The sequence below is a fragment of the Pseudomonas sp. VS40 genome (assembly GCF_018587885.1).
Classification (GTDB): Bacteria; Pseudomonadota; Gammaproteobacteria; order Pseudomonadales; family Pseudomonadaceae; genus Aquipseudomonas; species Aquipseudomonas pergaminensis.
Map to the genome: position 1 here is coordinate 57672 of NZ_JAGYWD010000007.1, position 57671 is coordinate 115342.

The 57671-nt window shown below is 62.1% G+C and carries 47 protein-coding genes and 2 pseudogenes (2 of these 49 cut by a window edge); 16 read left to right on the plus strand and 33 right to left on the minus strand.

The window, feature by feature from the left end; genetic code table 11:
* Both KHP07_RS21080 and KHP07_RS21085 read left to right on the plus strand, forming a co-directional pair.
* Positions 1–69, plus strand: partial view of a LysR family transcriptional regulator gene (locus KHP07_RS21080; RefSeq protein ID WP_214497968.1) — the final stretch only. 825 nt of this gene lie to the left of the window's left edge; only the last 69 of its 894 coding nucleotides appear in the window; its start codon lies off the left edge, out of view; its stop codon occupies positions 67–69.
* Positions 70–156: 87 nt separating this feature from the next.
* Positions 157–543 carry a type II toxin-antitoxin system PemK/MazF family toxin gene (locus KHP07_RS21085; protein WP_214497969.1) on the plus strand — a complete coding sequence of 129 codons (387 nt, stop codon included), beginning with the start codon at positions 157–159 and terminating at the stop codon, positions 541–543.
* 208 nt (positions 544–751) lie between these two features.
* Here KHP07_RS21085 and KHP07_RS21090 read toward each other — a convergent pair whose 3' ends face one another.
* Genes KHP07_RS21090 through KHP07_RS21185 form a run of 20 tightly spaced genes read right to left on the minus strand, consistent with a single transcriptional unit; the run spans position 752 to position 18123 of the window.
* Entirely contained in the window at positions 752–1195 is a 444-nt protein-coding gene (locus tag KHP07_RS21090; protein ID WP_078046514.1) for a hypothetical protein, read from the minus strand.
* 26 nt (positions 1196–1221) lie between these two features.
* A complete protein-coding gene (locus KHP07_RS21095) occupies positions 1222–2448 on the minus strand; it encodes a beta-ketoacyl-ACP synthase (RefSeq protein WP_078046515.1) in 1227 nt (408 codons plus the stop codon).
* On the minus strand, positions 2448–3176 hold the full coding sequence (gene fabG, locus KHP07_RS21100) for a 3-oxoacyl-ACP reductase FabG (RefSeq protein ID WP_214497970.1): 729 nt from the start codon (positions 3174–3176) through the stop codon (positions 2448–2450). The genes KHP07_RS21095 and fabG overlap by 1 nt, the downstream gene beginning before the upstream one ends.
* Positions 3173–3634 carry a hotdog family protein gene (locus KHP07_RS21105; protein WP_214497971.1) on the minus strand — a complete coding sequence of 154 codons (462 nt, stop codon included), beginning with the start codon at positions 3632–3634 and terminating at the stop codon, positions 3173–3175. Before KHP07_RS21105 ends, fabG begins: the two co-directional genes overlap by 4 nt.
* A complete protein-coding gene (locus KHP07_RS21110; RefSeq protein WP_214497972.1) occupies positions 3631–4797 on the minus strand; it encodes a beta-ketoacyl-[acyl-carrier-protein] synthase family protein in 1167 nt (388 codons plus the stop codon). The genes KHP07_RS21105 and KHP07_RS21110 overlap by 4 nt, the downstream gene beginning before the upstream one ends.
* Positions 4794–5276 (minus strand): hypothetical protein, encoded by a 483-nt coding sequence (locus KHP07_RS21115; RefSeq protein ID WP_214497973.1) that lies wholly within the window; start codon positions 5274–5276, stop codon positions 4794–4796. The genes KHP07_RS21110 and KHP07_RS21115 overlap by 4 nt, the downstream gene beginning before the upstream one ends.
* A complete protein-coding gene (locus tag KHP07_RS21120) occupies positions 5273–6007 on the minus strand; it encodes a class I SAM-dependent methyltransferase (RefSeq protein ID WP_078046520.1) in 735 nt (244 codons plus the stop codon). Before KHP07_RS21120 ends, KHP07_RS21115 begins: the two co-directional genes overlap by 4 nt.
* Complete coding sequence (locus KHP07_RS21125; protein WP_214497974.1) at positions 6004–7251, minus strand: NAD(P)/FAD-dependent oxidoreductase; 1248 nt, start codon at positions 7249–7251, stop codon at positions 6004–6006. Before KHP07_RS21125 ends, KHP07_RS21120 begins: the two co-directional genes overlap by 4 nt.
* Positions 7252–7284: 33 nt before the next feature.
* Positions 7285–9597: an MMPL family transporter gene (locus KHP07_RS21130; RefSeq protein WP_214497975.1), complete on the minus strand. Its 2313-nt coding sequence runs from the start codon at positions 9595–9597 to the stop codon at positions 7285–7287.
* On the minus strand, positions 9587–10297 hold the full coding sequence (locus KHP07_RS21135; protein WP_250883669.1) for an outer membrane lipoprotein carrier protein LolA: 711 nt from the start codon (positions 10295–10297) through the stop codon (positions 9587–9589). The genes KHP07_RS21130 and KHP07_RS21135 overlap by 11 nt, the downstream gene beginning before the upstream one ends.
* Complete coding sequence (locus KHP07_RS21140) at positions 10294–10719, minus strand: acyl-CoA thioesterase (protein ID WP_028615440.1); 426 nt, start codon at positions 10717–10719, stop codon at positions 10294–10296. The genes KHP07_RS21135 and KHP07_RS21140 overlap by 4 nt, the downstream gene beginning before the upstream one ends.
* Positions 10712–12253, minus strand: a complete 1542-nt coding sequence (locus tag KHP07_RS21145) for an HAL/PAL/TAL family ammonia-lyase (RefSeq protein WP_214497976.1) — start codon at positions 12251–12253, stop codon at positions 10712–10714. Before KHP07_RS21145 ends, KHP07_RS21140 begins: the two co-directional genes overlap by 8 nt.
* Positions 12237–13172, minus strand: coding sequence for a lysophospholipid acyltransferase family protein (locus KHP07_RS21150; protein WP_078046526.1), 936 nt, complete (start codon positions 13170–13172; stop codon positions 12237–12239). The genes KHP07_RS21145 and KHP07_RS21150 overlap by 17 nt, the downstream gene beginning before the upstream one ends.
* Positions 13169–13903, minus strand: coding sequence for a glycosyltransferase family 2 protein (locus KHP07_RS21155; RefSeq protein ID WP_214497977.1), 735 nt, complete (start codon positions 13901–13903; stop codon positions 13169–13171). Before KHP07_RS21155 ends, KHP07_RS21150 begins: the two co-directional genes overlap by 4 nt.
* Entirely contained in the window at positions 13896–15566 is a 1671-nt protein-coding gene (locus KHP07_RS21160; protein ID WP_214497978.1) for an acyl-CoA synthetase family protein, read from the minus strand. Before KHP07_RS21160 ends, KHP07_RS21155 begins: the two co-directional genes overlap by 8 nt.
* Positions 15563–16108 carry a COG4648 family protein gene (locus KHP07_RS21165; RefSeq protein WP_071497133.1) on the minus strand — a complete coding sequence of 182 codons (546 nt, stop codon included), beginning with the start codon at positions 16106–16108 and terminating at the stop codon, positions 15563–15565. Before KHP07_RS21165 ends, KHP07_RS21160 begins: the two co-directional genes overlap by 4 nt.
* On the minus strand, positions 16105–16359 hold the full coding sequence (locus KHP07_RS21170; RefSeq protein WP_003187949.1) for an acyl carrier protein: 255 nt from the start codon (positions 16357–16359) through the stop codon (positions 16105–16107). Before KHP07_RS21170 ends, KHP07_RS21165 begins: the two co-directional genes overlap by 4 nt.
* A 9-nt stretch (positions 16360–16368) precedes the next feature.
* Complete coding sequence (locus KHP07_RS21175) at positions 16369–16638, minus strand: phosphopantetheine-binding protein (protein ID WP_014716603.1); 270 nt, start codon at positions 16636–16638, stop codon at positions 16369–16371.
* A complete protein-coding gene (locus tag KHP07_RS21180) occupies positions 16616–17428 on the minus strand; it encodes a lysophospholipid acyltransferase family protein (RefSeq protein WP_078046529.1) in 813 nt (270 codons plus the stop codon). The genes KHP07_RS21175 and KHP07_RS21180 overlap by 23 nt, the downstream gene beginning before the upstream one ends.
* Positions 17404–18123: a beta-ketoacyl synthase chain length factor gene (locus KHP07_RS21185; RefSeq protein ID WP_214497979.1), complete on the minus strand. Its 720-nt coding sequence runs from the start codon at positions 18121–18123 to the stop codon at positions 17404–17406. Before KHP07_RS21185 ends, KHP07_RS21180 begins: the two co-directional genes overlap by 25 nt.
* A 347-nt stretch (positions 18124–18470) precedes the next feature.
* On the opposite strand from KHP07_RS21185, the gene KHP07_RS21190 reads away from it, so the two are divergent.
* Together KHP07_RS21190 and KHP07_RS21195 are read left to right on the plus strand one after the other, a co-directional pair.
* Entirely contained in the window at positions 18471–19241 is a 771-nt protein-coding gene (locus KHP07_RS21190) for a ParA family protein (protein ID WP_078046531.1), read from the plus strand.
* A gap of 494 nt (positions 19242–19735) precedes the next feature.
* Positions 19736–19945 (plus strand): DUF6124 family protein, encoded by a 210-nt coding sequence (locus tag KHP07_RS21195; protein WP_078046532.1) that lies wholly within the window; start codon positions 19736–19738, stop codon positions 19943–19945.
* 32 nt (positions 19946–19977) lie between these two features.
* On the opposite strand, the gene trxC is transcribed toward KHP07_RS21195, so the two are convergent.
* Positions 19978–20412, minus strand: a complete 435-nt coding sequence (trxC, locus tag KHP07_RS21200; RefSeq protein ID WP_214497980.1) for a thioredoxin TrxC — start codon at positions 20410–20412, stop codon at positions 19978–19980.
* Positions 20413–20453: 41 nt separating this feature from the next.
* Here trxC and KHP07_RS29610 point away from each other — a divergent pair.
* Positions 20454–20606, plus strand: a pseudogene (locus tag KHP07_RS29610) (transcriptional regulator); the annotation flags it as partial.
* Between the two features lie 6 nt (positions 20607–20612).
* Here KHP07_RS29610 and selO read toward each other — a convergent pair.
* From selO to KHP07_RS29980, 5 genes and pseudogenes are all read right to left on the minus strand, one after another.
* Positions 20613–22076 carry a protein adenylyltransferase SelO gene (gene selO / locus KHP07_RS21205; protein ID WP_214497981.1) on the minus strand — a complete coding sequence of 488 codons (1464 nt, stop codon included), beginning with the start codon at positions 22074–22076 and terminating at the stop codon, positions 20613–20615.
* A gap of 48 nt (positions 22077–22124) precedes the next feature.
* Complete coding sequence (mscK, locus tag KHP07_RS21210; RefSeq protein ID WP_214497982.1) at positions 22125–25508, minus strand: mechanosensitive channel MscK; 3384 nt, start codon at positions 25506–25508, stop codon at positions 22125–22127.
* Positions 25509–25558: 50 nt separating this feature from the next.
* Positions 25559–27301, minus strand: coding sequence for a potassium/proton antiporter (locus tag KHP07_RS21215; protein ID WP_016977199.1), 1743 nt, complete (start codon positions 27299–27301; stop codon positions 25559–25561).
* A 232-nt stretch (positions 27302–27533) separates the two neighbouring features.
* A complete protein-coding gene (locus KHP07_RS29975; RefSeq protein ID WP_370694346.1) occupies positions 27534–28406 on the minus strand; it encodes a methyl-accepting chemotaxis protein in 873 nt (290 codons plus the stop codon).
* A gap of 30 nt (positions 28407–28436) precedes the next feature.
* A pseudogene (locus tag KHP07_RS29980) lies at positions 28437–29198 on the minus strand (MCP four helix bundle domain-containing protein); the annotation flags it as partial.
* A 239-nt stretch (positions 29199–29437) separates the two neighbouring features.
* Between KHP07_RS29980 and KHP07_RS21225 the strand changes: the two are divergent.
* Positions 29438–29668: a hypothetical protein gene (locus KHP07_RS21225; RefSeq protein ID WP_016977201.1), complete on the plus strand. Its 231-nt coding sequence runs from the start codon at positions 29438–29440 to the stop codon at positions 29666–29668.
* The gene (locus tag KHP07_RS21230) at positions 29665–29958 is read left to right on the plus strand and encodes a cell division protein ZapA (RefSeq protein ID WP_016977202.1); all 294 of its coding nucleotides are present in this window, start codon (positions 29665–29667) and stop codon (positions 29956–29958) included. The genes KHP07_RS21225 and KHP07_RS21230 overlap by 4 nt, the downstream gene beginning before the upstream one ends.
* A 7-nt stretch (positions 29959–29965) precedes the next feature.
* Here KHP07_RS21230 and KHP07_RS21235 read toward each other — a convergent pair whose 3' ends face one another.
* A complete protein-coding gene (locus tag KHP07_RS21235; protein WP_100491654.1) occupies positions 29966–31768 on the minus strand; it encodes an acyl-CoA dehydrogenase in 1803 nt (600 codons plus the stop codon).
* A gap of 210 nt (positions 31769–31978) precedes the next feature.
* Positions 31979–35932, minus strand: coding sequence for a trifunctional transcriptional regulator/proline dehydrogenase/L-glutamate gamma-semialdehyde dehydrogenase (gene putA / locus KHP07_RS21240; protein WP_214497983.1), 3954 nt, complete (start codon positions 35930–35932; stop codon positions 31979–31981).
* Between the two features lie 81 nt (positions 35933–36013).
* On the opposite strand from putA, the gene KHP07_RS21245 reads away from it, so the two are divergent.
* The 4 genes from KHP07_RS21245 (at position 36014) to KHP07_RS21260 (ending at position 40769) form a co-directional block, all read left to right on the plus strand.
* Positions 36014–36271: a hypothetical protein gene (locus tag KHP07_RS21245; protein ID WP_143523181.1), complete on the plus strand. Its 258-nt coding sequence runs from the start codon at positions 36014–36016 to the stop codon at positions 36269–36271.
* A gap of 121 nt (positions 36272–36392) precedes the next feature.
* On the plus strand, positions 36393–37877 hold the full coding sequence (gene putP / locus KHP07_RS21250; protein WP_078046541.1) for a sodium/proline symporter PutP: 1485 nt from the start codon (positions 36393–36395) through the stop codon (positions 37875–37877).
* Between the two features lie 204 nt (positions 37878–38081).
* Positions 38082–40058, plus strand: a complete 1977-nt coding sequence (locus KHP07_RS21255; protein ID WP_214497984.1) for a type VI secretion system Vgr family protein — start codon at positions 38082–38084, stop codon at positions 40056–40058.
* A 27-nt stretch (positions 40059–40085) separates the two neighbouring features.
* Positions 40086–40769, plus strand: coding sequence for a DUF4123 domain-containing protein (locus KHP07_RS21260; protein WP_214497985.1), 684 nt, complete (start codon positions 40086–40088; stop codon positions 40767–40769).
* Here KHP07_RS21260 and KHP07_RS21265 read toward each other — a convergent pair.
* Entirely contained in the window at positions 40755–42032 is a 1278-nt protein-coding gene (locus KHP07_RS21265) for an O-acetylhomoserine aminocarboxypropyltransferase/cysteine synthase family protein (protein ID WP_078046544.1), read from the minus strand. The two genes, KHP07_RS21260 and KHP07_RS21265, sit on opposite strands and share 15 nt — an antisense overlap.
* 174 nt (positions 42033–42206) lie before the next feature.
* Between KHP07_RS21265 and KHP07_RS21270 the strand changes: the two genes are divergently transcribed.
* On the plus strand, positions 42207–43043 hold the full coding sequence (locus KHP07_RS21270; protein WP_078046545.1) for a 23S rRNA (adenine(2030)-N(6))-methyltransferase RlmJ: 837 nt from the start codon (positions 42207–42209) through the stop codon (positions 43041–43043).
* Between the two features lie 195 nt (positions 43044–43238).
* Here KHP07_RS21270 and msrA read toward each other — a convergent pair whose 3' ends face one another.
* The 4 genes from msrA to aceE form a co-directional block, all read right to left on the minus strand.
* Positions 43239–43886, minus strand: a complete 648-nt coding sequence (gene msrA / locus KHP07_RS21275) for a peptide-methionine (S)-S-oxide reductase MsrA (protein WP_078046546.1) — start codon at positions 43884–43886, stop codon at positions 43239–43241.
* A 73-nt stretch (positions 43887–43959) separates the two neighbouring features.
* The gene (locus tag KHP07_RS21280) at positions 43960–46653 is read right to left on the minus strand and encodes a putative bifunctional diguanylate cyclase/phosphodiesterase (protein ID WP_099492871.1); all 2694 of its coding nucleotides are present in this window, start codon (positions 46651–46653) and stop codon (positions 43960–43962) included.
* A 315-nt stretch (positions 46654–46968) separates the two neighbouring features.
* A complete protein-coding gene (gene aceF / locus KHP07_RS21285; RefSeq protein WP_214497986.1) occupies positions 46969–48621 on the minus strand; it encodes a dihydrolipoyllysine-residue acetyltransferase in 1653 nt (550 codons plus the stop codon).
* 11 nt (positions 48622–48632) lie between these two features.
* Positions 48633–51278 carry a pyruvate dehydrogenase (acetyl-transferring), homodimeric type gene (gene aceE, locus KHP07_RS21290; protein ID WP_078046549.1) on the minus strand — a complete coding sequence of 882 codons (2646 nt, stop codon included), beginning with the start codon at positions 51276–51278 and terminating at the stop codon, positions 48633–48635.
* Positions 51279–51661: 383 nt separating this feature from the next.
* Here aceE and glnE point away from each other — a divergent pair, with 383 nt between their 5' ends.
* The 4 genes from glnE to KHP07_RS21310 all read left to right on the plus strand — a co-directional run.
* Positions 51662–54601 (plus strand): bifunctional [glutamate--ammonia ligase]-adenylyl-L-tyrosine phosphorylase/[glutamate--ammonia-ligase] adenylyltransferase, encoded by a 2940-nt coding sequence (gene glnE / locus KHP07_RS21295; RefSeq protein WP_100491648.1) that lies wholly within the window; start codon positions 51662–51664, stop codon positions 54599–54601.
* Between the two features lie 231 nt (positions 54602–54832).
* Positions 54833–55867, plus strand: coding sequence for a lipopolysaccharide heptosyltransferase II (gene waaF / locus KHP07_RS21300; protein WP_078046551.1), 1035 nt, complete (start codon positions 54833–54835; stop codon positions 55865–55867).
* Between the two features lies 1 nt (position 55868).
* Positions 55869–56930 (plus strand): lipopolysaccharide heptosyltransferase I, encoded by a 1062-nt coding sequence (waaC, locus tag KHP07_RS21305; RefSeq protein ID WP_099492868.1) that lies wholly within the window; start codon positions 55869–55871, stop codon positions 56928–56930.
* Positions 56930–57671 carry the 5' portion of a glycosyltransferase family 4 protein gene (locus KHP07_RS21310; protein WP_078046553.1) on the plus strand. The gene runs 383 nt beyond the window's last position, so only the first 742 of its 1125 coding nucleotides appear in the window; its start codon is at positions 56930–56932; its stop codon lies beyond the right edge, outside the window. The genes waaC and KHP07_RS21310 overlap by 1 nt, the downstream gene beginning before the upstream one ends.

Genomic DNA, 57671 nt, shown 5'->3' on the forward strand with positions numbered 1-57671 from the left:
CGCAAGGGCGCGCAGACGCCGATGGCAGAGGCGTTTGTGGAGTTGTTGACGCGCAAGGCCTCGGTGTAGAGGTGCTCACATATCAGGTAACGCAAGCTGCTTAGCGATTCGCGGGAAAGTTACGCAGAATCGCTTTTTCTCAAGCGAGTGATATGGATGGCACTTCTCTATCAGCCCAAGGAGGGCAGCGTGTTGATTTGTGACTTTCGAGGCTATGAGGTCCCGGAAATCATAAAGATCCGCCCGGTCATTGTGATACGCAAGCACCGAACCAATAAGTTGTTGGTGACGGTTGTGCCGTTGAGTACTACTGCGCCGCAGACGGTTCTGGATCACCACTGCCAGCTTGATAGTCATCTTCCAGGAGCAAGCCCTATCTGTTGGGCGAAATGTGACATTGTGGCAACCGTCAGCTTGGGAAGGCTCGACCGAATCAAAATCAAAGATCGTCATGGCAAACGAACTTACAAAATCGCTGAGCTCACTTCTGATCAGCTTCTAGCAATAAAGGCGGCGGTGCGCAGCGCGTTGGGGTTGCACTGAGGGACGAACGGCACTTTGCCACAGGTTGCCGTAAAGTTGTTTTCAGGCATACTGCCCACGTTCCCGAAAGGGGCTTGTGAGACTCTGAGGATCCTGGGCAACCAGCAATTGCAGAGCCAGGCAGGAAGCGGCGATGACAAGCCAACCTGTTTGTGAAGAGGGCGCCGAAAGGCGCCCTTTGTCGTTTCTGTAGAGCCTGAATTCGTTTTTACTTGGTGGTGCCGGTTTGTTCGAACAACTGCGCCGCCGTCCCGGCCTCATTCACGCCATTGCTGCGCAACCCCGCCATGATGTCGCTGTCCAGATTGTTCACCCAACGGTTGTAGTTGCGATGGATCTTGCCGTCCTTGTAGCCCAGTTCGCGGCTGTCGCGGTAAGTGATGGCGTAGCTGTTGCGGGTGTAGCGGATGTCGATCGCCGCGTAGTACTGGTTACGCACGTTGATCTCGGCCTGTACCAGCTGCGGGCTCAGGCGTTGTACCGTCCATTCGCGTTTTTGCAGGGCGTTGACGATCACCGTTTTCATTTTTTCTTCGCTGACCTGGGTGTCGGCCGGCAGGTTGTGCTGGGTGTTGAGGATCGGCTTGCTGGTGCAACCGGCGGTGACCAGCAGGGCCAGGGTGATCAGGGTGACGCGTAGCAAGGAAGACATTCCGTATTCTCCAATCGATTAAAAAGTCAGGACCAGCGGCGGAAGATCAGCGACGTGTTGACGCCGCCAAAGGCAAAGTTGTTGTTCATCACGTAGTCGTGGTGCATCTCGCGGAATTCACCTTGCAGGTAATCCAGCTCGCCGCATTGCGGGTCTACCGCATCCAGGTTGAAGGTGTGCACGTACTGGTCGCGGTTCATCATCTCGATGCTGAACCATGACTCCAGCGCGCCGCAGGCGCCCAGGGTGTGGCCGAGAAAGCTCTTCTGCGAACTGATGGGCATGCGGCTGCCGAACAGGCTGCTGGTCGCCAGCGTCTCGGCTATATCTCCCTGGTCGGTGGCGGTGCCGTGGCCGTTCACGTAGCCGATCGCGTTAGGCTCAAGCCCGGCATCTTCGAGGGCCAACTCCATGGCGCGGCGCATGGTTTTCTGCTCCGGGCGGGTGGTGTGCTGGCCGTCGGCGTTGCTGCCAAAGCCAACGATTTCGGCGTGGATATGCGCACCGCGCGCCAACGCATGTTCCAGCTCTTCGAGCACCAGCATGCCGCCGCCTTCACCGATCACCAGGCCATCGCGGCCGCTGTCATACGGGCGCGGGCTGGTCTGCGGGGCGTCGTTTTTCAGGCTGGTGGCGTAGAGCGCGTCGAACACCATGGCTTCGGTCGGGCACAGCTCTTCGGCGCCACCGGCGAGCATCAATGGCAGGCGCCCGAACTTGATCGCCTCATAGGCATAGCCGATGCCCTGGCTGCCGCTGGTGCAAGCGCTGGACGTGGGGATCAGCCGCCCGGTCAGGCCAAAGAAGATGCTGATATTCGCCGCCGTGGTGTGCGGCATCATGCGCACGTAGGAATTGGCGTTCAAACCCTCCGCGACCGAGTTCAGCAGCATATTGCCGAACGCCTTGATCTCGTCGGTGCTGCCGGTGGACGAGCCGCAGGCCACGCCCATGCGTCCGTCCTTGATCGACTCATCGCCGAGCAAGCCGGCGTCCTGCAACGCCTGCTCGGCGGCCCATACCGCCAGGCGCGAGACACGGCCCATGCTGCGCAGTTGCTTGCGCGTCCAATGGGCGGGCACGACAAAATCGTCGATCGGCCCGGCCAGGCGCGTGTTCAATTCGGTAAAGCGGTCCCACTCGTCCATGCGCCGAATGCCGCTGCGGTTGGCGCGGAAGTTGGCGGCGATGGTGTCCCAATCGCTGCCCAGTGAGGTCATGCCGGCCATGCCGGTGACGACGACGCGTTTCATCAGCACAGGCCTCCATTCACGGCCAGGACCTGGCGCGTGATGTAGCCAGCCTCGGCCGACATCAGGAAATTCACCGCGCCGGCCACCTCTTCCGGCGTGCCCATGCGTTGCGCCGGGATCATCTTCATCAATTCTTCCACCGGCACGTTTTCATCCAGCATGGCGGTGTCGATCAAGCCCGGAGCGACGCAATTGACGGTGATCTTGCGCTTGCCCAGCTCGATTGCCAGTGCCTTGGCCGCGCCAATCAGGCCGGCTTTCGAGGCGCTGTAATTGACCTGGCCGCGGTTGCCGATCAAACCGGAAACCGAGGTGATGCAGACGATACGCCCAGCCGCACGACGACGAATCATCGGCATCATCACCGGGTGCAGCACGTTGTAGAAACCGTCGAGGTTGGTGCGCATCACTAAGTCCCAATCGTCTTCCGACAGGGCCGGGAACGCACCGTCACGGGCCAGGCCGGCGTTGAGCACCACGCCGTAATAGGCGCCATGTTGCTCCACATCCGCCTCGAGTATCTGCTTGCACAGCGCGCGATCCGCCACGTCGAATTGCAGCACCCGCGCCTTGCGGCCCAGGGCTTCAACTTCGGCCTGCACCGCATCGGCGTCGCTACGGCCACTGCGGCAATGCAGCACGATGTCATGCCCGGCCTGGGCCAGGCGCAGCGCAATGGCGCGGCCAATGCCACGGCTGGAGCCGGTGACCAGTACGGATTCAGTCATGGCGTCACGTCCTTCGATTCTTCTAAATAGTTGGCCGCCTGGGGCGGTCGAAATACATTCAAGCGGGCGCTGGCCTGGATCCCGTCGCCGGTCAGGTGGCATTCGAACACACCCATGCCATTGTCGTCTTCCAGGGAGCGCAGACCGTGGATGCTCAGCTCGGCACCGGCCGGGAAGTGCTCCACGTTGCACTCGAACTTGCGTGTGCCGAGCAGGAAGCCGAGTTCCACGGCTTCACCCTTCTGGCGTGCGCAGCAACCGGCGTAGGCGGCAACACTTTGCGCCATCAACTCGATGCCGACCCAGGCCGGCAGGCTGCCATCGGGGCGATTGAACAGGCCGCCAGGCTTGACCGTGGTGCGGGTGCGGACCTGCTCTTCATCGAACGACAGCACCTGATCGATCAGGATCATGTCGCCCGCATGGGGCAGCAGTTCGGCGAGTGGCCAATCGATCATGGGGCCCCTCCGATTATCAGGCTGACATTGTTGCCGCCGAAGGCAAATGAGTTGCTCATCAGGCAGCGTTTTTCCAGGGTGGCGCCGGCGGTGGCCCATTGCAAGGCGGGCAGTGCGGGGTCGGCCTGGCCGTCCCACACATGCGGTGGCAGCCGGTTGTGAACCAGGCTCAACCAGCAGAACGCCGCTTCCAGCGCGCCGGCTGCGCCCAGGGTATGGCCGCTCATGGGTTTGGTCGAGGAGCAGGCCACGCCTTGGGGGAACAGGCTGGCGACGGCCAGGCTTTCCATGGCGTCGTTATGCTGGGTAGCGGTGCCGTGGAGGTTCAGGTAACCGATCTGCCCAGGCTGCAAACCGGCACTCGCCAAGGCCTTGCGCATGGATTGCAACGCGCCTTTGCCGGTGGGTTCGGGGGCGGAGATATGGTGCGCATCGCAACTGGCGCCGCTGCCCAGCAGAGCGATGGGCGCGTGTTCCTTGCTCATCAGAAACAGCACCGCCGCTTCGCCGATGTTGATGCCGTTGCGGTTGACTGAAAACGGGTTGCAACGCTCGTTCGACACCGCTTCCAACGAGCTGAAGCCGTTAAGCGTCAGCTTGCACAGGCTGTCGACACCGCCGCAGATCACGGCATCGCACACACCCAGGTCCAGCAGGCGCTGGGCGCTCATCAGCGCGCGGGCGCTGGAGGTGCAGGCGGTGGAGATCACATAGGCCGGCCCGCTCAGTTTTAGCCAGTCAGCCAGGAAGTTCGCCGGAGCGCTGAGTTCCTGTTGCTGGTAGTCGTAGTCGCCGGGGAACTGGTGTTCGCGCAAAAAATGCGCGATGCCCCGGCTGGCTTCGTCGATACCCGAAGTACTGGTGCCAAGCACAATGCCGACGCGTGATGCGCCATAGGTGTGGATCGCCTGGCGGATCTCGCCTTCGATCTGCAGCGCCGCTTCCAGCAACAACTGGTTATTGCGGCTGCTTTGCTGGCCCAGCTCAGTGGGGATGGTTGCCAACTCACCCTGCACACCGGCCACCGGCAGCACGCGCTCCGGTACCCAGCCGCCTTCGGCGCGCATGCCGGAGCAGTCACCGGCAAACAGGCTGCGGCTGACCTCCGCCTGGCCACGGCCGAGTGCGCAGATCACGCCCAAGGCGTTGAGGTAGGCGCTCATCGTGCGACTCCGAGCGGTGTGATGCGATAGCTCAGCGGCTGCCCGCTGATGTTCACACTGAATACCTCGGACGATTGATACACGATCTGCCAATGACCCGGCAGGGTACGCGTCAAGTCCATCGCCTGCGCGCTGGGGTAGAGGGCGCGCACGTCATCCGGCGCGGTCAGCGCAAACAGTAGCGCGGCAAACAATTCGCGCGCCTGCGGATTGGGCGGCAGCAAGCCATCGGCCTGCCATTCGCCATTGATCAGCTTTTGCCGCGCCTGGGGGATGCCCAGCGGGTCCATCATCGACCACCGAATGCCACCGCCTTCGCGCTGGATCACCAGCAGCCAGTCCTGGCTCTGGCCGTCGGCCAGGCGCTGCACATGCAGTTGCAGCGGCAAGGCCAGGGCCGGGGTTTTCTCGGGCAGCGGTGGCTGGTTGGCGCAGGCGCTGAGCAGCAACAGGCAACCCATCAACAGGTAGCGCATCATGGCGCGGCACTCGCCAACGGTTTGCGTGCCACGCAGTTGACCAGGGTTTCTTCGCGCTGGCCCACCGGTGGCGCCTTGCGTAGGCCCCAGCGTTCCAGCAGGCCGAAGTCGCTGGAGCGGCTCCACCACAAGTACGGGTATGAGACGTTCTGCGGGCCGAATTCAAAGCCCTGCTCGCGGAGCATCTCCAGGTATTCTTCGGCGCTTTTTTGCACGTGCATCGGGTGGCGGAACAGCCAGCGGATGACCCAGGTGTCGATGTAGGCTTCGGTGGACTCGGCAAACAATAAATAGCCACCCGGCTTGAGCACGCGGTAGAACTCTTTGAGCGCGCGATGCTGCTCGACCAGGTGGTGGAAGGTCTGGTGGCAGAACAGGATATCGACACTTTCGTCCGGCACTTGCAGGGTGGCGCAGTCGCTGCCGATCAACTCGATGGCCAAGCCCTGGCGCGCCGCTTCTGCACGGCTCAGCTCCAGGCTGTGAGGGTCGGCGTCCAGGCCAATCAGGCGCTCAGGGGCGAACACCTGCTGCAACAGCTTGAAGGACTTGCCCTGGCCACAACCGGCGTCCAGCAGCACCGGCGCTGCTGGCAAGGGCTCGGTGAACAGGCTGCGCAGATCGTTGATCGCCACGCGCAGCACGTGATGTTGCCAGGTATGGCTGCGCAGGAACCAGAAGCCGAACTTGGTTTCTTCGACGTAGTTCTTACTCAAGTACTGACTGCTCACGCTGCATCCCCTGCACAAATTTCCGACAACATCCGCAACCGCCGCTTGGGCTCACTCACAAACGGGTTGCGCTCATCCCACGCGTAACCGGCGAGGATCGAACTGATCATCCGGCGAATATCCGGCGAGCTGCCGGGATGGAAGATCACGTCCTGGAACGTCCCGGCGTACCAGCCTTCGACGTAGCAGCGGAAGGTATCGACACCGCGCTTCAGCGGCTCGGCAAATTCGGTTTGCCAGTCCACGGTTTCGCCGTTGAGCTGGCGATGCAGCACACCGGCGGCCATGCTCGCCGAACGCATGGCGATGGTCACCCCGGAGGAGAACACCGGGTCGAGGAATTCCGCCGCGTTACCCAGCAAGGCAAAGCCCGGCCCGTGCAGGCTTTTGACGTTGGCCGCGTAGCCGCCGATGGTCCGCGCGGGCGTATCCCAGACGGCGTTTTGCAGCACGCCGGACAGGCTTGGGGTTTCATCGATAAAACCGCGCAGGCAGGCATCCAGGTCGCTGTCACGGCCGTCGAAATGCGCTTTGGCCGCGACCACGCCCACCGAGCAGCGGCCGTTGCTGAACGGGATGGTCCAGAACCAGATATCGCGCTTGGTCGGGTGGGTGGTGACCAGAATCTTGGTGCGGTCAAAGCCTGGGTGTTCGATGCGGTCTTCGATGTGGGTGAACACCGCCTGGCGCACCGGAAAGTCTGACGGCACGTCCAGCTCCAGCAGGCGCGGCAACACGCGGCCGTAGCCGCTGGCGTCGAGCACGAACTTGGCCTTGAGGTGGTACTCGCTGCCGTTCTCGCGGCGTACGTGCAGGTAACGGGATTCGCCTTTGAAATCCACGCCGACGATGGATTCGCCGTATCGGATGTCGACGCCTTGCAAGGCCGCCTGATCTGCCAGCAGCTTGTCGAACTCGCCGCGCTGGACCTGGAAGGTGGTCGGCTTGCCGTTGCTGAAGGTGTCACCAAAATCAAACGCACTGTAGCGCTCGCCCCAGGCGAACGCAGCACCGGTTTTCACCTGGAAACCCGCCGCCTGCACAGCCTCCAGCATGCCGGCTTCTTCGATAAAGTCGATGCAGTGTGACAGCAGGCTTTCGCCAATCGAGAACCGCGGGAAATGCTGGCGCTCGATAATCAGTACATCATGCCCTTTGCGCTTTAACAGCGCGGCGGCGATGGCCCCGGACGGACCGGCACCGATCACCACCACCTGGCGACGTTCCATTTCAACTGTGGGCACGAGGGCTCCTTGCCACATTGGCGATAATCACATTCATAAGGCGTGTTTCTGTTGCCCGGCCCAAGGCGCCAGCATAAAGCTGAATGCCAGGCCCAGGCTGACCGATAAGCCGAAATTGCTCACCGCCGGCGTGCTGGACACCGCCAGCAGGCCAAATGACAACCAGGTCGTCAGCGCCGCCAGCAGTGTCCCCAGCAGGCTGACCGCAGGGCCGCCGATCTGCTCGCGCATCAGGATCGCGTAGTCGACGCTGATGGCCGTGACCAACAGCAGGCCGAACAGGCTGAACAAGGTCAGCGGCTGCCCCAGCCAACCGAGGCTGGCCAGGCTGCACAGGGCCGCCAGCAGTGGCAGGGCGACAATGCGCAAGGCGCCGCCGAAGCCGAACGGCAGGATCAGCAGCAGCACGATCAGCACACAGGACATCAGCTTCAATTCGGCGGCACTGATCTGCGTGTCGGCAAATACCCGGTTCAAGTCGCCCAGGCGGTCCACCAGTTGCACGCCCGGCAAATCCAGCGCTTGTACCCGCAGCAGCGCCGGGTTGTTCAAGCCTTGCAGGCTGACCATCGCGGCTACGCCGCCGTCCACCGGGCCAAGCCACAGGGTGCGCCACGGTTCGGCCAGCGGGCCTAGCAGCGCGGCATCGATGTCTTCGGTGGGCAACGCTTGCAGTTGCGCCACTTCGGCCTGCAGGGCGCTGGCGGGGACGCCGAGGTCCAGCAGCGGCTGCCAGTGTTCCGGGAGTCTATTCAGCGCATCGCGCAGACGTTGCTGCTCGGCAGGCAGGCTGACCAGTTGGTTGAGCGCCAGGTAGCCCTGGAGTTTGTCCATGTTCACCAACTGATCCAAGCGTTGGCCCAGGGCAGCTTGACGCTCCAACAGCTGTTGCTGGTTGTCTGCCCGCACCAGGAAAAACTGGCTGGTGGGTTGGAACCCGGTAATGCGCGCCACGGCCTGTGCTTCTTGCAGCAATTGCGGCGGAGCACCGATCCATTGGCGAATATCGTTCTTGCTGTTCAGGTGCCACAGGCCACCCGCGCAAAACAGCAGCAGCAAGGCCAGCAGCACCGGGCTCGGCACGCGCTTGAGCAAAGAGGCGCGTACCAGCCACAGGCATTCGGCGATGCGCAGCGGCCATTGCGCCGGGCGCAGTTCGACGCCCTTGAGCAGCGCCGGCAACAGGCACACGGCGGACAGGTACGCACCGACCAGCCCGGCGGCGGAGAACACAGCGATTTGTGTAAGGGCCGGGAACGGTGTCCAGGCCAGCGCCAGGTAGCCAATGCAACTGGTGGCCAGGCTCAGGCTCAATCCCGGCAAGGTGATGCGCAACGCCGGCCAACTGCGCCACGGGTTCATGCTCCAGCTTTTCGACAAATAGTGCAGCGGGTAATCCACCGCCACGCCGATCAGGCTGGAACCCAATACCAAGGTCATCACATGCATATGCCCGAACAGCGCCACGCAGGCCACCGCGCCAAACAACATGCCGACGAGTACCGGCACAAAGGCCAGCAGCACGCGCCAGCGTCGGAAGGCGAGCAACAGCAACAACAGGATCCCGACAGTAGCGCCGCCGCCCACCCAGGTGATTTCCCGTGTGGCCTGCTGCTGGCCATTGGCGGCGTAGAGCAAGCCGCTGGCGGCGAGCAATTGCGCGTCTTGCGCGCTGGCCTGCTCGCGACTGGCCTGGAGCAGACCCGCCACTTGCAGCGGCAGTTTCATGTCGAAGGCATTGCCGGTGGTGCGCGCGCGTAGCAGCACCCAGCTCTTGCCGTCGGCATCGGCGATCAGGGCGCCGCTGCCGATATCCAGTTGCACCGCACCGTGTTGCGGCTGGCTGTTCTGGATACGTCCGGTCAGGCCCAGCCAGTCGTCCTGGCTCGGCACCAGGCTGAAGCCGGTAAAGGGGTCGAACAGCGCTTGCACGCGCTGTTGGATAAACGCGTCGGGCTGTTCGATCAGTTGCTCGCGGTCCTTGGCCGAGAGCATCGCCAGGCGGCCGCGGAGTAATTGCTCGCGCAGTGCCGGCAAGTCAGCTTGCAGGTTCCACTGCACCTTTTCGAACAGCCCGCTGGCCTGCCAGCGCTCACCCAGTTGTTGCGCCACGGCCACTGCTTGCTGGCGGTCGGCATGCCCCACCAGCACCAGCATCTCGCGGTTCAGTGGCTCCTGCATGCGCTGCTCGGCTTGCTGTTCCAGGGCATCCGGCGTGTTGCCCGGCACCAGCTCCATCAGGTTGGCCGACAAGGGCGCGCCGTGGCGCCACTGCCAACCGGCCAGGGCCAGCACGGCCACCAGCAGGATCAGGAACAGGCGCGGCAGCAGGCGTTCACTGGGCAAAGTCGTGTTGCTCCGCTTCGCTCAACGGCAGTTCGGCCGTGCTGTCCTGCATGCGCAGCACAGTGCTGTCGCCCTGGGTTTCCAGCAGTTGGATGTTCTGCACCAGGTCGCCACCGTCGATATTGATCTGGGTGAAGACTTGCTTGAGCAGCAGCGAGCGTGGGATCAGCGTCAATTTCCACTGCTTGGCCTCGCCTTGCAGCTGCAACTCGAAGTCTCGCTGCAAGCCGCTGCTGTCGCCTTGCAGCACCGCCAGGAACAACCGGTTCTGTTCGGCGCCGGCGCTCTTGTTCGGCAGCAGTTGCCAGCCGTTGGCATCGCGGCGGGCAATGCCTTGGGCGCTGATGCGGTAGTCCTGTTGCAGCGGAGTTTTCAGCAGCCACAACAGGCCGTGGTCCTTGGCGAGCACGAAGGTGCCTTTGCTGACCAGCGGCTGGGGCAGGGCACGCAGGTGTTTTTCCTGGGTGAAGTTGCCGTGGATCACTGAGGGTTTGGCGAGCTGCTCGCTGAGTTGTTGCAAGTCAAAAGCGTGAGCCAGGCTTGGAATGCTGAACAACAAGATCAGCGCAATCCATGTGGGAGCGGCGGTGCGACGATTCGACTTGCCCGCGAAGAACCCGAGGGCACCGCGCAGTGTCAGGCGGCTCGCGTTATTGTTGACGTCCATCGCGGGCAAGCCCGCTCCCACAGGGGATCTCATTTCAGGGCTCTCTCTACGGCGTCGGTGAATACTTTGGGGGAGGCCAGCTGCATCTCGCGGCTGGCGATCTCTACTGCCACCTGCACGGTGCTGGCACGGGTCAAGCGCTCGCCACTGGCGAGGTCGGTGATCAGGTAATTGACCTTCAAGCGGTTCTCCCACTCCACCAGGCTGGCGCGCACGTTGAGGGTCTGGCCGAACACGGCGCCGCGTACGTAGCGCAGCTGCATGTCGATCACCGGCCAGGCGTAGCCCGATTCGAGCATCGCCGTGTAGTTATGGCCGATTTTGTCCAGCAGCGCGCAGCGCGCCACTTCCAGGTACTTCACGTAATGCCCGTGCCACACGACGTTCATGGTGTCGACGTCAAAAAACGGCACGAGGATTTCAGTGTCGCAATGCAGCACGCCCTGGCTACGCATGCAGCCTCCAGTGTTGCTCGGCAATGCGTTGCAGGCAAAGGCGCAGTTCGCCTTCGAGGGCGCGGTCTTCGATGACCGGCGGGAAGTCCTTGGCCAGTGCTTCGTGCATCGCCGCCAGGGCCGGCGGCAATGGGCGGGCGTCCTCGGCCTGAGCGCGCAGCCACACACCCTGGTTGGCGGCGAGCAAGGTTGCGGCGGCGACCTGTTCGGTCAGCTCCAGCACACGGATCGCATCGCGGGCGGCGATGGTGCCCATGCTCACCTTGTCCTGGTTATGGCACTCGGTGGAGCGTGAGAACACGCTGGCCGGCATCGTATTTTTCAGGGCTTCGGCGGTCCAGGCGCTGGTGCCGATCTGCACGGCCTTGAAGCCGTGGTTGATCATGGCGCGGTCAGCCGGAGCGCCGGACAGGTTGCTCGGCAGCCCGTGGTTGTAACGCACGTCCACCAGCAGCGCGAGCTGGCGGTCCAGCAGGTCAGCGACGTTGGCGACCAGGGTCTTGAGGCTGTCCATGGCAAAGGCGATATGCCCGCCATAGAAATGCCCGCCATGCAGCACGCGCTCTTCTTCAGCGTCGATGATCGGGTTGTCGTTGGCGCTGTTCAGTTCGATCTCGATGAACGAACGCAGCCAGTTCAGGCTGTCGGCCAATACGCCAAGGACGTGGGGCGCGCAACGCAGCGAATAACGGTCCTGCAGTCGATGCAGCGGCGCGGTCGGCGCGTCGATGGCCAGGTCCTTGCGCAGCCAGGCGGCGACCTGCATCTGCCCCGGGTGCGGCTTGGCGGCGAACAGGCGCTCGTCGAAGTGTTCCGGGTTGCCTTGCAGCGCCACCACGTTCAGCGCGGTAATGCGCGTGGCGAGTTGCAGCAGGTAGTCGGCGCGGGCGAAGGCCAGGCACGCGAGGCCGGTCATCACGGCGGTGCCGTTCATCAGCGCCAGGGCTTCCTTAGGGCGCAGCACCAAAGGCGTCCAGCCCAACTCACGGTGCACGTCGGCCGCCTGGCGCCGTTCGCCACGGAACATCACTTCACGCTCGCCGGACAGGGTCGCGGCCACGTAGGACAGCGGGGTCAGATCACCGCTGGCGCCCACCGAGCCTTCTTCCGGGATCAGCGGCAGCACATCGTGTTCAAGGAAGGTGTGCAGGCGTTCGAGCAACTCTACGCGCACCCCGGACACGCCGTGGCACAGCGACTGCAAGCGCGCAGCCAGCACCGCGCGGGTGGCTTGGGCATCGAGCAGCTTGCCCAGGCCACACCCGTGGAACGTGTACAGATGACGCGGCAGCGCTTCGACGTGCTGCAACGGCACCGCCACCACGCACGAGTCGCCGTAGCCGGTGGTTACGCCGTAGATCACGCCTTCCTTGTCCAGCAGCGAGTCGAGGAACTGCGCGCCCTTGGCAATGCGCTGGCGATACGCGGCGTCGTCCTGCAATTGGGTCGGCGCCTGACGGTTGGCCAAGGCCAGTACGTCTTCGATGCGCAAAGCGCGTTCGCCAAAGGTTACCGGCTCAAGATGCGTCGTCATCGGTCTTCCAGAAAGGGTAAAAGTTGAACCATTGTTGGGGCGCTTCCAGGCAGAACTGGCCCAGGCGTGCAGCGTAGCGCGCGGTCCACAGGGCTATGACCTGCTCGCGGGTGTTGCGTTTCCATTCGACGAGCGGCGCGAACGGCTCGATGCTCAGGCGATAGCGACTGTTGTGCTTGAGGCACATCAGCAGGTTCACCGGGCATTTAAGCAAGCCCGCCAGCAGCCACGGGCCTTGGGGGAAGGCGGCATCATGGCCGAGGAAATCCACGCGCACCGTGCGCCCGCCGTGCAGCGGCACGCGGTCGCCGGCGATGGCCAGCCATTCACCGTCGTCCAGGCGCTGGCTGAGCAGCAGCATGGTGGCCGGGTCCAGCTCGCTGACCTGGATCAGGCGCAGGTGAGTGGCACCTGCTTCGCCCAGCAGGCGATTGAATTGTTCGGCGTGCTTGGTGTGCACCAGCACATTCATGGTGACCTGTTCACCGATCTCGGCGAGGGCACGGCACACCTCGAGGTTGCCCAGGTGCGCGCCCACCAGCATCTGCCCGCGCTCGCCGCGCAGTTGCCCGCGCAATTGCGCCGGGTCGTTGATCTCGATCTGCTCCAGGCGCAGCTTGCCGTTCCACACGTCGAGTTTGTCGAGCAGCGAGTCGGCAAACGCCATGAACTGGCCGAAGACCTTCCAGTGGGTAGGCCGCAGTTCCTCACGCCCGCTCCAGTCGGCCAGGCGCTGCTGGTACTGCCAGGCGCTCTGGCGCGCGGTGCGGCCGAACAGGAAGAAGTACAGCACGATGCCGTACAACAGCGGGCTCAACACGCGGCGGCCAAGGACCTTGGCGGCGAAGGCGGTGAGCTTCATCAGCCAGTAGCTGCCGCGCTCTTCGCGGTCAGCCCAGTGCTTGGTGCTGTCGCTCATGCCTGCCACCGTCGCCACAGAATCACTGGCGCGCGCACCAGCATGCCGAAGAACAAACGGGTGTGCATGGCCGAGATCCGCACGTTATCGCGGAACAGTCGGAAGTGGGACAGGCCGTCGGCAGGGTAATGCACCTGGGTCGGCAGCCAGCGCATCGGCTGGTTGCGCCAGGCCAGGCGCACCAGGATGTCCGAGTCGAAATCCATGCGCGTGCCGATGTAGGCCGAGTCCATCAGTGCCAGCACCGGGGGCAGCGGGTATACGCGAAAGCCGCACATGGAGTCGCGGATCTGCAGCGACAGGGTGTTGATCCACACCCACACGTGGGTCAGGTAGCGCGCGTACAAACGGCCCTTGGGCACGCTGTCGTCGTATTCCGGGTAGCCGCAGATGATCGCGTCGGGGTGTCGGCGCGAGGTGTCGATAAAGGTCTCGACTTCGCGCAGGTCGTGCTGGCCGTCGGCGTCGACTTGCAAGGCATGGCTGAAGCCCTGGCGTGCGGCTTCGCGGAAACCGGCCATGACGGCACCGCCCTTGCCCTGATTGCTGGGCAAGGTCAGCAGGGTGACGTTATCCAGCGTCGCCAATTGCGCCAGTACGGCCGCGCAGGCGGGGCTGCTGCCGTCGTCGACCAGCAGGCAGGGCAGGCCGCTGTCCAGCAGGCTGCGGACCACGGCCGGTACGGCGGCTTCGTGGTTGTAGACCGGGATCAGGGCGCAGGGGTTATGCATGCGCGGGCTCCAGTTGAATCCGGCCACTGGAACACGCCGCAACGCCATTGCGGTAGGCGAAATACAACTTGCCGCGTTGCGCATCAAAGCGCAGGTGCAGTTCGATCGCATCGCCAGGGCGCACCAATTGCTGGAACTTGAGCACTTCCATGCCGGCAAAGGTCGGCGGCAGATCGAGCAGTTGCTGGCCCAGGTTGAACGCCCATTCCACCTGTACCACCCCCGGCAGCACCGGCGTGAACGGGAAGTGTCCGCTGAAATAGGCCAAGTCTGGCGGCACGCTCAGTTGCAAGGTCCATTCGCCGTCGGCTTCAACCTGCTCCAGCACTTCCGGCGTCTTCGGGCGGGCTGCCAGCAGCAGCGCCTCGACATCGGCCTGGGGCAGTTTGCCTTGGCTGGTCAGGGGCAACTGTCTCAACAACCGCCAGCGGCGCGGCAACGCCAGGGCTTCGCAATGTTGGCTCAGATGCTGGCGCAGGGTCTGGGTGAGCGTGCGTCGCCCCTGGTTGCGCAAGGCATGCAGCCCCTCGGCGCTCAGCACCACCAGCGCGCCGAGTGACGCGCGGTTTTCCTGCACCACGCCCAGGCGGGTTTCCGCGACCCAGGGGTGGTCCATCAATGCGTGCTCCAGCATGGGCAGGGAGATGCGTTTTTCTTCCAGCTTGACGATGCGATCCAGGCGGCCGAGCAGCTCGAAACGGCCATCGGCATGGATGCGTGCCGCGTCGGCGGTTTGCTCGGCATGCCCCTCAGGCAGGTAAGGCGAGGCGATGCGCAGGGCGCCGTCGGCATCCTGGCTCAGTTGCACGTCGGCAAACGGCTGCCACGGCTGTGCGCCTTGGCGCCAGGCAATGCCACCGGTTTCCGAGCTGCCGAGGATCTCGGTCGGCCATTGTTGCAAGCGGTCGTACAGGCTGCCGGCGGCTTCTACGGGCAGCGCGCCGCCAGATGAAAATACCCGCGACACCTGGCTCAGCGCGGGCCAGTCAAGGTTGTCGCCCATGCGCTTGAGCAGCGCCGGGCTGGCGACCCAGGCAAAGTGCGCGTGCTCGCGGCTGGCGCGCTGCATGTCTTCGGGGAAGGCCAGTTGTTTGCGCACAAAGGTGCGGCCGGCGCACAGCGGCCACAGCACGCGGAACAACAAGCCGTAGATATGCTGGGTGGCGACGCTGCCAATGATGCAGGCGTCTTTGAGGCCAGGACCCCACAGGGTTTCCAGGGCCTCGACTTCGTTGGCCAGTTGGCGCAGGTTTTTGTCGATGCGCTTAGGTTCGCCGCTGGAGCCGGAGGTGCACAGGCTCAATTGGCAAGCGTCGAGGTCGAGTGCTGCAGCGCTCAGTGGCGCCTCGTACAGCGCGTCCAGGTCCGCCGCTTCGGTCAGCCAGGCATCGACGGCCTCATCCCAGCGTTGGCGGGTCTGAGGTTGCAAATCGGCGGGCAGCAGCACGCTGACCCCGGCCCGCCACGCGCCCAGCAGGGCAATCGCCAGCAGGCCGGCGTCTTCCAGGTACACGGCCAGGCGCTGGATACCCCGCGCTTGCAAGCCCGCCGCCAGGCTCAGGGACTGCTCCCACAGCTGCGCGTGATTCATGGCAGGTTCGGTGGTGACCGGACGCTGTTCCAGCGGCTCGAGCAGCAACTGCTCAAGTTTCAACCCATTCATACGCGGCCTCGAACCCTTTGTCGTACCAGCCATTCCACGGCAAACAACAGCCCCATCAGCCCGTAGGCGATCAGGCCGTTGTACAACGTCCACCAGCTCAGCGGCGCCCACAGGGTGAGGGCGGCGGCGAGCAGGCCATTACACAGAAAAAACACGCTCCATACCACGGTCACCTGGCGGGTATACACGATGGCATGCGGGGGCAGCACCGGGTCGGTCATGCGCGCCAGGCGCTCGACCATCGGCGGGCCATATTTGAGGCTCAAGCCGAACAGCGCCAGCATGAAGGCACTGACCAGGCTCGGGTACCAGCGCAACAGGCGGGGGTTGTCGAACCAGGCCAGCAGCAGGCAAAACACGATCACCGCCAGCGCCATCCAGCGACTGCCGGGGCGTCGCGCGCCGGTCAGCGCGCGCAGTAGCCACAGGCTGCCCAGCAGCAGGCCGAATTGCCACGGTGCAAAGTGCTCGGTGCCGTAATAGACCGCAAAGGGGTACAGCAGCCCCGCCAACAGCAGGCCGAGGCCGATCAGCCGGCTCATGCGGCAGGCTGGACCAGACGGTACACCGCCTCAACCACGTCGTTAACAGTGCGCACTGCCTTGAATTCCTCGGCGGCGATCTTCTTGCCGGTCTGGCGCTTGATATGGTCGATCAAGTCGACGGCATCGATGCTGTCGATTTCCAGGTCCTGGTACAGGTTGGCGTCAAGGGTGACGCGTTCCGGCGGCAGTTCAAACAGTTCCACCAAGGCGTCGCGCAGGGTGTTGAAAATATCGTCACGAGTTTGCATGGTCCGGTCTCAAGCTGCCTGTCTGGCCGTGACGAACGCCGCAAGGCTGGCCACGTTGGTGAAGTGATTGCGGGTGTCCTTGGCGTCGGCATCGATCTTGATGCCGTACTTTTTCTGGATCGCCAGGCCCAGTTCCAGGGCGTCTACCGAATCCAGGCCGAGGCCTTCGCCGAACAGGGTTTGCTCGCTGCCGATGTCGTCGACGCTGATGTCTTCCAGGCCCAGGGCCTCGATGATCAGCGTCTTTATGTCGTGCTCAAGGCGGTGTTGGTCGCTCATCTTCGGCAAGCTCCTTAATAAAATAGTGATGCAGGTAATCGTTGAGCTTGCGTGAGGCCTGGGGCGCGGGGCCCAGTGTTGCGAACGCCTGTGGTTCTATATCGGCACCCACGCGCAAACTGAAGTGAAAGCGGCATTTTGGGATGCGATACCAGGGTTCGGCCTTGGTCAGCGTGGTGGGGCTCACTTTAATCACCACCGGGGTGATGATTGTCGCACCCCGCAGCGCAATGGCGGCGCCACCGCGATGAAAGGCAGGCGCTGCGCCGGGTGTGGTGCGGGTGCCTTCCGGGAAAATGATCAGGGTCTGGCCTGCGCGCAAGGCGTCGGCGGCGGCATCGAGCATGTCCGAGCTACCGTCGTTGCTGATGTAGCCGGCGTCGCGCACGGGGCCGCGCATGAACGGGTTTTGGAACAGGCTCTGCTTGACCACGCAATTGGTCTGGCGCATCAGGCCGATCAGGAACACCACGTCGATCAGCGACGGGTGGTTGGCAATGATCATCTGGCCTGGGCGCCCGAGGTTTTCCGCGCCTTCGACGCTGTAGGTCAGCACGCCGGCGCGCTGCATCAGTCGGATAAAAAACCAGAACAGTTTGCTGATGGTGTGGCGGACACGGCGCTGGTGTTCTTCTGCGCTGCCTGGCAGGCAACTGAGCAGTGGAAATACCAGCAGGCGCAGGCACAGCCCGCCTATGCCGAACAGGAAGAAGCTGGCGGCGGTGGCAAACAGGCGCCAGTAGTAGGCGTCTCGAGGCTTGTCGTTCACGGCTTGCGTTGCCAGTTCCATACGCGGTTCTTCCAGGCATGTTGGCAGGCGACCTGTTCGGTGAGCAGGGTGCGCAGCAGGTTCAGGGCGTGGGGCCACTGGGTTTGAGTGGGTTTGACAGTGCCGCTGCTCAGTTCCAGCTGCCACTCGTCGCCCGGTGTCAGCAACAGGCCGAGGGCGTAGGGAAAGGGCACATCGACGATCCAGCTGGCGTAGGCCTCGGGCGGCTGCTCCTCGGTAATCACCAGCAACACGGCCGGGGCGCCTTCGTTGAGCAGCGCGGCGGCTTCGAGCATGCCGTGTTCCAGGCCGTCGCCGGTGGCGGCGAGGGCGGTCATTTCGCTGGTTTCGTTGCGCAGGATCGACCACAGGCCAATCACGGCGTTGTGCACCGACAGGCTGAACTGGGTGGGCGACAGTGGCTGTTCGTTGGCCAGGTCGCTGAGGATGTCGAGGGTGCGCGGGGTCTCGCCATGCCGGGAAATGAACACCAGCGGCAGGTCCTGCAGGCCCTCGGCCAGTGGCCAGCCGACGCTGAACGCCATCCGCGCCAGGCGGCTCAGGCGGCGACGTTGCATGGCCGGCAGGAACGAGACATCAGGGGCGGCATCGCTTGCAGGCAGCAACGCCGGGGCCTGGCACCAGGCGTGCCAGTCGTCCACGCTATCGAGCCCAGGGGCCCAGGCGCGCCATTGGGCGATGTTGAAAGTGATCACTGAGAAGTTATCCCGCCCCTGCGGGCTTCCATGTGCGGCTTTTGGCCCCGAATACCGGGACAGGGAGCAATCGCCGAATGGCGCGCATTATCCCGGTGCCGTGGGGTTCTAGCAAACTTTGGTAAAGAATTGTGCATGGCCGATTACAAAATAGTCGGAAGAATTTACAGATTGTCCTTTACCTGGGGCGGGATAGATTGTCGGACCGTTCTTTTTAGTCTGTCGGTTGCGTATGACAGGTAGGTCGCCAACGGCCCGTCATGCAGCAGTGCATGGATGAACGAGGTAGCTAACAGGCGCTTCTGCCCTCTACACTCGGATATTCATTGATACACGGAGGTTTTTCCATGCGGCGCGTGGTGTTCAATCAGAAAGGCGGCGTGGGCAAGTCCAGCATCGCCTGCAACCTGGCGGCAGTCAGCGCCAGCGAAGGCTATCGAACCCTGTTGGTGGACCTCGATGCACAAGCCAACTCAACCCAATACCTCACCGGGCTGACCGGCGAAGATATACCGATGGGCATTGCCGAATTCTTCAAGCAAACCCTGTCTTCCGGGCCGTTTTCGAAAAAAAACCGGGTGGATATCTACGAGACGCCCTTCGACAACCTGCACGTGATCACCGCCACCGCCGAATTGGCGGACCTGCAGCCCAAGCTTGAGGCCAAGCACAAGATCAACAAGCTGCGAAAGTTGCTGGATGAACTGAGCGAAGATTACGACCGGATCTATCTGGATACCCCGCCGGCGCTGAACTTCTATGCAGTTTCGGCGTTAATTGCCGCTGATCGCGTGCTGATCCCCTTCGATTGCGACAGCTTTTCGCGCCAGGCCCTCTATGGCTTGCTGGCAGAAATCGAAGAGTTGAAGGAAGACCACAACGAAGGCCTTGAAGTCGAAGGCATCGTGGTCAACCAGTTCCAGGCCCGGGCGAGCCTGCCGCAGCAGATGCTGGATGAGTTGATTGCTGAGGGCCTGCCGGTGTTGCCGGTGTACCTGGCCAGTTCCGTACGCATGCGTGAATCGCACCAGGAGAGCAAGCCGCTGATCCACCTGGACCCACGGCACAAGCTCACACAGCAATTTGTGGAGCTGCATAACCTGCTGGAAAACGCGTGATCTGAAAGGCAGCGCGGACCTGAGTTTGAAATGCGATCAGTGTGGGAGCTGGCTTGCCTGCGATCGCATCGCCTCGGTGTATCAGGCAGACCGAGTCGCCTGCATCGCAGGCAAGCCAGCTCCCACACTTGGTTCTGCATTCCAGCCGCTAGATTTGTCCCACAGAGGCTGTAGGACGGGTCTGGCAATGGGGTTATGCCTTGTAACGATGCCTACAGGTAAGCCAGAATCGCCCGGCTTGTGCGTCTGGATGGGCTTCTCTTAAGGTTCTCGGGCCGCTGAATTCTCAGTGGTCGGGTTTAGTAGCCCAGTCAGACGAAAGTATGTGCACCGCTCCGACAGCATGGCGTTTTTCGCCTATCTGATGGTGGCTGTGCGCAGGGCACCTTCGGGTGCGCCGGTTTTTGCTTTCGTTCCCGGTCTACTAACCTGCGTACAGCCGCCGCCCTTGTTTAGTAGCGAATAGGTGGTGGCCCTATCAGAGAACGAAAAGCATGTTATTCACCGTCACCCCCAACCTCCCCAACGAAACCCTAGTCCTCAACAGCTACGAAACCTTCTCCTCCGTCCGCACCCTGTTGCTCAACCTGTCCAACGACCTTACCGGCGAACACCGAGACGTTGCTTTGGCGATCCACCAATTGAGCGAGCTGGGTGTACTGCTGGTCGGCCAGATGATGGACCGCGAAACACCCGTGGCCTAACGCTGGAATACCATCGCTGTAGGAGCCGGGTGTCAAATGCCCTGGCTGCGAAGCCACGCCATCAACTGCGGCAACGGAAACGCCCCGCTCTGGCGAGCCACTTCGCGACCGTTCTTGAACAGAATCAAGCTGGGAATCGAGCGAATCCCCAACTGCGCCGACAACTGCTGATTGGCCTCGCTGTCCAGCTTGGCCAGCCGGCACTTGCCCGCCAACTGCCCGGCCGCCTGCTCGAACACCGGCGCAAACGATTTACACGGGCCACACCAGTCGGCCCATACATCCACCAGCAACGGCAGGTCGCCTTTGATCTGGCTGGCGTAGTCGCGTTGTTTCAGCTCAAACGGCTTGTTCAACAAAACCGGCTGCTTGCAGCGCCCGCACTTTGGCGCATCACCCAGGCGTTCACCGGGGATGCGGTTGAGCCCGTTGCAGTGGGGGCAGGGGATTACAAGAGGTTCGGACATCGGGGGCTCCTAGGGTGTGGCCATTAGGTTCAATCTGGAGCCGGCAACGAGGTTTATCAAGACCAGATGCGATCTGCCGGGGGGGGGCGCAATCGCTCGTCTCCGAGAGATTGCGTGGCAAGCGCCAGCTCAACATACGTCAAATACGTTGGCTGGCTGAGCGTTTTGGGGTTTCAGTAGAAACCTTCATTTAAAGGTTTTTACGAGGAACAACTAATCTCCAAATGCTTCCCCCAATCCGGCGGCCGCTGTGCGTATTGCTCCATCCCCGCTTGCTCCTCAAACGGCCTGGAAAGCACTTCATGCAGCCGTCGTACCTCGCTGTAATCCCCGGACTCGGCGGCAGCGATGGCATTCTGCGCAAGATAGTTGCGCAAGATATACAGCGGGTTCACCGCATGCATCCGCGCACGGCGCTGTTCCTCGCCGTAGTCACCATCCCGTGCAACACGCGCCTTGTACTGCTCGGCCCAGGCATCAAACCCGGCCAGGTCGACGAAGTCATCCCGCAGCCGCGTCACCGCCAACGCCGCCGACTCATCCCCCAGGCGGCGGAAGAACAGGGTGTAATCCACGCCGCTGTTCTGCATCAGCTTCAATAACCGCTCCACCAACTGCTGGTCATCGTCTTCGGCGGTGGTGAGTCCCAGACGGCGGCGCATCAGGTCCAGGTAGTTCGCCTGATACAGCGGCAGGTACAGCCCAAGGGCTTCTTTCAAGGCGTCGACGCTGATAAACGGCGTCAGTGCTTGCGCCAATGCACTCAAGTTCCACTGCCCAATCGGCACCTGATTGCTGAAGGAATAGCGCCCTTCATGGTCCGAGTGGTTGCAGATGAAGTGCGCGTCAAAGTCATCCAAAAACGCAAATGGCCCGAAGTCGAAAGTGATGCCGAGGATCGACATGTTGTCGGTGTTCATCACGCCATGGCAGAAGCCATAAGCCTGCCACTTGGCGATCAATTCGGCGTTGCGCTCGACGATTTCGCGGAACATCGCCAGGTATGGCTCGGGTTGTTCGCGGCATTCGGGGTAGTGCAGGTTCAGTACATGCTCGGCCAACAGCGGCTGCTGCTCGGGCTTCTTGGTGTAGTAGAAATATTCGAAATGGCCGAAGCGGATATGGCTGTGCGCCATGCGCAATACCATCGCGCCACGCTCCTGTTTCTCACGCCACACGGGGGTGTCGGAGCCGATCACGCACAGTGCGCGGCTGCTGGGGATGCCCAGCGCGTGCAGGGCTTCGGAGGCCAGAAACTCACGGATCGACGAGCGCAACACGGCACGCCCATCGCCCATGCGTGAGTAAGGTGTCATCCCGGCGCCCTTGAGGTGCAGGTCCCAGTGCTCGCCGGCTTCGTTGTACACCTCACCCAGTAACAACCCACGGCCGTCACCCAGCTGCGGGGTGTAGCCGCCGAACTGATGCCCGGAATAGACCATCGCCCGCGGTTCTGCCTCGGCCCACAGCTTGTGGCCGCCAAACAGCTCGGCGAATACCGGTGTTTCGGCAACAGCGGGGTCAAGGTCGAGCAGGGCCATCGCGGCCTCACTCGCTACGACCAGGCGCGGCGCGTCGAGGGGCTCAGGCAATACGTGGGTCGAGAATGCGTCGCCCAGGCGTGCGAAGCGGTTGTCGAAGGTCAGTTCGTCGAGGGCTTTCACCGGCCATCTCCAGCAGAATGTCCGAGCATTCTGCTGGGGATAGCGCGGTTAGTCGAGCTTGCTCGGCGGCGGTTCCGGCGCATCGTCGAATTTGCCGGGTGGCGGCTCGGGGGCGTCTTGCTCTGTCTCAGGCCCTGCGATGGTCTTGCGGTCATCCTCAACCGGCACCAATTTGTATTCCTGACCGTGCATATTCTTCAGGTACACCTCCATCTGCCGGAACGAGATGTTGATGTGCTGTTTCTTGAACTCACGGTTGATGTAGCGGTTGACCTCGTCCAGCACCGGGTTACGGTCACCCAGGTCGCGCACATGCATGCGCAGTTCGTGGTCGAGGGTGCTTTCGCCGAAATTGAGGAAGTAAACATGGGGTTCTGGCTCTTTCAGGACCCGTGGGTTTTCCCTGGCAGCCTTGAGTAACAGTTCCTTCACCAGGTCCAGATCCGAGCCGTAGTCCACGCCCAGTTTCAGGGTGACGCGGGTGATGGTGTCAGTCAGCGACCAGTTGATCAGTTGCCCGGTGATGAACGTCTTGTTCGGGACAATGATGTCCTTGCGGTCAAAGTCAGTGATCGTGGTGGCGCGGATGCGGATCTTGCTCACCGTGCCCGACAGGTTGCCGATGGTGATGGTGTCGCCGATGCGCACCGGGCGTTCGAACAGGATCATGATGCCGGAGATGAAGTTCGCGAAGATCTCCTGCATACCAAAGCCCAAGCCCACCGACAGCGCCGCCACCAGCCATTGCAACTTGTCCCAGCTCACGCCGAGGGTGGACAAGGTGGAGACGAAACCGACGCCGGCAATCACATACGACAGCAACGTGGTGGTCGCATAGGCGCTGCCCTGGGCCAGGTCCAGCTTGGACAGCACCAGCACCTCGAGCAGGCCGGGCAGGTTGCGCGCCAGGGCGAAGGTGATGCCGATGATGATCAGCGCGCCGAGCAAGTCGCCGATGCTGATCGGCACCATGCTGATATTGGCACCCGTACCGCTGGTGTATTCGTACAGCGTGACGTTATCCAAATACGAAAACACCGAGATCAGGTCAGACCATACCCAGTACAGCGCGGCAATAAAGCCGCCGAGCAAGGCCAGGCGAATCAGTCGCATGGACTGTTCGTTAACCTGTTCGATGTCCAGGGTCGGTTCTTCGATCACTGCTTCGCCGTCGCCGGCTTCCTTGGCGGCCTGGCGTTTGGCCAGGGCACGCGCATAGGCCAGTCGCCGGGCGGCAACGCCCAGGCCGCGGACGAAGGTGGCTTCGATCACCAGCCAGAACATCAGCAGGTAAAGGGTGTTGATCAGGCGGTCGCTGAGCTTGAGCGCGGTGTAGTAGTAGCCAAAGCACACGGCGATAAACAGCGCGACCGGCAGCGCGGTAAACATCAGGCCCACGGCCTTGCGGAACAGTGAGGCCTTTTCATGGGTCGGGCTGTTGAGCAACAGGCGGCCGAGCAGCCAGGCCATCAGCGCGTAGCAGGTGAGTACCACGCCGATGCCCAGTACGTCGTCGGCCAGCGCCGCCGGTTGGTGTTCAGCGATGGCCACCACGGCCACCAGCGCGAGTACCACCAGCCCAAGCTTGCGCACCCAACCTTGCAGGAATTCGACCTGTGGCTTTTCCCAGCGAAAGTGCAGTTCCGCCACGCCACCCGGCGCCAGGATGCGATAAGCGGTATAGAACACCAGCCAGGCCTGGGCGATCTGCAGCAGGGCCGAACCGAGGTTGGCGTTCTGCCCACGGGCGTCGATCTGCAGCGCGTAGCCGCACAGCGCCAAGCCTAGGGAAACCGGCATCGCCAGCAGGATATTGATCAGGATGGCCTGGGGTGTATGCCACTGGCTGTCGCGCTTGAAGTGGCCAATATCCAGATGCACCTTGTTCAGGCGCTGGTACAGGTTTTTACGACGCCATAGCAGCGCGCCAATCAACAGCAGCAGCGGCAGGAACAGCAGCGGGCGCTGGGTCAGGCCGTCATACAGTTCGCTGACGCTGGAGGCCCAGGGCAAGGTGGCGACTTGCTTGCTCAGGTGCGCCGGCACCGTTTCCAGCCATTCGGTGTCCAGCGGCTTGTTGCTGGGGATCCAGAACATCTGCTCATCCAGCGTCGCGCGCAGGGTGGTGGCGGTGCTGAGCAGTTGTTTCTGGTTCAGTTGCAGGGTGATGGATTCATTGAGCAGCGCGCTCAGCTCACGGCTCAGGCGCTCCAGCAGGTCGCTGCGGGTGATCGCCAGTTCCAGCAGGGTGCGACGCAGTTGGGGGGTGATGTCTTCCGGCGCTTGGTTGGCCAGCAGGTTATCCACATAGGCACTTGGCGAACTGATCAGTTCGCGTTGCTGGTTGACCTCGAATTGGTACAGGCGAATGTTGGCGATGTCGTCCGCCAGGTCGCGGTCCACGGTCAGGCGTGGCAAGGCCTGTTTCTGTTTGTAGAGGATCTTGGACAGCAACAGGCTGCCCTTGAGCACGTTGATCTGCTCGTCCAGGGCCGAGTCGCTCTGGGTCACCGTGTCGAGTTGCTGCTTGGTTTTCAGGTTCTTCTGGGTCAGATCGTTGAGGCGGTCGGTGCTTTTGAGCAGGTAGTCGGACAGCTTCAGGTTGGCCGCGCTTTCGGTGGCCAGCAGGCTGCTGCCGCCGGCCTTTTGCGCTTCGATGGACTGCTGGGTCACCGTTTGTTGGGACTGGGCCAGGCGCTTCTGGTTGATCAGGGTTTGCAGGTCCTGGATCTCTTGTTCCAGGCGCGCGGTTTTTTCCATCACCAGGTCGTGCTGGCTGTTGCCCAGGTCTTGCAGTTGGCTGTTGCCGGCCAGTTCCTGGCGACGCAGCGGGATCAGCGCGTTGAGGGCCGCAAGTTCGGCGTTGAGCTGGTTGCGCTGGTCGCCGCTGAGGGTTTTGCCGTTGTCCTTGCCGGCCTTGAGGATCGAATTGATCTGCAGGATGCGCGTCTGGCTGCTGCTGATTTCGGTCTGGGCGCGCTCCGGGCGGGTCTGGGCGGCGATGGACAGGCTATTGGCGTCGGCCAGTTCTTTTTGCAGGTCACCTTGCTGGGTGGTGCGTTGCACCAGCAACTGCTCAAGCTGCGGCACCGGCAGGGTGGCGTAGCGCTGGGCGACCGGGATGATTTTGGTGGCCTTGAGCCGGGTCAGCTCGCGCTGGTTGTCGGCGGTCTGGCGTGGCGCGTCTTCCAACTGGCGCTTGAGGTCGACCAGGCGCTGCTCGTAATCCTGCTTGTTGCCCAGGTACGTCAGGGTCTGTTGCAGGATGGTCTGCAGCGCCTTCATGTCGGCGTCGGGCAGCTTGCGGTCGGGCAGCTTGTCCAGGGTTTGCTGGATGGCGTCGGCGCTGGGCGGGTCGGCCGCGTGAACGGTGCCGACACAAAGGGTCAGGCCCAGCAGGGCAGTGGCGAGGAACGTGCGCAGGGTAGGCATAGAGACCGGTCTTGCAAGGTGAAGAATCGGGGGCGTCGTCGCCCCGCAGTTTAGAGGAAGAGTCCGGGGCCCGGGCGACTTCCTTCGGGGAATCTGACGCCCACTTTGCCGATCTTGTTCCCGTCCATGACCGCGACGGTCCAGATGGTGTTGTTCCACTCCACCTGGTCGCCGACGATGGGCGCGCCGCCGACTTTCTGGGTGATGAAACTGCTCAGTGGCATGTCCGGGTCGATGCCCTCCAGCTTCAGGCCGTACAGGGCGGAAACCGCGCCCAGCTGGGCGTCGCCTTCCAGCACGAAGTCGCCGAAGAAGCGCAGGTCCAGGCCGCGTTGCGGCGCCTGGCTGAACAGTTTGCCCAGGGCGGGCAGGTTGTGTTCATGGCCGATCACACAGAGCAAATCGCCGACTTCCAGCACCGTACTACCCGACGGATGGAGCAGTTGCTGGCCACGGAACAGCGCAGCGATGCGCGTGCCTTCGGGCATTTTCAGCTCACGCAGGGCGGCACCGATGCACCATTTTTCCGCGCCCAGGCGGTAGACGAACAGCTCCCACTCGCTGGTGACGTGCACTTCCAGCGCGGCACGGGAAATCGGCGCCGGGTCCGGCGGTACGGTGACTTTGAGCAGCTTGGCCACCCACGGCAGGCTTGTGCCCTGCACCAGCAGCGACACCAGCACGATAAAGAACGCGAGATTGAAGTACAGCTGCGCATGGGGCAGCCCGGCCATCAGCGGGAACACCGCCAGAATGATCGGCACCGCGCCGCGCAGGCCCACCCAGGCGATAAAGGCCTTTTCCCGACCGTGGAACGCTTTGAACGGCAGCAGGCCGACCATTACCGACAATGGCCGCGCAAACAGAATCATCCACAGCGCCAGGCCCAGGGCCGGCAACGCGATGGGCAGCAAGTCATGGGGCGTGACCAGCAGGCCCAGTACCAGGAACATGCCGATCTGCGCCAACCAGGCCATGCCGTCGAGCATATGCAAAATGCCATGACGGCTGCGCACCGGGCGGTTGCCGATCACCAGGCCGCACAGGTACACGGCGAGGAAGCCGCTGCCGTGCAGGGCGTTGGTTACGGCGAACACGAACAGGCCGCCAGCGATCACCAGGATCGGGTACAGGCCGGTGGCCAGGTTGATGCGGTTGACCATTTGCAGCATCAGCCAGCCGCCGCCCAGGCCGACCACGCCACCGATGCCGAACTCGCGCACCAAGTGAGTCAGCAGGCTCCAGTGCAGGCCGGTCTGGCCGCTGGCGAGCATGTCGATCAAGGTGACAGTGAGGAACACCGCCATTGGGTCGTTGCTGCCGGACTCGATTTCCAGGCTGGCGGTGACCCGTTCGTTGAGGCCCTTGCCGCCGAGCAGCGAGAACACTGCCGCAGCGTCCGTGGAGCCGACAATCGCGCCAATCAACAAGCCTTGGATGATATTGAGGTCAAAAAGCCAGGCCGCGGCCATGCCGGTGAGGCCGGTGGTAATCAACACCCCCACCGTGGCCAGCGACAACGCCGGCCAGAGTGCCACGCGGAAACTCGCCACCCGTGTACGTAAACCGCCATCGAGCAGGATCACGGCCAGGGCGAGGTTGCCCACCAGGTAGGCGGTCGGGTAGTTGTCGAAGATGATGCCGCCGCCATCGACGCCGGCGACCATGCCTACGGCCAGGATGATCACCAGGATCGGAATGCCCAGGCGGGACGAAAGAGAACTCACCAGAATGCTCGCACTCACCAGCAACGCGCCGATCAAGAACAGGCTGTTGATGGTCGTCGCATTCAAAGGCAGTACTCCATGAGCAAACAAGACGGGGCGCAAACTGACCATGCAGTCTGCGTGCCAGTGATTCTAACCTGTTGAATTGCTGCGCTGTCAAAAAGCTTTTACAGGTTGCTATAGATCCAATGTGGGAGCGGGCTTGCTCGCGAATGCGGTATATCAGCTAAAGATATGCTGACTGAACCACTGCATTCGCGAGCAGGCCCGCTCCCACATTTTGACTGAGGCGTGTCAGTTAGAGGCGGAAGCGCCCGACCATCCCATTCAAGTCCACCGCCAGGCGCGACAGCTCGCTGCTCGCCGCACTGGTCTGGCTGGCACCCGTGGCCGATTGCACCGACAGGTCACGGATGTTCACCAGGTTGCGGTCCACTTCCCGCGCCACTTGGGCCTGCTCTTCGGCTGCGCTGGCGATGACCAGGTTGCGTTCGTTGATCTCAACGATCGCGGTATTGATGGTATCCAGCGACATCCCGGCGCCTTTGGCGATATTCAACGTCGATTCCGCGCGTTCGGTGCTGTTGCGCATCGAATCTACTGCGTGCTCGGTGCCGGCCTGGATGCTGCCGATCATCCGCTCGATCTCGCTGGTCGACTGCTGCGTGCGATGAGCCAGGGCGCGCACTTCATCGGCGACCACCGCAAAACCGCGACCGGCTTCGCCAGCACGTGCCGCTTCAATCGCCGCGTTCAGGGCCAGCAGGTTGGTCTGGTCGGCCAGGCCACGGATCACGTCCAGCACCTTGCCGATATCGCGGGACTCGTTGGCCAGGTCGCCGATCAGGGTGGCGGTGGCCTGTACGTCGCCGCTCATGCGTTCGATGGCGCTGACGGTTTCCTGCACCAGGTCACGGCCATCGCCGGCAGAAGTGGTGGCGTTGCGCGATGCCTCGGAGGTGCTCACCGCATTGCGGGCGACTTCCTCGACGGCACTGGTCATCTCGTTCACCGCGGTGGCGGCTTGTTCGATTTCGTTGTTTTGCTGGGTCAGGCCACGGGCGCTTTCGTCGGTGACGGCGTTCAGTTCCTCGGCAGCCGACGCCAGCTGGGTCGCGGACCCGGCAATGCGTTGCAGGGTGTCGCGCAGTTTGTCCTGCATCTTGGCCATGGCCGCCAACAGGCGCCCGGCTTCGTCGTTGCCGTCGACGTTGATCGGGCGCGTCAGGTTGCCTTCGGCAACTTCTTCGGCCGCTTCCAAGGCCTGGGAGATGGGCAGGGTGATGCTGCGGGTCAGCAGCCACGCAAACAGCAGTGTCAGCAGGGTGGCGATCACCAGAAGGCTCACCACCATGTTGAAGGCCATGTTGTATTGGTCTTCGGCGTCTTTATTGGTAGCCAGGGCCATCTTATTGTTGATGTCCAGCAGGCGGGTGAGCACGGCGTTGACCTGCTCGGAGTTGCTCAGCAGTTCGGTGTTGAGCAGGGTGCGCAGCTCTTCCACTTGATTGGCGCGCGACAGGCTCTTCATGCGCTCTTCAATCTGGTGGTACTGGCCGAGAAGGCGCACGTATTCGTCGTAGGTCGAGCGCTCTTCGCTGCTCTCGATGAGTTTTTCGTAGATGCCCTGGGCCGTGCGAATCTGCTGATTGCGCAGCTCAAAGGCTTCCAGGGTTTTTTGCTGGACCTCCGGCTCGCGGTTGGTCAGCAGGCGGTACGACAGCACCCGCAGGCGCAGAGTCAGTTGGGTGAACTCATCGAGGGCACGAATGCTTGGCACGCTGGACAGGGTGATGTCTTCCGTGGCGGCGCGTATCTTGCTCATTTGATTCAGGGCGAACACACCGAGAAACAACATCAACGCGCCAATAAACGCGAAGCCGAGGAAGGCCCTCGGAGCGATATTCATATTACGAAGCGACATGCGGGAATCCTGGGGGGAGAGCGCGATCCGTGCGGCCATGAGACGGTCTGTGCCTCTCTATCGGTCGTACGACTAAAGTCTAAAGGGGCATGTGCGTTTTTGTCGCATCTGACGAGGGGTTCGGCCGATTCAGGAACCAGATCGGGTAAATGCAGTCACTAAGGCTCGAAAGTGCGGCCCGGCCCTTAAAAATCGGGCTGCGCGCCAGGGATAACCCTGGCATCCGAGGTGAATTTTCTTTATCGTCACCGCCCTTTGAAAAAGCCCGAGAAATCAAAATGTTAGAAGCATCCCTCAGCCAATTGGAACAACTGGTCAGCGACCTGGTACAGCAGAATCAGGACCTACTGGGCACCAACGAATCCCTCAAGGCCGAACTGGCGCGTGCCAAAGATGAGAACGACAGCCTGCAGTTGAACCTGATGGAACAGGAAGAGAAGCACGGCGCTACTGCCGCACGTATCCAGGCACTGGTTGAGCGTGTGAGCGCAGGGCCTGTCGGCGCATGAGTGAAGGGATAAAGGTCGTTTCGATTCTCGGAGAGGATTACTCGATCAAGGCACCGGCCGGGGAAGAGAAAACCCTGATGCACGCCGTGACCCTGCTCAAGGCGTCCCTGGCCACCACCAAGAAAAAGTACCCGACCCTGATCGGTGACAAGTTACTGGTGCTGGCGGCGCTGAACCTGTGCGCCGAGCAGATCGAAATGCAGCAGGCTCACCAGCAGGAACTCGACCGTTACCAAGAGCAAGTCAGCGCCACGGTCGATGTGATTTCCAAGGCGATCGGAACGCCTTGATCAGCGGTTAGAACCACTCATCCTGCATGCCGAGGCACGTATCATCGCGTGCCTCCAGGATCGCCAGTTCATGATGGCAGCTCGGTACTTCCCAGGTCAGGAAGTACCGGGCAGCCTGGAGCTTGCCCTTATAGAAGGCCACATCGGCCGCCACGCCCTTGGCCAAGCCTTCTTCGGCGCGAATCGCCTGTTCCAGCCAGCGCCAGCCAATCACCGTATGCCCGAACACCTTCAAGTACAGCGCCGAATTCGCCAGGCTGCTGTTGACCTTGCCGTGGGCGAGATCCGTCAGTAGGCCGATCGTCACGCTTTGCAGGCGGTTGACCAACTGCTCAAGCGGTTCCCTGAGTGGGGTGAGGCTTGGGTACTGCTGCGCCCGGGCACCGGTTTCGGCGATCAGTCTAATGAGTTGCTTCAAGCCCGCTCCGCCATTCTGTGCGAGCTTGCGCCCGAGCAAATCCAGGGACTGGATGCCGTGGGTGCCTTCATGGATGGGGTTCAGGCGGTTGTCACGGTAATACTGCTCCACAGGGTATTCGCGGGTGTAGCCATGGCCACCGAGAATCTGGATCGCCAGTTCGTTGGCCTTGAGGCAGAACTCCGAGGGCCAGGATTTGACGATAGGGGTGAGCAAGTCCAGCAGTTCGTGGGCGTGCTTGCGCTCGGCTTCGGTTTCCAGGGTGGTGGTGTCGTCGAACAGGCGAGCGGCGTAGAGGCCGAGGTCGAAGGCGCCTTCCACGTAGGACTTTTGGGTGAGCAGCATGCGCTTGATGTCGGCGTGCTGGATGATCGAGACCGGCGCAGTGGTGGGATCCTTGCTATCAGGCAGGCGACCTTGCGGGCGTTCACGGGCGTACTCCAGGGAGTAGAGGTAGCCGGCATAACCGAGCATCACCGCGCCCATGCCCACACCGATGCGTGCCTCGTTCATCATCTGGAACATGCAGCTCAACCCCTGGTGCGGCTTGCCCACCAGGTAGCCGACACAGTTGCCGTTGTCGCCGAAATTCAACGCCGTGGACGTGGTGCCGCGCCAGCCCATCTTGTGGAAAAGCCCCGCCAGCAGCACGTCGTTGCGTTCCCCCAGGCTGCCGTCGTCGTTGACCAGGAACTTGGGCACGATAAACAGCGAAATGCCCTTCACTCCGGGCGGCGCATCCGGCAGCTTGGCCAACACCATGTGCACGATGTTTTCCGACAGTGGGTGATCGCCGCCGGAAATGAAGATCTTGTTGCCCTTGAGCCGATATGTGCCGTCAGCCGCAGGCTCGGCGCGGGTACGAATATCCGACAGCGATGAGCCGGCGTGGGGTTCGGTGAGGGCCATGGTGCCGAAGAAACGGCCATCGATCATCGGCTGCAGGAAGCGTTGTTTCTGATCGTCGGTACCGAAGCTTTCGATCAGGTTGGCGGCGCCCATGGTCAGGAACGGGTAGGACGTGGACGCGGCGTTGGCCGACTGGAAGTGCGCGAAACAGGCTTGCGACAGCAGGGTGGGCAGTTGCATGCCGCCCGCTTCGAAACTGCGCGCCGCGTTGAGGAAGCCGGCTTCGAGGAACGCATCCACCGCTGGCTTCACTTCCGGAATCAGGATGGCCTTGCCGTCTTCGTAGCGCGGTTCGTTTTCGTCGTTCTTGCGGTTGTGAGGGGCGAAATACTTCTCGGCAATAGTGCGCGCGGTACTGATGGCCGCATCGAAGGTTTCGCGATTGTGCTCGGCAAACCGCTCGCGCTGGGTCAGGCCCTCGGCATCGAGGACTTCATATAGCTCGAAAGCCAGATTGCGGGAACTGAGCAGCGTCTCGGACATGGCGGCTTACCTTTGGAGGAATTGGCCTGAGTCTAAGTGCGCGAATATATGCTGGATAGCAAGATTGATTTGCGTGATGGAGGGGCAGAACGCGGGCGGAAGGTTGGATGCGGTCAATGTGGGAGCTGGCTTGCCTGCGATGAGGCCGTGCCAGCTGACATCTAAGTCACTGGCCCACCGCTATCGCAGGCAAGCCAGCTCCCACATGAGTTAACCGATAGTCATCAGGCTCGCATTCCCACCTGCCGCAGCCGTGTTAACGCTCAATGCCCGCTCGATCACCAGGCGCTCCAGCGCAATCGCCGTCTCACCTTGCGACAAACCATGCACCCCAACAATCGCGCCACCGCGCTGCGCCACTTGCTGGCACACCGCGCGCAGTTGGTCGGAATCGCCGTGGTGGACGACCGCGTCGAACACCACCTCATCCTTGGTCCAGTCAGCCACACGCTTGATCTTCGCCTGAACTTCCCGCGGCAAGCGTGGGAACAAGGCTTTGGTCAGGTCAGTTTCCGGCCATACCGCCGAACCGCCCACCGCCAATACCGCCGCCAGTTGCGTCAGCAGGTCGCCTTCCACTTCCGCCAGGCACAGCACGTGCTCGCGGGGCAGGATGGCGTAGCTGTTGCGCTCGCCGGTCGGGCCGGCCAGTTGACGGGTGATACCGCTTTGCGATTGCGCGGCAAACTGGCTGCACAGGGCGCTCAGGTCGCTGAACTGATTGTTGTCGGCCCAGGTTTTCAGGGCGGTCAGCGGCTGGCTCATGGCGTCGCGCAAACGAACATCCGGTGCAGCCAGTGCATCGCCACGTACGAAGGATTGCTCGATGGCATCCGTAGGGCGAGTCGACAGCAGGCGGTACAGGTACAGCGGGCCGCCGGCTTTCGGGCCCGTGCCCGACAGGCCTTCGCCGCCGAACGGTTGCACGCCAACCACGGCACCGACGATGTTGCGGTTGACGTAGACGTTACCGGCATTGACGTTGTCGATCACCTTGGCGATGGTCTCGTCGATACGGGTATGCACGCCCAGGGTCAGGCCGTAGCCGGAAGCATTGATCTGGCCGATGAGCTGGTCGATCTCTTTGCGCTTGTAGCGCACCACGTGCAGTACCGGGCCAAAGATTTCGCGTTGCAGTTCGTCGAAGCTTTCCAGCTCGATCAGGGTTGGCATCACGAAGGTGCCGCGCTTGATCTCGTCGCCGTCGGCAATGGCCACCTGGTACACGTTGCGGCCTTTGTCGCGCATGGCCTGGATGTGTTTCTCGATACCGGCCTTGGCTTCGGCGTCGATCACCGGGCCGATATCCACGGACAGGCGCTCCGGGTTACCGAGGCGGCATTCAGCCATGGCGCCCTTGAGCATTTCGATGACACGGTCTGCCGAATCTTCCTGCAGGCACAGCACGCGCAGGGCCGAGCAGCGTTGGCCGGCACTGTCGAAGGCCGAGGACACCACGTCGATTACCACTTGTTCGGTGAGCGCCGAGGAGTCGACGATCATCGCGTTCTGGCCGCCAGTTTCGGCGATCAGCGGGATCGGACGGCCCTGGGCATCCAGCCGGCCGGCGACATTGCGTTGCAGCAGGCGCGCCACTTCGGTGGAGCCGGTGAACATCACGCCTTTGACGCGATCATCACCCACCAGGCGCGCACCGACGGTTTCGCCCTGGCCCGGCAGCAGTTGCAGCACGCCTTCCGGAATGCCGGCTTCCAGCAGGATGCGCACGGCTTGCGCGGCGACCAGCGGGGTTTGTTCGGCCGGCTTGGCCAATACCGGGTTACCGGCGGCCAGTGCGGCAGCGACTTGACCGCTGAAGATCGCCAGCGGGAAGTTCCACGGGCTGATGCAGACCACCGGGCCCAATGGGCGGTGGGCGTCATTAGTGAAGTCGTTGCGCGCCTGCACCGCGTAGTAGCGCAGGAAGTCCACGGCTTCACGCACTTCGGCGATGGCGTTGGCAAACGTCTTGCCGGCTTCACGGGCCAGCAGGCCCATCAGTGGCTGAATCTCGCCTTCCATCAGGTCGGCGGCACGTTCCAGGATGGCGGCGCGCTCGGCGGGCGGGGTGGCCTGCCAGATCGGACCGGCGCTGATGGCGCACTGGATAGCGTTGTCGACGTCTTCGACGGTGGCTTCTTGCACATGACCGACTACGTCACGCAGGTCGGACGGGTTCAGTACAGGCGCCGCCGCTTGCTCGCTGGAGGCGCAACCGAGCATCGGCGCAGCTTTCCAGTTGTTGTGAGCCGTGGCCAGCAAGGCGCAGGACAGCGACGCCAGGCGGTGTTCGTTGGCCAGGTCGATACCGGCCGAATTGGCGCGGTCGCTGCCGTACAGGTCACGCGGCAATGGAATGCGCGGGTGCGGCAGGCCGAAGCCGCCTTCCAGCGTGGCCATTTGCTCGATGCTGGCCACTGGGTCGGCCACCAGCTCCTGGATCGAAATGGATTGGTCGGCAATGCGGTTGACGAACGAGGTGTTCGCGCCGTTTTCCAGCAGGCGACGGACCAGGTAGGCCAGCAGCGTTTCGTGGGTGCCGACTGGAGCGTACACACGGCACGGACGGTTCAGCTTGCCATCGGCAACCTTGCCTACAACCTGCTCGTACAGCGGTTCGCCCATGCCGTGCAGGCATTGGAACTCGTACTGGCCGGGGTAATAGTTCTGACCGGCGATATGGTAGATGGCCGACAGCGTGTGAGCGTTATGCGTGGCGAACTGCGGGTAGATAACTTCCGGCACCGACAGCAGTTTGCGTGCGCAGGCAATGTAGGAAACGTCGGTGTACACCTTGCGGGTGTACACCGGGTAGCCTTCCAGGCCTTCGACCTGGGCGCGCTTGATTTCGCTGTCCCAGTACGCGCCTTTTACCAGGCGGATCATCAGGCGGTGGCGGCTGCGGCGCGCCAGGTCGATGACGTAGTCGATCACATACGGGCAACGCTTCTGGTAGGCCTGGATCACGAAACCGATGCCGTTCCAGCCGGTCAGTTGCGGCTCGAAGCACAGGCGCTCGAGCAGGTCCAGGGACAGCTCCAGGCGGTCGGCTTCTTCGGCGTCGATGTTCAGGCCGATGTCGTATTGCTTGGCCAGCAGTGTCAGGGACAGCAGGCGCGGGTACAGCTCGTCCATCACACGCTCGTACTGTGCGCGGCTGTAGCGCGGGTGCAGCGCCGACAGCTTGATGGAAATGCCCGGGCCTTCATAAATCCCACGCCCATGGGAGGCTTTGCCGATGGAGTGAATGGCTTGTTCGTACGAGGCCAGGTACTTCTGCGCATCGTGTTCGGTCAGCGCGGCTTCACCGAGCATGTCGTAGGAATAGCGGAAGCCTTTGGCTTCGAACTTGCTCGCGTTGGCCAAGGCTTCGGCGATGGTTTCACCGGTGACAAACTGCTCGCCCATCAGGCGCATGGCCATGTCGACGCCCTTGCGGATCATCGGCTCGCCGCTCTTGCCGATGATGCGGCTCAGGGACGAGGTGAGGCCGGCTTCGTTGTGGGTGGCGACCAGTTTACCGGTCAGCAGCAGGCCCCAGGTCGCGGCGTTGACGAACAACGACGGGCTGTTGCCCAGGTGCGGCTGCCAGTTGCCGGTGCTGATCTTGTCGCGGATCAGCGCGTCGCGGGTGCCTTTGTCCGGGATGCGCAGCAGCGCTTCGGCCAGGCACATCAGGGCCACGCCTTCCTGGGACGACAGGGAAAATTCTTGCAGCAGGCCTTGAACAATCCCGGCACGGCCGCCTGCGCTCTTCTGGTTACGCAGTTTTTCGGCAATCGACGCCGCCAGCTTGTTGGTCGCTTCGGCCATTGGCGCCGGCAGGCGGGCTTGCTCGATCAGCATCGGTACCACTTCCGGCTCGGGGCGACGGTAAGCGGCGGTGATCGAAGCGCGCAGCACGGATTGCGGCAGGATGCTTTCGGCGAACTCAAGGAAGCACTGGTGGGCGTGGTCGGTCTGGACCTCGCCAGCGTCGTCAGCGTCCTTGCTGCTCAAACCATTGAGTTCAGTCAGGGTTGCACCACCCTCCAGTTTCTCCAGGTAATTGAAGATCGCCTGCTTGATCAGCCAGTGCGGCGTGCGATCAATGGAGGTCGCGGCCGCCTTCAAGCGCTCGCGGGTCGGGTCGTCAAGTTTGACCCCAAGGGTGGTCGTAGCCATTTTCTTATCCTCATGGGTGCCACTACCGAGTGGCATTAGCTGGCGGCAAGATTAGCTTTGCGCATGCAGAGGTGCAACCGGGTGCAACCCATTTTCTTCAGGAATTTTTCGATCGTGATCGGGAAAAAAACCGGCCTTCGACGGAATCCGCTTCGCCTTGGTGCGTTTGCTTCTGAGATCGGCTGTTCTTGCTCCGAAAAGGAGCAAAAACGGGGTGTTTTCCGCAAAACACACCTAGGTGCAACTTATTCTCAAGAAACTGGTTGCACCTTATTTGCTTTGTTGAATAGCATTCGCGCCCAAGGTGCAACCAACTTAATCGTTGGGTTCATCGGCTGACGGCTTTCCTGGGGAAACGTCAGTCATAAATGCGCGGCACGCAGCTACGTCTACCTACTTCCAGTGGGGGGCCGTCTGACAGACCGCCGCTACATAAAAACAAAGCCAGGGCGTCACTCTTATGAGCGTTAGTAATCCAACCCTGATCACGTTCGTGATCTACATCGCAGCAATGGTGCTGATCGGCTTCATGGCCTATCGCTCCACCAACAACCTTTCCGATTACATCCTGGGCGGTCGTAGCCTCGGTAGCGTGGTGACTGCCTTGTCGGCCGGCGCTTCCGACATGAGCGGCTGGTTGTTGATGGGCTTGCCGGGCGCGATCTACATGTCTGGCCTGTCGGAAAGCTGGATCGCCATCGGCCTGATCGTCGGTGCCTACCTCAACTGGCTGTTCGTCGCCGGTCGCCTGCGGGTACAGACCGAGCACAACGGTGACGCCCTGACGCTGCCGGATTACTTCTCCAGCCGTTTCGAAGACAAGAGCGGCCTGCTGCGGATCATCTCCGCCGTCGTGATCCTGGTGTTCTTCACCATCTACTGCGCCTCCGGCATCGTCGCCGGTGCCCGCCTGTTCGAAAGCACCTTCGGCATGTCCTACGAGACCGCGCTGTGGGCCGGTGCAGCAGCGACTATCGCCTACACCTTCGTTGGTGGTTTCCTGGCGGTGAGCTGGACAGATACCGTACAAGCCACACTGATGATCTTCGCGCTGATCCTGACGCCGATCATCGTGCTGCTGGCAACCGGTGGTGTCGATACCACCTTCCTGGCGATCGAAGCCAAGAACCCTGACAACTTCAACATGCTGAAGAACACCACCTTCATTGGCATCATCTCGCTGATGGGCTGGGGCCTGGGTTACTTCGGCCAGCCGCACATCCTCGCGCGTTTCATGGCGGCAGATTCGGTGAAGTCGATTGCCAACGCACGTCGCATCTCCATGACCTGGATGATCCTGTGCCTGGGCGGCACCGTGGCGGTGGGCTTCTTCGGTATCGCGTACTTCTCGGCGCACCCGGAAGTGGCCGGCCCGGTCAACGAGAACCACGAGCGTGTGTTCATCGAGCTGGCCAAGCTGCTGTTCAACCCATGGATCGCCGGCGTGCTGCTGTCGGCCATTCTGGCTGCCGTCATGAGCACCCTGAGCTGCCAACTGCTGGTGTGCTCCAGCGCCCTGACCGAAGACTTCTACAAGACCTTCCTGCGCAAGACTGCCTCCCAGCTTGAACTGGTGTGGGTCGGCCGTGCCATGGTGCTGCTGGTGGCCCTGGTCGCCATCGCCCTGGCCGCCAACCCGAACAACCGTGTTCTGGGCCTGGTGAGCTACGCTTGGGCAGGTTTCGGTGCTGCCTTCGGCCCTGTGGTGCTGATCTCGGTGATCTGGAAAAACATGACCCGCAACGGCGCACTGGCCGGCATCCTGGTCGGCGCGATCACCGTGATCGTGTGGAAGCACTTCGAGCTGCTGGGCCTGTACGAAATCATCCCAGGCTTCATCTTTGCCAGCCTCGCGATCTACTTCGTGAGCAAGATGGGCGCACCGACGGCGGGTATGGTCGAGCGTTTTGATGCTGCGGAAAAAGACTACAACCTCAACAAGTAATTCGCCGGGCGTTAAGCGCCTGATGAGTTGAAAAAAAGGCCCGCGTCCTACGGATGGCGGGCCTTTTTTTGCGTGTGTTTTACGTCGCTCCGAAGAGGATTCTGACGTGTCTGTGTAGGGTTTTACTGATTTATCTGGGCCGTGCTCAGCAGGGCGGAACAGTGATGCAAAATCCGCCTCCCACCCCTCGCAGAGAAACACCGGATGTTCGCTCCTGCCAATCAAAGTGCCTTTACCCTGTCCCTCGACGGGGCGCCCAGTGAGTTCAAGGTGTTCGAATTCAAGGGGGACGAATCCATCAGCCGGCCCTATCGTTTCGAGCTCGAACTGGTCAGTGAGCAACCTGATCTGGATCTTGAAGGCCTGCTGCATCACCCGGTGTACCTGGGGTTCGATGAGCACGGCCATGGTGTTCATGGCCTGGTTTACCGTATGGCGCAGGGTGATTCGGGTCGGCGGCTGACGCGTTATCAGATGACGCTCGTGCCGCAGCTTGCCTATCTGGATCACAGCAGCCACCAGCGCATTTTCCAGCACAAGACGGTGCCGCAGATTGTCGCGCAAGTGCTGGAGGGGCAGGGTATCCAGGGGGATCGTTTCGAATTCCGCCTCAGTGGTACCTACCCCGAACGCGAGTATTGCGTGCAGTTTGGCGAGACGGATCTGGCGTTCATCCAGCGGCTGTGCGGGGAGTTGGGCATTCACTATCACTTCCAGCATTCGGCCGAGGGGCATTTGCTGGTCTTTGGCGATGACCAGACCGTCTTTGCCCAAGCCGACCCGCCCACGCCTTACACCCCCGGGTCCGGGATGGTGGCGGATACCCCGGCGATCAAGCGGTTTACGGTGCAGGTGCAGACCTGCACCACGGCCATGAACCTGCGCGATTACGACTTTCGCAAACCGCGGCTGGGCCTTGAAAGTGCGGTGGCTGGCGAGCAGCTTCCGAAGCTTGAAATGCAGGTTTACCCCGGTCACTTCAGCGACCGCGCCCATGGAAAATACCTGGCACAACGTGGCTTGGAGCGCCATCGCAGTGACTACCGCATCGCCCATGGCAGCGGGGATGAGCCGGCATTGGCCAGTGGCAGGTTCCTCAATCTGAGCGGTCATCCGCGCGACGAATGGAATGACCTGTGGCTGGTAACGCAGGTGACCCACGAGGGCAAGCAACCCCAGGTGCTGGAAGAGGCTGTGACCGAGGCGGCAGGCGCGGATTTTCGCCAGGGGTATCGCAACGAATTCAGCGCCGCACCATGGGACGTGATTTTCCGTCCGCCGGTGGAGGAGCATGCGCGGCCAATGGTTTCCGGTTATCAGCAAGCCGTGGTCACCGGCCCCGTCGACAGTGAAATCCATTGCGATGAGTACGGCCGGGTCAAGGTGCAATTGGCTTGGGACCGCGCCGGTGACTATAACGATCATTCCAGTTGCTGGCTGAGGGTTGCCAGTGGGTGGGCACATGATCGCTACGGGTCGGTGCTGATCCCACGAGTCGGCATGGAAGTGCTGGTGGGCTTCGTCAATGGCGACATGGACATGCCGTTGGTCATGGGCTGCTTACCCAACGCGGCAACGCACGTGCCCCTCGACCTGCCGGCAGACAAGACCCGCAGTATCTTGCGCAGCCAAAGCAGCCCCGGTGGGGGTGGTTACAACGAATTGCGCATCGAAGATCGCAAGGGCGCCGAGGAGATCTACCTGCGAGCCCAGCGAGACTGGACGCAGCATGTGTTGCATGACCACCGGGTGACCGTAGGCGGCGAGTCTCATCACGAACTGCAAGGCGAAGAACAACGCATTACCCATGGCAATCGCCTGACCGACCTCAAGCAGGACGATCACTTGATCGTCAATGGCTCGCAGCAGGTACGCGCCGGGCAGACCATTCAAATAGGCGCAGGGCAAAGCATCGTTATCGATGCGGGGGCGACGGTCACGATTCAGGCAGGTGGGCAGTCAATCACGCTGTCTGCCGGCGGCATTTTCAGCAGCGTACCCATCCAGCTGGGTAGTTCGCCCGTGCCGGTGGCAGCGCCGTTGATGCCTGGGCTGAAGGACACGTTGCTGGCAGTTATTCCTGCGCCTCTGAGTCGGCCGCAAGTTGCCAGCCTGAAGCGCAGCGCGCCGTTCTGCGAAGAGTGCGAGCGTTGCAAGAAGGGCCAATGCAATCTCAATTGACGTGCATCTTGAAAGGACTTTATGCCGATGCTGCAAAGCTTGCTTGCTGGTGAAAAAATCTTCGCGGTCATGAGCGCTGCCAGTGACGCCAAACCCTTGGACGCTTGGCGTACGCTACTCGGCGGCCCCCCGCCACAGCCCGTTTGGGCCGGCACGGCCTATGCGACATGGGATGAGGTGATGCCCTATGTGGGAATCGTAGAGCCGGGTAGCCCTTTCCTTGAATGGGCGGCTTCCACTGACGCTACGGATTGGGGCTGGCTGGCCATCTCGTCGAGCCCATTGGAGAGGGTGGTTGCACACCTGCAAAGCCTGACGAAGGTGTATCTGCCTGATGGCCAGGAAGTGTTTCTGCGCTTTTGGGATGGGGTGCAGTTTCTGCCGATCATTCAGCAGTGGGGGGGTGAGATATTGCCGGTGTTCCAGCGTTACCTGATCAATGGCCAACCGCTGGACGTTAAGACTGGCCCGGTCACTGCCGCCAAAACCAGCCCATGGTGGCGGGTGCCCGCCGGGTTGGTGGAGCACCTGGCGGAGCAATCGCCGCAGACCCTTATTCACAATCTGCTGCAATGGCTTGAAGAACAACGACCCGACCTTCATATCGCCTTTGCGCAGACGACCTTGCATCACAAGGTCGCTTACTTCGCGCGCGGCACGGATATCAGTTATCAGTCGCTGGCCGACTACCTGTCTTCAGAGCTGCGTTGATTCCAGTGCCTGCTGCAAGTCTTCGATCAGGTCTTCGATCGCCTCGATGCCCACCGACAGGCGAATCATTTCCGGCTTCACACCAGCCTTGGCTTGTTCCTGCTCGTTCATCTGCCGGTGGGTGGTGGAGGCGGGGTGGCAGGCCAGGGATTTTGCATCGCCGATATTCACCAGGCGCTTGAAGATTTGCAGGGCGTCGTAGAAGCGCACGCCGGCCGCATAGCCACCTTTGAGGCCGAAGGAGAGGATCGCCGAGGGTTTGCCCTGTAGGTATTTCTGCGCCAGCGCGTGATGAGGGTGATCGGGCAGGCCGGCATAGCTGACCCATTCCACGTCGGCGTGGCCTTGCAGGAACTGCGCAACTTTCAAGGCGTTTTCGGTATGGCGTTCCATGCGCAGGGCCAGGGTCTCCAGACCCTGCAACAGTAGGAAAGCGTTCATCGGCGCCAGCGCCGCGCCGGTATTGCGTAGCGGAACGGTGCGAGCACGGGCGATAAAGGCGGCGGGGCCGAATTTTTCGGTGTAGACCACGCCATGATAGGCGGGCTCTGGGTTATTCAGCCCGGGGAATTTCTGCGGATATTTCGTCCAGGGAAACGTGCCGCTGTCGACGATCACACCGCCGAGGGAATTGCCGTGGCCGCCGATGTATTTGGTCACCGAGTGCACCACGATATCGGCGCCGAACTGGATCGGCTTGCACAGGATCGGCGTGGCCACGGTGTTGTCCACCACCAGCGGCACGCCGCGGGCGTGGGCGACATTGGCCAGCGCTTCGATATCGATGATGTTGCCCGCGGGGTTGCCGATGCTTTCGCAGTAGACCAGCTTGGTGTTGTCGTCGATCAGCTCCGCGATGGCTTCGGGAGAGTCATCGCGGGCAAAACGCACATCGACGCCGAAGCTTGGCAGCAAGTGGGCGAACAAGGTGTACGTGCCGCCATAGAGCTGCGGGGTGGTGACGATATTGTCGCCGGCACGGGTGAGGGTCTGAATCGCGTAGTGGATCGCCGCGCTGCCGGCCGACACCGCCAGGCCTGCGATACCGCCTTCAAGTGCGGCGATGCGCTGTTCCAGCACGTCATTGGTGGGGTTCATGATGCGCGTGTAGATATTGCCTGGCACGTCCAGGTTGAACAGGTCGGCACCGTGCTGGGCGTTATCGAATTCAAAGGCGACGTTCTGGTAGATCGGCACGGCGACGGCCTTGGTGGTAGGGTCCGATTTGAAACCGTGGTGCAGCGCGATGGTGGCGTCTTTCATGATGGTTAGTGACCTCCCTGGATTGTGGATTGCCACAATAAATCTGCCCCGGCGTGAGCATTTAGATTTTTTCCGGGCGTCACCCTGACTTTTTGACATAAGCACCGCCCGGCACGCCGCACTGCACCAACGCCCGCGTAAAAGGTAAACTTCGCCCCCTGCGCAGGAGCAACCATGAATTATCGTCACGCCTTTCACGCCGGCAATCATGCCGATGTCTTCAAACACCTGACCTTGACCCGCCTCATCGCCCTGATGTCGCGCAAGGAGCAGCCGTTCGCCTACCTCGACACCCATGCGGGGATCGGTCTGTACGACCTGCAAGGCGACCAGGCCAACCGCACCGGTGAATACCTGGAAGGCATCGCGCGCCTGTGGGGCGAAAATGACCTGCCGCCGCTGACCGCCGACTACATGCGCGTGCTGCATGAAATGAACCCGGATGGCGAGTTGCGCTACTACCCCGGTTCGCCGGAACTTGCGCGACGCCTGACGCGCCCCCAGGACCGCGTGCTGCTCAATGAAAAGCACCCGGAAGACGGTGTGTTGCTCAAGGACAACATGAAGGGTGATCGCCGCGTCAAAGTGCACTTGGGCGAAGGCTGGCATGTGCCGCGTGCCCTGCTGCCGGTGCCCGAAAAGCGCGCGTTGATGCTGATCGACCCGCCGTTCGAGAAACTCGACGAAATGCAACGCTGCGCGGCGTCCCTGAAGGAAGCCGTGGGCCGCATGCGCCAGACCGTCGCGGCGATCTGGTACCCGGTGAAAGACCAGCGCATGCTGCGCCGTTTCTACCAGGACTTGGCCGGTACCGGTGCACCGAAGTTGTTGCGTGTGGAATTGCTGGTGCACCCGCTGGATACGCCCAATACCCTGACGGGTTCGGGCCTGGCGATCGCCAACCCGCCGTGGGGTCTGGAAGAGGAGCTGCGTGAGCTGCTGCCATGGTTGTCCAAGAAGCTCGGTCAGACCCAGGGTGGCTGGCAGATGGATTGGCTGATCGCTGAGTAGTCAGCAACGCTGATCAATTTGCGGGGGGCGGGCTGTTGTGGTGAGCGAGCTTGCTCGCGCTGGGCTGCGTAGCAGCCCCAAAACCAGTCACCGCGGTCTATCTGAAAAACCGTAGCGGCCTTGTTGGGGCCGCTTCGCGCCCCAGCGCGAGCAAGCTCGCTCACCACAGGGGATCTGTGTAACCACAAAATGGCTTCAGATCGGGCAGGTCACGCCTGTGCCGCCAATCCCGCAATAGCCCTGTGGGTTCTTTGCCAGGTACTGCTGGTGATACGCCTCGGCGAAGTACACCGTCGGGGCTTCTTCGATCTCAGTGGTAATCGCACCCAGGCCGGCCTTGGTCAGTTCGCCTTGGTACGCCTCGGCACTCGCCTGCGCCGCTGCCAGTTGCTCCGGCGTGGTCGCGTAGATCACCGAACGGTACTGGCTGCCGATGTCATTGCCCTGTCGCATGCCCTGGGTCGGGTTGTGCAGTTCCCAGAACATCTTCAGCAGGTCTTCGTATTTCACCTTGGCCTGGTCATACACCACCAGCACCACTTCGCTGTGGCCGGTCAGGCCCGAGCAGACTTCTTCATAGGTCGGGTTCGGCGTGTAGCCGCCGGCGTAGCCGACCACGGTGCTGACCACGCCATCGCGCTGCCAGAACCGACGCTCGGCACCCCAGAAGCAGCCCAGGCCGAAGATTGCAAAGCCGACGTCATCAAGGAACGGGCCCAGCAGCGGGTTGCCGTTGACGAAGTGAGTCTCTGGCAGCGCCATCGGGGTTTCACGGCCAGGCAGAGCTTGTTCTTGGGTAGGCAGCACGTTTTTGTTCACCAGAATTTCCGAGCGCAAGGCCATGATCAGTCCTCTCGTCAGGTTGAGTTAGCGGTAAATTGTCAGACCCTCAGTGTGCCCGAGTGTTACAGCGCTGTCAGGCGATTGGCCCGCGCGGGTAGCGTTTTAGCATCGCCAACAGCTCTGCGCCGGGTATCGGCCGGTCGAACAGGTAACCCTGGCCCACATCGCAGCGGTGGCGGCGCAGGAACGCCAGTTGCTCGGCGGTCTCGATGCCCTCGGCGACCACTTTGAGCTTGAGGTTGTGGGCCATGGCGATCACCGCGGAGGTGATTTCCATGTCGTCCTGGTTGTCCGGGATCTCGTGGATAAAACTGCGATCGATCTTGATGATGTCGATGGGGAATTTTTTCAGGTAACTCAGCGACGAGTAACCGGTGCCGAAGTCGTCCATGGCCAGGGTCAGGCCAAAGCTCTTCAATTGATCAAGCTGCAGGCGCGTGTCTTCGGTGGCTTCCAGCAGCAAGCCTTCGGTCAACTCCAGCTCCAGCAGGTTGGCCGGCAGTTGTTCTTCCTTGAGGATCGTGGCAATCGAAGCCACCAGGTCCGGGTCGGAGAACTGCTTGGGTGACAGGTTGATCGCCACCTGCAGGTTGCCCATGCCCGCGGCGGTCAACTGCCTGCTCATGCGGCAGGCCTGGCGCGCGATCCATTTGCCGATAGGGATGATCAGGCCGGTCTCTTCAGCCACGCTGATGAATTGGTCCGGGCGGATCATGCCTTTTTCCGGGTGGTTCCAGCGCAGCAGCGCCTCCATGCCCAGCAAACGGCCACTGCGCAGGCACAGCTTGGGCTGATAGAACACGTCCAGCTCGTTCTGGGTGAGGGCGCGGCGCAGGTTGTTCTCGACGAACAGCTTGTAGCTGGCCTCGGCATTCAGCGCTTCGGTAAACACCTGTACCTGGTGTTTACCATTGGCCTTGGCCTTGTGCAGGGCCAGGCCGGCGTTGCGCATAAGGGTCTGCGGGTCGCGGCCATGCAGCGGCGCGCACGCCAGGCCCACGGAGCCGGTGACGCTGATCAATTGGTTGTCGACAAACATCGGCTTGTCGAGGGTTGCCAGCAGTTGGCTGGCAACCTGCTGGCCGCTCTCCAGGTCGGTATCGTCCAGCAACACCGCAAATTCGTTACTCGCAAACCGCGCCAGGCTGCCACCGGCACTCAGGCTGTTGCGCAATCGGCGCGCCAGGCTGATCAGCAGTTTGTCGCCGGTCTGGTGGCCGAGGCTGTCATTGATGCGCTTGAAGTTGTCGATGTCCACCAGCAACAGGCTGATCGGGCTGTCGCTGTCACGGGCAAAGCGTTCGTCGAGGTTGCGGATGAACGCCGGGCGGTTGCCCAGGTTGGTCAGGTTGTCGGTGTAGGCCAGGCGCTCGATGCGCTGCTGGGCCAGCTTGGTCTGGGTGATGTCTTCGTAGATGCCGATGTAGTGCGTCAGCTCGCGGTTGTCGCCGTACACCTTGGAGATCGACAGCTGGCCCCAGTAGGGTTCGAGGTTTTTGCGTCGGCTCTTGAATTCGCCCTGCCAACTGTTGCTCTTGGCCAGGCTCGACGGTGCATCGAAGAGCAATTCGCTGAGGTTCTCCAGCGCCGGCAACTGGGCCAGGCGGTGGCCGTGGACCTCTTCGGCGCTGTACTGGGTGATCGCGGTGAAGCTCGGGTTGACGTACTCCACGACGCCGTCGCAGTTGACCAGCAGGAAAGCGTTGGCGCTTTGTTCCACGGCACGCTGGAACAGGTGCAGGGCGCTGGTGGCGGTGCGGCGATTGTGATTGTTGATCACTTGAGCGAATTGGTCGGCCAGCTCGCCGGCGAAGGCGATTTCATCGGCCTGCCAGGCACGCGTGCTGCCGCTTTGCTCCAGGCACAGCACGCCCACCACCTGGCCATCGACGCGAATGCTGGCGTCCAGCATGGCGTGGATGTCGTTGGCGCGCAGGTTGTCGGCCATTTCCCGGGTGCGTGGGTCGCGCATCGCGTTAGTGGCGTCGATGGCCCGGCTGGTGTGCAAGGCCTCCAGGTAGTCCGGGAAACAACTGGCATCAATGGGGTCGGGCAAATGGTGCTGCTGATTGTCGCGGTGGTAGGCCGAGATCGGCACCAGGTGATGGCCTTCGAGGTTCCAGATGCTGGCGCAGTCGATCTGATAGATATCGCAGGCGCTGCGGGTGATCAGCTCGGCGGCTTCTTGCAATGAATTATTGGTGGTGTAGCGATGGCGGGCCAGCAGCAGGATCAGCTCCTGTTGGGCGCGCACCCGCTCCAGGTGCTGCAGCTGTTCCTGCTGGGCGCGCTGGTTGAGTTCCAGGGCGATCTGCAGGCGGCTGTTCTGGTTCTCCAGGTCTGCCGTCGGGGCAGCAGTGGGGATTTCACTGAACAGGCCATCGACCACCATCAAGTAGCCGCGCAGCAGGTGGCGATTGTGTTGTTTGTAGGCTTCGCCCATTTCCAGCAGGCTCAGTGGGCCGTCGCTGGTGTGCAGGGTGTAGCGCACCAGGTAGTGAGGGCTATGGGTCAGTTGCTGCTGGATAGTGTCGTGCAACTCATAGCGCGCCTGGGGCTCCATCAGGCTGGCGTAGGGGGTGCCGAGCAGGGCGCACAGCTCGACCGCCGGTAGGCCGAATTGGCGCTCGCAGTTGGGGTCGAGGTAAAGGAGGGCCCAGCTTGCCTCATTAAGCCGCTCGAAACGCAGCATACCGAGGCGCGAAGGCACCGGTAACTGCGTCACTACCTCGGCCGCCATTCGGGCGACATCGGGTTGGCTTTTCATGGGGGAGACTCACTTGAAATAACGCGCACGGCGCCGGGCTCACGCCCTCTTTTCTGTTGCCTGCGGCAAGGTTGCATCATGCGGCGCGGGCTGACAAGAGAGGATGAAGGCTAAGTGCTATAAGGGGGTTATCGGCCGCGAGAGGGATTTCTGCAATCGAGGTGATGGAAGGTGTACAAACCTGTTTTGTGTGTCCAGCTTCCTACGGGGCAACAGGCAAAAAAAGCCCCGCCAAGTGGCGGGGTTGAGGTACGAGCGTGGCGCTCGAAAATCGTTGCAGCCAGGCCTCCTCGGTGAAGAGGAGGCCATGGCGACTTACAGCAGGATAGTGCGGATATCGTTCAGCAGTTGGCTCAGACGCTGCGTGAAGCGTGCAGCGGCGGCGCCGTTGATCACACGGTGATCGTAGGACAGCGACAGTGGCAGCATCAGCTTCGGCTGGAACGCTTTACCGTCCCACACAGGCTGGATAGTGGCCTTGGACACACCCAGGATCGCCACTTCCGGCGCGTTGACGATTGGCGTGAAGCCAGTGCCGCCAATGTGGCCGAGGCTGGAGATGGTGAAGCACGCGCCCTGCATGTCGTCCGGGGTGAGCTTCTTGTCGCGGGCCTTGGCAGCCAGTGCAGCGGCTTCCGCAGCGAGTTGCAGCAGGCTCTTCTGGTCGACGTTCTTGATGACCGGTACCAGCAGGCCGTCCGGGGTGTCGACCGCAAAGCCGATGTGCACGTACTTCTTGCGAATGATCGCTTTGCCGCTTGGCGCCAGCGAAGCATTGAAGTCCGGCAGTTCCTTGAGCAGGTGTGCGCACGCCTTGAGCAGCAATGGCAGCACGGTCAGCTTCACGCCGGCCTTCTCGGCCACGGCTTTCTGCGCAACGCGGAAAGCTTCCAGGTCGGTGATATCGGCCTGGTCGAACTGGGTCACGTGCGGGATGTTCAGCCAGCTGGCGTGCAGGCCGGCCGCGCCGATTTGCATCAGGCGGGTCATCGGCACTTCTTCGATTTCGCCGAAGCGGCTGAAGTCGACGGTGCGGATCGGCGGAATGCCCGAACCACCGGTAGCGCCGCCAGCAGCTGGCGCTTCCTTGGCCTTCTGCATCATGGCCTTGACGTAAACCTGCACGTCTTCCTTCAGCACGCGACCGTGAGGGCCAGTGGCCGACACAGCGCTCAGCTCAACGCCGAACTCACGGGCCAACTGACGCACGGCAGGGCCGGCGTGCACCTTGGCGCCGCTTGGCGCTGGAGCGGCAGCAGCAGGGGCCGGAGCAGCCCCGGCTTTGGCAGCAGGCGCAGGGGCGGCAGCAGCCGGAGCCGGAGCCGATTCAGCCTTGGCAGCCGGAGCGGCCGCTGGTGCTGGAGCGGCAGCAGGTGCAGCGCCTTGTACTTTCAGCTTGAGGATGAAGTCGCCAGTGCCGACTTCGTCTTCCAGCTTGACCGCGATGCTTTCCACCACGCCGGCAGCCGGCGAAGGGATTTCCATGGAGGCCTTGTCGGACTCCAGGGTGATCAGCGACTGGTCGGCTTCGACGGTGTCGCCCACCTTGACCAGCAGCTCGATGATCTTGGCCTTGCCCGACGAACCGATGTCCGGGACATGAATGTCCTGGACGCTAGCGGCGGCAGGTGCAGCGGCCGGGGCCGGAGCGGCCTCGGCAGCAGCCGGTTTTTCAGCAGCAGGGGCAGGTGCAGCAGCGGCAGCAGGAGCCGCCGCAGGGGCCGCATCAGCGGCACCTTCGATTTCCAGTTCCAGCAGTTCGTCGCCTTCTTTCAGGCGGTCGCCCAGCTTCACTTTCAGGCTCTTGACCACGCCGGCCTTGGGAGCAGGGATTTCCATGCTCGCCTTGTCCGACTCCAGGGTCAGGATGCTCTGGTCGGCTTCGACGGTGTCGCCGACCTTCACAAACAGCTCGATTACTTCACCTTCACCGCTGCCGATGTCAGGTACGCGAATGAGTTCGCTCACAAAAAATCTCCTCAGCAGTCCAGTGGGTTGCGTTTTTCCGGGTTGATCCCGAACTTGACGATAGCGTCAGCCACCACCTTAGGTTCGATCTCACCACGGTCAGCCAAGGCTTCCAGGGCTGCCAACACCACGAAGTGACGGTCAACTTCGAAGAAGTGACGCAGCTTCTTGCGGCTGTCACTGCGGCCGAAACCGTCGGTGCCCAGGACTTTGAATTCCTTGGACGGGACCCACTGGCGAATTTGTTCAGCAAACAGTTTCATGTAGTCGGTCGATGCGATCACCGGGCCTTTACGGCCAGTCAGGCATTCTTCGACGAAGGTGCGCTGTGGCTTCTGGCCAGGGTGCAGGCGGTTGTGACGCTCTACGGCCAGGCCATCGCGACGCAGTTCGTTGAAGCTGGTAACGCTCCACACGTCAGCGCCGACGTTGAACTCGTCACGCAGGATCTTCGCCGCTTCACGCACTTCGCGCAGGATGGTGCCGGAGCCCATCAGCTGTACGTGGTGCGCCGCTTCCTTGGTGTCTTCTTCGAGCAGGTACATGCCCTTGATGATGCCTTCCTCGACACCGGCCGGCATGGCTGGTTGCTGGTAGGACTCGTTCATCACGGTGATGTAGTAGAAAACGTCCTGCTGCTCTTCGGTCATCTTCTTCATGCCGTCCTGGATGATCACCGCCAGCTCGTAGCCGTAGGTAGGATCAAAGGTGCGGCAGTTCGGGATGGTGGCAGCCAGGATGTGGCTGTGACCGTCTTCGTGTTGCAGGCCTTCGCCGTTCAGCGTGGTACGGCCGGCGGTGCCGCCGATCAGGAAGCCACGGGTACGGCTGTCGCCTGCAGCCCAGGCCAGGTCGCCGATACGCTGGAAACCGAACATCGAGTAGAAGATGTAGAACGGCAGCATCGGCTGGTTGTGGCTGGAGTACGAAGTACCGGCAGCGATGAAGGAGCTCATGGCGCCCGCTTCGTTGATGCCTTCTTCGAGGATCTGGCCCTTCTTGTCTTCCTTGTAGAACATCACCTGGTCTTTATCGACTGGCTCGTAGAGCTGGCCGACGGAGGAGTAGATGCCCAACTGACGGAACATACCTTCCATACCGAAGGTACGGGCTTCGTCCGGGATGATCGGGACGATGCGCGGGCCGATGTCCTTGTCCTTGACCAACTGCGCCAGGATGCGCACGAAAGCCATGGTGGTGGAGATTTCACGGTCGCCCGAGCCGTCGAGGATAGCCTTGAGGGTGCTCAGGTCTGGCGTCGGTACGCTGAAGCTGTTGGCGCGACGCTGTGGCACGAAACCACCCAGTGCGGCGCGGCGCTCGGCCAGGTAGCGGGCTTCCGCGCTGTTCGGCTCCGGCTTGAAGAACGGCAGGTTCTCCAGCTCTTCGTCCTTGACCGGGATGTCGAAGCGGTCGCGGAACAACTTCAGGCTGTCGACATCGACTTTCTTGGTGTTGTGCGCGGTGTTCTTCGCTTCGCCGGCACCGGTGCCATAACCCTTGATGGTCTTGGCCAGGATGACAGTCGGTTGTTCTTTGTGGTTGACCGCTTCGTGGTACGCCGCATAGACCTTGTACGGGTCGTGGCCGCCACGGTTGAGTTTCCAGATCTCGTCGTCGGACAGGTCGGCAACCATCGCCTTGAGTTCAGGCGTGTTGAAGAAGTGTTCACGCACGAACGCGCCGTCTTTGGCCTTGTAGTTCTGGTACTCGCCGTCGATGACTTCGTCCATGCGACGTTGCAGGATACCGTCGACGTCCTTGGCCAGCAGTGGGTCCCAGAAACGGCCCCAGATGACTTTGGTCACGTTCCACTGAGCACCGCGGAACACGCCTTCGAGTTCCTGGATGATCTTGCCGTTGCCGCGAACCGGGCCGTCGAGGCGCTGCAGGTTGCAGTTGATGACGAAGATCAGGTTGTCCAGCTTCTCGCGGCCGGCCAGGGAGATGGCGCCCAGGGATTCCGGCTCGTCACACTCGCCGTCGCCCAGGAAGCACCAGACTTTCTGCTTGCCTTCAGGGATGAAGCCACGGGCTTCCAGGTACTTCATGAAACGTGCCTGGTAGATCGCTTGAATTGGACCCAGACCCATGGAAACGGTCGGGAACTGCCAGAAATCAGGCATCAGCCAAGGGTGCGGGTACGACGACAGGCCGTTACCGTCCACTTCCTGGCGGAAGTTGTTCATGTGTTCTTCGGTGATGCGGCCTTCCATGAACGCACGGGCGTAGACGCCTGGCGAGGTGTGGCCCTGGAAGTAGATCAGGTCGCCGCCGTGTTCGTCGGTCGGGGCCTGGAAGAAGTAGTTGAAGCCGATGTCATACAGGGTTGCGCTGGAAGCGAAGCTGGAGATGTGACCGCCCAGGTCCGAATCTTTCAAGTTCGTGCGCATTACCATCGCCATGGCGTTCCAACGTACCAGCGAGCGAATGCGGCGTTCCATGAACAGGTCGCCAGGCATGCGTGCTTCGTGGGTAACGGGGATGGTGTTGCGGTATGGCGTAGTGATGGCGTAAGGCAGTTGCGAGCCGCTGCGGGTCGCGAGTTCGCCCATACGGGTCATCAGGTAGTGAGCACGGTCTTCGCCTTCTTTGTCGAGAACCGATTCCAGGGCGTCCAGCCATTCCTGGGTTTCGACGGGATCGAGGTCTTGCATGGCTTGCTCCAGGGCGGAAAGGCTACCAGAATCGGTTGCCTGAAGTTTGCGACTGGCCTTGTGGGCAGACGACATAAATTCTTGGATGGCCGAAGGTTGCTTCGGCGTCCTGTAGTTTTACTACAAATCGTCGGCCATTTCAGCCTTTCGAATGTATATACGAGTAGTAAAACTACACAAGACTGAGCGTATGGCTCGGTCTGGCTGGTGAGCATAATCGTTATTGTTGATCTTTTGCGAACAAGAAAAGGTGAAAGTTTGATGTTGGCTGCCAAAATGAAATTAATTTCAGCTATTTATCACCTTTGTTCGACAGTCCTTCATAGAGCGTGGTTCTTGCGTTCACAACTACACGCCCTTTACGCGCCGATCAAGGATAGACCATGAGCCTTCCAACGCTGGTCGAACTGCCAGCCATTCTTTTGCCAAAAGCCCAGCGGGCCGAGCAGTCATTTCGTGACGCAGTGGCCGCGCTGGACGACGATCATGGACTTTCTGCGTGGACGCCGCAACGGTGGGCCGACTTCGCCCGCGTGTGCGCCGCCAGTGATTTCGTCATTGAACAGAGTGTTCGTGACCCTTTGATGTTGCTGGAGCTGGTGGCCTGGGGCGAGCTGGACCGTGGTTTTGCGCCCGGCGAGCTGTGCGGGCAGATCGCTGGCGCTGTGCAACAAGCCGAAACAGAAGATGAGCTGGGCCGCGTGCTGCGTCGCCAGCGTACGCGCCAGCAAGTGCGCATCATCTGGCGCGACCTCACCCGCCAGGCGGACCTGGTGCAAACCTGCCGCGACCTGTCCGACATGGCCGACGCCAGCATCGACCAGGCCTACCAATGGCTGTACCAGCGCCATTGCGTGCAGTTCGGTACGCCCACCGGCCGGCGCAGCGGCGAGCCGCAGCACATGGTGATCCTCGGCATGGGCAAGCTCGGTGCCGTGGAGCTGAACCTGTCGTCGGATATCGACCTGATTTTCGCCTACCCCGAGGGCGGTGAAACCGTCGGCGTCAAACGCTCGCTGGACAACCAGGAATTCTTTATTCGACTTGGTCAAAAACTGATCAAGGCCCTCGACCCGATGACCGTCGATGGCTTCGTGTTCCGCGTCGACATGCGCCTGCGCCCTTACGGTTCGGCGGGCGCGCTGGTGCTCAGCTTCAACGCCCTAGAACAGTACTACCAGGATCAGGGCCGTGACTGGGAGCGCTACGCCATGATCAAGGCGCGGGTAGTCGCCGGCGACCAGGCAGCGGGCGCGCAATTGCTCGACATGCTGCGGCCGTTCGTCTACCGCCGCTACCTGGACTTCTCCGCGATCGAAGCGCTGCGCACCATGAAGCAGTTGATCCAGCAGGAAGTGCGGCGCAAAGGCATGGCCGACAACATCAAGCTGGGCTCGGGTGGCATCCGTGAAGTGGAATTTATCGCCCAGGCATTCCAACTGATCCACGGCGGTCGCGACCTCAGCCTGCAACAGCGGCCGCTGCTCAAGGTGCTTGGCACGCTGGAAGGGCAGGGCTACCTGCCGCCTGCGGTGATCGCCGAGTTGCGCAATGGCTACGAATTCCTGCGGTACACCGAGCACGCGATCCAGGCGATTGCCGACCGGCAGACGCAGATGCTTCCGGACAGCCCGGAAGACCAGGCGCGCATTGCCTTTATGCTCGGCTTTGCTGATTGGGCCGCCTTCCATGAGCGCCTGATGCACTGGCGCGGTCGCGTGGACTGGCACTTCCGCCAAGTGATTGCCGATCCGGACGAAGAAGAGGGCGAAGAAAGCGAATTGGTCGTGGGCGGTGAGTGGTTGCCGCTGTGGGAAGAGTCCCAAGACGAAGACGCAGCCTGCCGCCAACTGGCCGAAGGCGGTTTCACCGATGCGCCCAAGGCACTCAAGGCCCTGGCCGGCCTGCGCGGCAGCCCGCAACTGCGCGCCATGCAGCGCCTGGGGCGCGAACGGCTGGATGCCTTTATTCCGCGCCTACTCGCCCAAGCTGTTGAACATGCCAACCCGGACCTGGTGCTGGAGCGCGTGCTGCCGCTGGTGGAAGCCGTCGCCCGGCGTTCCGCTTATCTGGTGCTGCTCACGGAAAACCCTGACGCCCTGCGTCGCCTGTTAACCCTGTGCGCCGCCAGCCCGTGGATCGCCGAGCAGATCACACGCTTCCCGCTGTTGCTCGATGAATTGCTCAACGAAGGCCGCCTGTTCAAGCCACCGTTGGCGCCGGAGCTGGCTGCCGAGCTGCGCGAGCGCCTGACGCGCATCCCGGAGGACGACCTGGAGCAACAGATGGAGGCCCTGCGGCACTTCAAGCTGGCCCACCGCCTGCGCGTGGCCGCCTCGGAAATCGCCGGCAGCCTGCCGCTGATGAAAGTCAGCGATTACCTGACCTGGCTCGCCGAGGCCATCCTCGAGCAAGTGCTGGCCCTGGCCTGGCGCCAGACTGTCGCGCGCCACGGCTCGCCGCAGCGTTTGGACGGGACCCTGTGCGATCCTGGGTTCATCATTGTCGGTTATGGGAAAGTCGGCGGGATCGAACTGGGGCATGGTTCGGACCTGGACCTGGTGTTTATCCACGATGGCGATCCACAAGCGGAAACCGATGGCGCCAAGCCGATCGACGGGGCGCAGTTCTTTACGCGCCTGGGCCAGCGCATCATTCACTTGCTGACCACGCAGACCAACTCCGGCCAGTTGTATGAAGTGGACATGCGCCTGCGACCGTCCGGCGCGTCCGGGCTGTTGGTCAGCTCGCTGGGCGCGTTTGACCGCTATCAACAAAATGAAGCCTGGACCTGGGAGCATCAGGCGCTGATCCGCGCGCGGGTGCTGGTGGGCAGCCAGGATGTGGGACAGGCATTCGAGCAGGTACGGGCTAAAGTATTGGGGCAGGAGCGCGACCTGGCGAAGCTGCGCCAGGAGGTCAGCGAGATGCGTGCCAAGATGCGCGACAACCTGGGCACCAAGACCACGGCGGCCGGCACCGGCGCCAATGCCTTCGAGGCCACGGCGGCGTTCGACCTCAAGCAGGACGCCGGAGGTATCGTCGATATTGAATTTATGGTGCAATACGCGGCTTTGGCGTGGTCTGCGCAACATCCATCGTTGCTGCGCTACACCGACAATATCCGCATTCTGGAAGGCCTGGAGCAGGTGGGCTTGATGCCCGCCGCCGATGCCCATCTGCTGCGCGAGGTGTATAAGGCCTACCGTTCCGCTGCGCACCGCCAGGCCTTGCAAAACGAGGCCGGTACGGTGGCCGGGGATCAGTTCGCCGACGAACGGCGCCAGGTGATGCGAATCTGGAAAGAGCTGGGGTTAAGCTGATTAATTGAATGACGCCAATCCAATGTGGAAATCGGCTTTATGTGGGAGCCGGGCTTGCGTGGGAGCTGGCTTGCCTGCGATTGCATCACCTCGGTATTACTGGTATTCCGAGGCGCCTGCATCGCGGGCAAGCCCGGCTCCCACACAAGCCAGCTCCCATATAAAGCGCGACCTACAGAAATTTTCGATGCGGGGAGGCACAGGCCTCCCCGCATCGTTTGTGGAAACTACATGAATATTCTGATCGTTGGGCCCAGTTGGGTCGGTGACATGGTGATGGCGCAGACACTGTTCCAGTGCCTGCGCATGCGTTACCCGGACTGCCAGATCGACGTGCTCGCCCCCGAGTGGAGCCGGCCGATCCTCGAGCGCATGCCTGAAGTGCGCAAGGCCTTGAGCTTCCCGCTCGGCCACGGGGCCCTGGAACTGGCAACGCGCCGTCGCATCGGTAAATCCCTGGCGGGCGAATACGACCAGGCGATCCTACTGCCCAACTCGCTCAAGTCGGCGTTGGTGCCGTATTTTGCCGGCATCCCCAAGCGCACCGGCTGGCGTGGCGAGTTCCGCTACGTGCTGCTCAATGACGTGCGCACGCTGGACAAAGCCCGCTACCCACTGATGATCGAACGCTTCATGGCCCTGGCCTATGAGCCGGGTGCCGAGTTGCCCAAGCCGTATCCGCGCCCGAGCTTGCAGATCGACCCGCTGAGCCGCGACGCCGCCCTGGCCAAGTTCGGCCTGACCCTGGATCGCCCGGTATTGGCCTTGTGCCCCGGGGCTGAGTTTGGCGAGTCCAAGCGCTGGCCGTCGGAGCATTACGCCAAGGTCGCCGAGGCCAAGATCCGTGAAGGCTGGCAGGTGTGGCTGTTTGGTTCGAAGAAGGACCACCCGGTGGGTGAGGACATCCGCCAGCGCCTGATTCCGGGCCTGCGCGAAGAGGCAGTGAACCTCAGCGGCGACACGTCCCTGGCCGAGGCCATCGACTTGCTGTCCTGCGCCGATTCGGTGGTGTCCAATGACTCCGGCCTGATGCACGTGGCCGCGGCGCTGAACCGCCCCCTGGTGGCGGTGTACGGCTCCACCTCGCCGGGCTTCACCCCGCCATTGGCCGACCAGGTCGAAGTGGTGCGCCTGGGCCTGGAGTGCAGCCCGTGTTTTGATCGCACCTGCCGTTTCGGTCACTACAACTGCATGCGGCAATTACTGCCGCAGCCGGTGAACGAGGCCTTGCAGCGGTTGCAGGGCTCTGTGGTCGAGGTCCGATAGTTTGCGCGTACTGGTAATCAAGACCTCATCCCTGGGCGACGTGATCCATGCCTTGCCGGCACTGACCGATGCCGCGCGGGCGATCCCCGGCATTCAATTCGACTGGGTGGTGGAAGAGGGCTTCGCCGAGATCCCCACCTGGCACCCGGCGGTCGACAAGGTGATCCCGGTAGCGATCCGCCGCTGGCGCAAGAACCTCTGGCAGACCATCAAGAGTGGCGAATGGCGGCGTTTCAAGCAGCGCATCCAGTCGACCAAATACGACTTGGTGATCGACGCCCAGGGCCTGCTCAAAAGCGCCTGGTTGACCCGCTATGTGCGGGCGCCGGTGGCGGGGTTCGACAAGAACTCGGCCCGAGAGCCCATCGCTGCGCGCTTCTATTCCCGGCGCCTGGCCGTGGCCCGTGGGCAACACGCGGTGGAGCGCCTGCGCCAGCTGTTTGCCGTGGCGCTGGGTTACGACCTGCCCAAGGGCCTGGGCGATTACGGCCTGAGTGTCGAAAAACTGCTCGGCCTGCCGCCCAAGAAACCCTTTGTACTGCTGCTGCACGGCACCACCTGGGACACCAAGCACTGGCCCGAAGCCTACTGGCGCGAACTGGCCGAACGCATGGGGCGCCTGGGCGTGGACGTGAAATTGCCGTGGGGCAACGCCGCCGAAAAAGCCCGCGCCGAACGCCTGGCCCAGGGCCTGCAAAACGCCGAAGTACTGCCCAAGTTGAACCTGGCCGGTGTCGCCCGGGTACTGGCCGGCGCCCGCGCCTGTGTGGCGGTGGACACCGGTCTCGGCCACCTGGCTGCCGCGTTGGATGTGCCGACCATTTCTCTGTTCGGCCCGACCAACCCCGGCCTCACCGGCGCCTACGGCAAGGGCCAGATTCACCTGGCCAGCGACTTCCCCTGTGCGCCGTGCCTGCAAAAACACTGTACCTATCAACCGACGGCCGACGACCTGCGTCGGTTCGACATCAAGCGCGAGTCGCCCCTGTGCTTCACGCGCCTGAACCCTGAGCGTGTGGCAAGCCGACTGAGCACGTTGTTATTGGCTGAGGAGCTGCACTGATGCAACTGGCTTTTGTTCTGTACAAATATTTCCCCTTCGGTGGCCTGCAGCGTGACTTCATGCGCATCGCCCTGGAGTGCCAGCAGCGCGGCCATCAGATTCGTGTCTACACGCTGATCTGGGAAGGCGATATCCCACCCGGCTTTGAAGTGCTGGTGGCGCCGGTCAAGGCGTTCTTCAATCATCGGCGCAACGAAAAGCTCAGTGCCTGGATGGCCGCCGACCTGGCCAAGCGCCCGGTGGACCGCTTGATCGGCTTCAATAAAATGCCTGGCCTGGATGTGTACTACGCCGCCGACGGCTGCTTTGAAGACAAGGCGCAGAACCTGCGCCACTCGCTGTACCGCTATTTTGGTCGCTACAAGCACTTCGCTGATTACGAGCGCGCGGTGTTCGCCAAGGAGGCCAAGACTGAAGTCCTGATGATCTCCGAAGTGCAGCAGCCGCTGTTCATCAAGCATTACGACACGCCGCTGGAACGCTTCCACCTGCTGCCACCGGGCATTGCCCAGGACCGCCGTGCGCCGCCGAATGCCGCCGAAATCCGTGAAGGGTTCCGCAAGGAATTCAACCTGGGCGCTGACGACCTGCTGCTGGTGCAAATTGGCTCGGGCTTCAAGACCAAGGGTGTCGACCGCAGCCTCAAGGCCGTGGCCGCGCTGCCGGCGGAGCTGAAAAAACGCACGCGCCTGTTTGTAATCGGCCAGGACGACCCCAAAGTATTCCAATTGCAAAGCGCGA

Coding starts and splice junctions, on each gene's coding strand:
- KHP07_RS21095 (WP_078046515.1), bottom strand. CDS start 2,448: ATGAAACGCGTCGTCGTCACCGGCATGGCCGGCATGACCTCACTGGGC.
- KHP07_RS21150 (WP_078046526.1), bottom strand. CDS start 13,172: ATGAGCGACAGCACCAAGCACTGGGCTGACCGCGAAGAGCGCGGCAGC.
- KHP07_RS21255 (WP_214497984.1), top strand. CDS start 38,082: ATGTTCGCTCCTGCCAATCAAAGTGCCTTTACCCTGTCCCTCGACGGG.
- KHP07_RS21115 (WP_214497973.1), bottom strand. CDS start 5,276: ATGATGCGCTACCTGTTGATGGGTTGCCTGTTGCTGCTCAGCGCCTGC.
- KHP07_RS21160 (WP_214497978.1), bottom strand. CDS start 15,566: ATGAATGGGTTGAAACTTGAGCAGTTGCTGCTCGAGCCGCTGGAACAG.
- msrA (WP_078046546.1), bottom strand. CDS start 43,886: ATGGCCTTGCGCTCGGAAATTCTGGTGAACAAAAACGTGCTGCCTACC.
- KHP07_RS21155 (WP_214497977.1), bottom strand. CDS start 13,903: ATGCATAACCCCTGCGCCCTGATCCCGGTCTACAACCACGAAGCCGCC.
- waaF (WP_078046551.1), top strand. CDS start 54,833: ATGAATATTCTGATCGTTGGGCCCAGTTGGGTCGGTGACATGGTGATG.
- glnE (WP_100491648.1), top strand. CDS start 51,662: ATGAGCCTTCCAACGCTGGTCGAACTGCCAGCCATTCTTTTGCCAAAA.
- KHP07_RS29975 (WP_370694346.1), bottom strand. CDS start 28,406: ATGGCCAAGATGCAGGACAAACTGCGCGACACCCTGCAACGCATTGCC.
- KHP07_RS21085 (WP_214497969.1), top strand. CDS start 157: ATGGCACTTCTCTATCAGCCCAAGGAGGGCAGCGTGTTGATTTGTGAC.
- KHP07_RS21195 (WP_078046532.1), top strand. CDS start 19,736: ATGTTATTCACCGTCACCCCCAACCTCCCCAACGAAACCCTAGTCCTC.
- KHP07_RS21270 (WP_078046545.1), top strand. CDS start 42,207: ATGAATTATCGTCACGCCTTTCACGCCGGCAATCATGCCGATGTCTTC.
- KHP07_RS21105 (WP_214497971.1), bottom strand. CDS start 3,634: ATGATCGATTGGCCACTCGCCGAACTGCTGCCCCATGCGGGCGACATG.
- KHP07_RS21110 (WP_214497972.1), bottom strand. CDS start 4,797: ATGAGCGCCTACCTCAACGCCTTGGGCGTGATCTGCGCACTCGGCCGT.
- aceE (WP_078046549.1), bottom strand. CDS start 51,278: ATGCAAGACCTCGATCCCGTCGAAACCCAGGAATGGCTGGACGCCCTG.
- KHP07_RS21190 (WP_078046531.1), top strand. CDS start 18,471: ATGCGGCGCGTGGTGTTCAATCAGAAAGGCGGCGTGGGCAAGTCCAGC.
- mscK (WP_214497982.1), bottom strand. CDS start 25,508: ATGCCTACCCTGCGCACGTTCCTCGCCACTGCCCTGCTGGGCCTGACC.
- KHP07_RS21260 (WP_214497985.1), top strand. CDS start 40,086: ATGCTGCAAAGCTTGCTTGCTGGTGAAAAAATCTTCGCGGTCATGAGC.
- KHP07_RS21230 (WP_016977202.1), top strand. CDS start 29,665: ATGAGTGAAGGGATAAAGGTCGTTTCGATTCTCGGAGAGGATTACTCG.
- KHP07_RS21180 (WP_078046529.1), bottom strand. CDS start 17,428: ATGGAACTGGCAACGCAAGCCGTGAACGACAAGCCTCGAGACGCCTAC.
- KHP07_RS21165 (WP_071497133.1), bottom strand. CDS start 16,108: ATGAGCCGGCTGATCGGCCTCGGCCTGCTGTTGGCGGGGCTGCTGTAC.
- KHP07_RS21265 (WP_078046544.1), bottom strand. CDS start 42,032: ATGAAAGACGCCACCATCGCGCTGCACCACGGTTTCAAATCGGACCCT.
- KHP07_RS21235 (WP_100491654.1), bottom strand. CDS start 31,768: ATGTCCGAGACGCTGCTCAGTTCCCGCAATCTGGCTTTCGAGCTATAT.
- trxC (WP_214497980.1), bottom strand. CDS start 20,412: ATGTCCGAACCTCTTGTAATCCCCTGCCCCCACTGCAACGGGCTCAAC.
- putA (WP_214497983.1), bottom strand. CDS start 35,932: ATGGCTACGACCACCCTTGGGGTCAAACTTGACGACCCGACCCGCGAG.
- KHP07_RS21135 (WP_250883669.1), bottom strand. CDS start 10,297: ATGAGATCCCCTGTGGGAGCGGGCTTGCCCGCGATGGACGTCAACAAT.
- putP (WP_078046541.1), top strand. CDS start 36,393: ATGAGCGTTAGTAATCCAACCCTGATCACGTTCGTGATCTACATCGCA.
- KHP07_RS21090 (WP_078046514.1), bottom strand. CDS start 1,195: ATGTCTTCCTTGCTACGCGTCACCCTGATCACCCTGGCCCTGCTGGTC.
- KHP07_RS21225 (WP_016977201.1), top strand. CDS start 29,438: ATGTTAGAAGCATCCCTCAGCCAATTGGAACAACTGGTCAGCGACCTG.
- KHP07_RS21280 (WP_099492871.1), bottom strand. CDS start 46,653: ATGAAAAGCCAACCCGATGTCGCCCGAATGGCGGCCGAGGTAGTGACG.
- KHP07_RS21145 (WP_214497976.1), bottom strand. CDS start 12,253: ATGACGACGCATCTTGAGCCGGTAACCTTTGGCGAACGCGCTTTGCGC.
- KHP07_RS21175 (WP_014716603.1), bottom strand. CDS start 16,638: ATGAGCGACCAACACCGCCTTGAGCACGACATAAAGACGCTGATCATC.
- KHP07_RS21170 (WP_003187949.1), bottom strand. CDS start 16,359: ATGCAAACTCGTGACGATATTTTCAACACCCTGCGCGACGCCTTGGTG.
- fabG (WP_214497970.1), bottom strand. CDS start 3,176: ATGACTGAATCCGTACTGGTCACCGGCTCCAGCCGTGGCATTGGCCGC.
- KHP07_RS21140 (WP_028615440.1), bottom strand. CDS start 10,719: ATGCGTAGCCAGGGCGTGCTGCATTGCGACACTGAAATCCTCGTGCCG.